Here is a 57,671-nt window from a genome sequence, read left to right as displayed (position 1 = left end):
CTTACTCTAATCTTAACTAAGTCATGCATCAGCTTTTTCATAATTGGTACACTATCATTGATACCTGCCAAAATAACTGATTGATTCCCTACTGGCACACCAGCATTTGCTAACATTTCACAAGCCTTTTTCGATTCTTCAGTAATTTCAATCGATGTATTAAAATGGGTATTTAACCAGACTGGATGATACTTTTTCAAAATATTACATAGATTTTCCGTAATTCTTTGCGGGAACACGACAGGTGCTCTTGTACCAATTCTAATAATTTCCACGTGATCAATTTCTCGCAAGCTTTTTAAAATATATTCGAGGATTTTATCATTAATTAATAGGCCGTCTCCTCCTGATATGAGGACATCACGAACTTCAGGTGTGTTTTTAATATAATCAATTGCATCATCTAATTGTTTCTTCGGAACACCCATGCCGATTTGCCCAGAAAACCTTCTCCTTGTACAATAACGGCAATACATAGAACATTGATTGGTTACTAAGAAGAGGACGCGATCTGGATAACGATGAGTCAATCCAGCTACAGGCGAATCCTCGTCCTCATGAAGTGGATCTTCCAAATCATATTTGGTTTTATGAATTTCTTCTGAAATGGGTACCGATTGCATGCGAATCGGGCAGCGTGGATCGTCTTGACTCATCAGTGAGGCATAATAAGGTGTAATATTCAATGGAATGGTTTTCGTTGATATTTTAACGCCTTCTTCCTCTTCAGGCGTTAAATGAATAACCTTTTTTAAATCATCTAACGTTCTAATCGTATTGGTTAGTTGCCATAACCAATCGTTCCATTTTTCCTCAGGTACATCTTTCCAAAGTTCGATATCCTTCCAATGCCTTTTCGGCTTATACAAAAACTGTTTCACATGGTTTCCCCCTTCAAAGTAGTCGTCAATCTTATTATGCAAATGCTATGCCAACAATTTCATTCTAAGAATAAGATATGCGAATACCTACAACGTGGCTACTAATGGCAGGGACAGACCCTAGAAGGGCTTTTCACAATCATTGGCCATAAAAAAATGCCGATTATTCGGCACTAATAAAATGGAAATCATAGAAGAATATGTTTATTATGTAGAAGCTTTATCTTTCCATAAATTAGATGCGATAATCAGCACTCTCTAAAAATCTATGCGGTTTTCAACAGATGCCACTTCAAGCCTCTGTAGTTTATATTGAAGCGTTTGCCTTGGGATTTGTAGCAATTTAGCTGCTTTTAATATATTTCCCTCTGTTTGGTTGATGGCTTCCCCTATTAATTGGTTCTCCAATTTAGCTAGCGCTGGACGCAGGGCAAGATCAGTTTGTTTAATAGAATCTTTCTCTTCTTGTAAATATTGTTTGAGCATTAGAGGGAGATCTTGAACTGTCAGTGTTGGACCATTACATACATTCATCATATATTCGATTGTATGCTTCAATTCCCTGACATTTCCTGGCCATTTATATTTGAAAAAAAACCGCTGGACTTGTGGGTTTAGACCGGTAATATTTTTTAAAAATTGCTCGTTATATTGTTTAATGAAATGATCAGTTAAGAACACAATGTCTTTTTTTCTCTCTCTTAATGGCAATAATTCAAACGTAAGTACATTTAAACGATAAAATAAGTCAGCTCGTATGCTCCCTTCTGCTAGGGCGATTTGAGGGTGAATATTCATTGCCGCAATGACGCGAAAATTCACATATGTGTTTGTTGTGCTTCCTAGTCGCCTCACTTGACCATCTTCTAACACACGTAATAGCTTCGCTTGCAGCTCAATAGGCATCGCATGAATTTCATCTAAAAATAAAGTGCCTCCATCAGCCAACTCAAATAATCCCGGTCGGTCCGTGGCGCCAGTATAGCTTCCTTTCGTTGTCCCGAATAAGACACTTTCTAATAACGATTCTGGAATCGCCGCACAGTTTTGGGCAATAAAGGGGGCATTAGACGATAGTGATGCCTCATGTATGCCTTGAACAAATAATTCCTTTCCACTTCCACTTTCCCCAATTACAAGCATCGGTGACTGTGAACGCGCTAGTTTTTTTGCTTCGTTTTTTACTGCAATCATTTTCTCATCTTTTGTTAATAAGCTATCAAGGGTATATTTGGTTGCATGTGAATGGCTTGTTGCTTTTTTTCTTTTGCTCTTTACTTTTGACCTTAAATCAATCAAGCTATCATTCAGTTCTTTAATTCGCGAATAATCTTTCGCAATTTCAACCGCACCAGCAACTTTTCCATCAAGTTCAATTGGTAAAGTAGTATTGACGGTTTCAATTTGTTTTCCATATAAGTTCACATAACTTTGCTGTTCATTAATCATTGGTTGCTGAGTGTGCATCACATTAAACAATGTGCTCGTATTTTTGTTTAACGAGGGAAAAACGTCTAAAAGTGGTCTTCCTAACACTTCTTCTATTTTCAAACCATCATGTTTGGCAGCTATCTCATTGTAGTAAATTGTACAACCATGTTGATCAACAACATGAATCCCTTCATCTATGCTATTTAAAATTGCTGATAGGACCTCTTTTGAAATACCGTGCTCGCTTGTCAATCTCATTCCCCCTCTATGCCATAAATACAGATGAGGTGCCGAAAATTTGTCATACACTGCCAATTTTTGGGCAAATTATTTTAATATCGTTGTTGATAAATCTTTTACCCAAACATTCATATCCTCGAGTTTATTAAAAATATAACAATTCTTTCCTAACCTTCCACGATAGACGTAGCCTAATTGGTGCAAAGCTGCATTCATGCCAAAAGATAAAGAACGCGCAATCGAATAAGCACAAAAGATCCCCTCATTCGCAAGTTCCTTCTCTAATCTCTGCAATAACACTTTCATTAATCCATGCTTACGATGTTCCACTAGAGTGGCACAATCCGTTAGCTCTGCGTTTTTATAATCATTATTTACTTCTGCTGAAGCAGCGCTTACAATTTTATCTGCATAAACATAACCAAAATAAATCGTGCCATCTTTCATTGTTTTCTTAATATACTCGGGGTCATGAAGAGGCGTTGGATATACTTCAAATATAGCCCGATAAAGTGTAGCCAACCCTTTGGCATCATTTTCTGTCATTCTTCTTAATCGATAGTCTGCGGGTGGGATATTTATTTGAAACTCCTTTGACAATTTACAAACATTTTCAACAATCTCATCTTCTTTTAACCAGTCATCGCTTCTTCTTCTTTCTGTTTGATAATATTTACAGAAAAAGAATAAGTCAGACCCAAGAAAATAGCGATTAATAGTCGCCTCACATAGAAAACCATTCTGTATCAGCGTATTAAAATCCTCTTTTCTTGCTTTAATTATTACCTTTTCTATCTCATTATTATCATAAATTTCCGTTAATTTATTAATGATTGCGGACATATCACCACGATAATCATCAACCCTAATCCGTTTATTATAGAAATCCTTTACAACATCAATCACATAATGATTTGTACACAGTTTTTCTTGTATGATTTCAGCCATTTTTCTCCCTCCATTGTAGAAAAAGCCCGGCTTTCGCCGAGCCTTCATATACTATCACTCTTTTAAATAGTTCCTTACTCTAAGCGAAAGCTCACTAGTTTCATTTCTTCTACCGCATATTTTATGCCTTCTCTACCTGTTCCACTTCCTTTACGCCTACATATGGCATATGATCGACTCTAAATGTTGGGAAATCATTGATTATCACACCACCAACATCTACCCTATGCAACTATCTATTTACTCTTTAACAATACCACACCATGAAATAATAGAGAGCGCAATGACCTCAGCAGCCTCAAATACATCATCTAAAAAAATATATTCATTCGCATCATGAGCAGAAGCAGTCACACCTGGACCAATAACAACAACAGGTGTATGACCAACGTTTGATAAGATGCCTCCGTCCGTTCCCCACGGGGATGCCTCAATTGTTGCTTCTTTATTTGTAACCCTTTCAAAAGCTTTACTGACAGTGGTGATTAAAGGATGATCACTTTCTAGATTTCCCGGTTGCCATCTGCCTCCAAACCATTGAATACTCGGTGAATTTTCAGATAGCCATCCATCTTTTTCACACACCTCATCAATGGCAGCTTCTAATTCTTTCTCTACATCTATCATTCTCTCATGTGGAGCTACACCGATTCTGCCTTCAATTATAGCTTTATCAGGCACAGAGGATGGCCATTCACCACTCTTGATTTTGCCAATATTCACAGGAACAGGAATGGGGATATTTTTATATAAAGGATCATCGATTCTCGCATTTCTCACTCTCTCAAGCTGTTGAAGTCCTTCAATGATTAACATCGCTTTTTCAATGGCATTGACTCCTTCATATCTAGTGCCCCCATGTGCTGATTTCCCTTTCACAGATACACGAAACCACATCGAACCTTGTTGCTTAGGAAAAACTTTCATATTTGTAGGCTCAGGGATTATCGCACCGTCCGCTTGGTAACCTCTTAAAACAGCTGCTAATGTTCCTGCTCCCCCACTTTCTTCTTCTATCACACTTTGAAAGATGACATCACCTTTCAGTTTAATATTCGAAGCAATAATCGCTTCTAAAGCAAGTAATAATGCGGCTGTTCCACCTTTCATATCGGTTGTGCCTCTACCATACATTTTACCTTCTTTGATACGACCACTAAACGGATCATCCGTCCAGTCATTTAAATCCCCTTCTGGTACAACATCAATATGACCATTTAAAATGATTGATTTCCCGCCCCCTGCCCCGTTTAGAACAGCTACTACATTCGGATTACCACTATAATCCTTTCTATCAGAACAATAGGCAGGATGTCTAAGCAGCTCCTCATCGCCAATTTCCCAGATATCGAGGGCAAGCCCTAATTTACGACATTTTTCTATAATAATCGCTTGGGCACTACTCTCGTGTCCGCGCGTACTCTTTTCTTGAACAAGCCTTTGTAAAAAACGTGTGCCTCTCGCTCGATTTTCATTTAACCAGTCTTTGAGCTTTAAATCTTCATTCATCGAAGCCCCACTCCTTTAAAGATTTCGTCGATGGTGAAAAATGATTCATATAAGAAAAAAAGTGTTTTCTTCTCAGTTATTCGCTAACGCTAAGTATTTTCCTTTGCCTAAGAGAAAATAATCTTGTCATGGAAGGACACGGTGGCAGCAGTATGTTGTAATACTTCATCGATAGTATGAGGTTTAAAGACCTCATGAAGAACTAATCCACGATTTTTCTCAATCGCAAAAACTGCCATATCCGTAATAATCATTTTGACACAACCGGTTGAAGTTAAAGGAAGACTACATTTTTGCACAATTTTCGCTTGACCGTGTTTATCCGTTTGATTCATAACAACAATCACTTTTTTCGCTTTTTGGGCAAGCTCCATCGCACCACCCATCCCTGGTACCTTTTTACCCGGGACAATCCAATTAGCTAAATCACCGGTTTCACTCACCTGTAATGAACCTAAAATGGTTAAATCCACCTTCCCCCTACGAATCATGCCAAAAGCAACTGAGCTATCACAATAAGAACCGCCTGCAACTAAAGAAACAGGAAATCCGCCGGCATTGCATAAGTTTTCATCTTCTTCACCATGGATTGGACTCTGCCCCATCCCAATAATGCCATTCTCGGCATGAAACATGACCGGAAAATCCCGGGGGAGATGATTAGGTACTAATGAGGGGATCCCTATACCGAGATTCACCACCATGCCAGATTTGATTTCCGCTGCTGCTCTTTTGGCCATACGATTTCGCATGTCTATTGCCATGCCCATTTCCAGTCCACCCCCTCAGATTGGATGATATAATCAACAAAAACACCTGGCGTAATGATTTCCTCTGCCTGTAAATTCCCAACTGGAACAATTTCTTCTACTTCAGCAATGGTAATGTCTCCTGCCATTGCACAAAGTGGATTCGTATTTCTTGCACTTTTATCAAAAATAAGATTACCAAATGTATCTGCTTTCTTAGCATAAACGATACTAATATCCGCTGTTAACGCTGTTTCAACCATATAGCGCTTTTCACCGATTTCACAAAAACTCTTGCCCTTTTGTACGATATCATTATCGGTTGCAATATTTGATAAAATTCCTGGCAACCCCATACCGCCAGCTCTAATACGCTCGGCCAGTATCCCCTGTGGAGAAAACTCAACCACCATCTTCCCATCAGTCATTAATTCACCGGCAATCGGATTTGAGCCGATATGAGAAGTAATGATATGAGACACACGGCCAAGGCTTACGATTTTCCCAATACCAATATGAGGAAACCCAGTATCGTTACCAATAAGCTTTAACTGTGAGACCCCTTTTTTCTTAATCGCTTCAATTAGTGTCGGCGGTGATCCTACTCCACCAAAACCACCATACATTAATGTCATACCGTCAAAAAATAAATGATTGACCTCTTCAATGGATGAAACTTTATTGAGTACCTGTGTCACTCTTTATCACCTTCTAACTTTAAGTCGACTTCGTTTAAATAAAAGTTCGTAAATTGCTGTAAAGTTTCTTTAAAGCGCTGAATTAAGTCATCCATTTCTTTATAAGTAATAGTCAAAGGGGGAGCAATCATAACTGCATCCCCGTTCACACCGTCTGAACCTGCACCAGCCGGATAAACAAGTAAGCCATGCTGTTGAGCAATACTAATCATACTTTCTGTGACTTTCATTGTTCTTGGGAAGGGCGTCTTCTCTACAAAGTTCTGGACAAATTCTATCCCTAGCATTAAACCCCTGCCTCTTATATCCCCTATAAATGAAAAACTTTTTTGTAGCTGTAACAACTTTGCTTTTAAATATTCACCTTTTTTCTTCACTTCAGGTATAATCTTATTCTTTTCCAAATATTCTATGACAGCGAGTGAAACGGCACAGGCTTGAGGGTTAGCACTCAAAGTATGCCCGCCCATAATTGTCTTAGAACCTGAGACAATCGGTTCCATCACATGGTCACCGACTAAAGTAGCGGCAATCGGCGTGTATCCCGCTCCCATCCCTTTACCTAATGTAACGATATCTGGTTCAACACCCCACTGCTCACAAGCTAACATTGTGCCTGTGCGTCCAAATCCAGTCATCACTTCATCCGCAATAAATAAGATTTGATGGCGCTCACAAATCTCTTTAATAATCTTGTAATAATCTTTCGGTGGAGTGATAGCTGCCCCAGAGGCTCCAATAATCGGCTCCGCTATAAAAGCAGCAATATGCTCACTCCCCATTCTTCTAATGATATTATCTAACTCATTTGCACAAAGGTAACCACACTCAGGTGCTTCTTTATTGTATGGACACCTATAACAATAAGGAGGTTGGATTACTGGAAAATCTTCTAGTAGGGGAATAAACCGAGCTCTTCTCCCAGTATGTCCTGACATAGAAAGCGCGCCTAACGTGATTCCGTGATAACTCATCCATCTAGATAAAACCTTCGTTTTCGTCATCACACCTTTTTCTTGCCAATATTGAATACTAATTTTCATGGCTGTTTCTGTTGCTTCTGACCCGCTATTGACAAAGAAACACCAATTCAACTCAGGGAAGGATAAACTTGCTATTTTCTTGGCCAACTTTTCAGCTGGCTCACTTGTGAACTGTGAGCGATATACAAAAGATACTCGTTTAGCCTGTTCGGTCATTGCATCAATGATTTCCTGGACACCATGACCAATATTTGCCGTAATCGCTCCTGATGAAGCATCGAGATATTCTTTCCCCTCACTATCGTACAAATATACACCCTTGCCATAATCAATCATTGGATACTCTGCATCTATTACAGGTTTGATTAAATATGTGCGGTCCATCCCCATCCCCCTTACTAATCGAGCATTCAAACGTGCATAAAGAAAACCCGCTAAAACCTACGAGTAACATGTGAGGTAAACGAGCAATGAAGTATGATTATTTTTTTGGAGCGGGTATTTGCCTACACAAGTCATGAGTTTCCTTTTCAGATATGTGGGTATTTCTCGGTTCCACACACAAGTCATGAGTTTTCTCCTCACATATGTGGGCATTTCTCGGTTGCTCACACTAGTCATGAGTTTTCTTCTCACATATGTGGGTATTTCTCATTTGCTCACACTAGTCATGAGCTTTCTCCTCACTAATGTGGGTATTTCTCGGTTGCCCACACTAGTCATGAGTTTTCTTCTTACTAATGTGGGTATTTCTCGGTTGCCCACACTAGTCATGAGTTTTCTTCTTACTAATGTGGGTATTTCTCGGTTGCTCACACTAGTCATGAGTTTCCTTCTCACATATGTGGGTATTTCTCGATTGCCCACACAGGTCCAGAGCTTTCTTCTCACTAATGTGGGTATTTCTCATTTGCGCACACAAGTCATGAGCTTTCTTCTCACTAATGTGGGTATTTCTCGGTTGCCCACACAAGTCATGAGCTTTCTCCTCACATATGTGGGTATTTCTCATTTGCTCATACAAATCAGCTTTATTTATGTTTTTATTTCAATTGTATGTATGAGAAATGTAAAACTTTCTTAAAGATTGAAAAGATATTTTTAATTATCTATGGGATGAGCTGAATATAAAATTTGATGAAGATCTTATTAAATGCGTAACAGGTTTCAGTCGAAGTGTGAAGTCAGCTTGCTTTTGTGTAGGGTACTAATCACTTAACTAATAAAAAAACAGTGTACCCATTTCATGTGTACACTGTCCCCTTACCTATTCACCGACAAAAATCTCTACATTTTCTTTTTCTGCTTTGATGGTAGCATACGACCCAAATGGAATCGTCGCTGCTTGATTGGTATGGCCAAAGTCAATATTTGCAATAATTGGAATACTACTGATTTCCTTTTTCGATTCAATCATCTTCCTTAAGAAATAATCTGTAACCTGTGATTCTTTTTGAAATCTCCCGATAAGGATCGCTTTTATCTCATTCGCATTTTTTTGTTGTAGCAAAGATTGCAACCCCCGTTCAAAAAGGAAAGGATGTGATTCATCATTATCCTCTATAAAAACAATCGCATCTTTCAATGAGGGCATATATTCCGTCCCTTGTAATAACGTTAAAGTTGATAAATTTCCACCAATTAATTTTCCACTTGCCTCTCCTTCTTGAAGAACGAGGTAGCCTTCGGATGCAATATAATGCTTTTCCTCTTGCTCCAGATGCCATGGATCGTCACTCCATTTATCTGAAGGCTCAATTTCATACAATCCATCAGTCGTCACTGCTTGAAGGAAACTATTAAGTGTATATTCATACCCATATTTTATACCAAAATCAGCAAAGAAAGGGCCGGAGTATGTAATTAAGCCCGTTTGATGATGGATGGCAGCTAGCAATGCTGTTATATCACTATACCCACAAAAAACTTTTGGATTGTTTTTAATTAATGAATAATCAATGGCTTTTAATAATTGATTGGCATTATAGCCGCCTATCCCTGCTATAATGGCTTTGACATTCGGGTCACTGAAAGCATCATGAATATCTGCCACTCTTTGCTCAATACTAGTACTAAAAAAAGCATCATGTTCGAGAACATATTTACCATAAGTAACAACAAATCCTAAATTAGTTAACCGTTCTTCTGCTAGTCTTCTTTGTTCGCCCTTAATAACTGCCATGCTTCTTGAAGGGGCAATGATTCTTATTTCATCCCCTGGTTGTAATCTCTTTGGAAACATCTATGAACACATCCACTTTTTTCTTTCTATTTTACAGTAATTTTCATCGTGATGTCGACAACACACATAAAATCTCAACTTGGTACTTAACTAAAAATAAGTGGATGTAAAAAAAAGAGAGGCTCATAGCCCCTCCTTAATCTTTATTATTACCAGTTACCGCACCAGCTAGCACCGATGATTACTAACAAGATAAATAATACTACGATTAACGCAAAGCCACCAAATGCTCCATTTCCGCAACCGCCGTGTCCACCTACTGGATACCCATAATAAGGTTGAACTTGTTGTGCACAAGGATCGCATCCATATCCGTAATTCATAATCATTCCACTCCTCTTTTTGTTTTAGGCATTTTCAAAATCATCATATGACATAGGTTCTTGTCCTGCATGTGTTTTCGCCTAATTTTTTCTGAATGACAGTTTTTTTCTTTTTACACTAGACGTAAAGCGTTTTCATCTCATACAATTTAATTAAAAGATAAATTGGGTAATCTAAAACTGTCATATCTAAAGGAGTATTAAGAATGAAAAGACAATCACTCCTCCTATGTTTCATGTTATGTATTGGATTTATTTTTTCATTTCAATTCTTTCAAGAACCTAAAGTAGAAGGAGATCAATCTGTAGAGAATTTTTATGAAAAAGTAGGAAGCGAAAAAACCATTAACTATTTAATCATCGGTGATAGTATTGGTAGAGGTTCAGGAGCATCAGCGCCAAATAAAAAATGGTTTCAAATATGGGAAAATAAAATGAAAGAGGCATATAATGTTGATTTTAAACGGCATATGGTTGTACAAAGTGGAAGCACTGCTTTTGAAGGGTTAAACAAGCTGAACACCACCCCGCACCTGGGAAGCATCGATTTAACTTTTATTGTTTTCGGTGAAAATGATCGGAAATATATGAACGAGCAACAGTTTGCGCAATTTTATGAAGGTCTCCTTAGACAAATAAAGAAAGATTATCCTGATACAGAAATTTTCACACTAACGGAATCACCTTTAGATAATGAATTATTCATTCAAAAGATAGCAGACATCTCAGCCCATTATTTGGCTAAGAACATTGATTTACGCCCTGTATTTAGTGAATCACCTTATTCTGCTTTTGAATTAACTACCGATCTTGTACATCCTAACGATAGAGGATATCAACTTTATGCCGAAGCAATTTTTCAAGAAACACAAGCGTTAATGAATCAGGATACACAAATAGCAGTACTTGCTGCTCCTCTTCATGAAGACGTAAATATAGCTTTACAACAATCTTCTGCCTACACACATGCCAGTCATCCATATAAAGGGATTTATTGGTATAGTCAAAATGCTGGAGATTCAATCGAATTTTCCTTTTCCGGAACTTTTCTCGGGATGAAAGTGAAGAGTCATCCTGCAGGAGGAATGCTAGATATCTATATTGACGGACAGCCTGTACGAACATTGTCAACTTGGTGGCCACTAGAAAGAGAAAGACATCTATATATATCAAGCGGTTTAGAGAAAGGGATACATCAAGTTACATTTACTGTATCCAAGCAAAAATCTATCTTTAATGAATCGGGTAAAGCAGAGATATTTCTTTCCACGATCATTACTGAAGGGACGAACTAAACCGTTTTTATGAAAAATGTGAATGAGCTCTCCTTCCTTTACACACATTAACAAAAAAAGGACAGGGAGAGTTTTTCTCATGTATCGATGTTTAGTATTACTTGTTTTTATAGCCTTCATTAATTTCAATCATGCGCTTGCCTCTTTTTCTCCAACAGCGGCAGAATTACAAGAACAACATTACATTCTTGACCAACTCAACCATATCTTAGATGAACCCATTATCACGACTAAGGAAGAATCAGTTGAACTTGCTCATCAGCTTTTCGAAAGTTTAAATGAAGAACAAAAAGAAGAAATCATTCTTCCACTAAATGAGACCATTGCACATCAATGGTCAAACTTACCCATTAATCAAGCAAGTAGAAACGGGGTGCCATTGTCTCAACTAAATACACAAAGTTTTATACTCGCCATGTTATTACTACAAGCGAATCTGAGCCCGCTTGGCTTTGAACATATGACAGAAATCATTAAAGCTGATTACTTTTTATCAACAACTATAAAGAAACCTCCATTTAAATGGGGGGCACAAGAATATTATTTCTCTATTCACGGAAACCCTTCCTATACAAAACCTTGGATGATTCAATTAACAGGTCATCATCTTGCAGAGAATATTTTCATTAACCGTTCTAAAACTACGATTACCCCAGAGTTTACGGGGACACAACCTCTTATCTTTCAAATAAATAATCGTACGCACCATCCTATGAATGCAAAAGTAGATGCTGTCCACGCCCTCCAATTATCTTTAAATAGTGAACAAAAACAGCAAAGTAAACTTAATGAGGCGTTTAACGACATTTTACTAGGTCCCGGATATGACCATTCGTTTCCCAATCAAGAAGGTTTACTTATAAAAACTCTAAATAAGGAACAACAATTACAAGTAAATCACATGATTAAGGAATGGGTTCATCATGCCCCTTATGAAGCAAGAAAGGCATTACTACACACGTATTTATCACAGGAACAACTAGAGAAAACGACAATTGCTTGGGCTGGTTCGACTTCAATAAAGCGACCAGGTAGTTACTTTCGTATTGATGGGCCGCAAATTTGGATTGAAATCTATAGTAAAGAGGGGGTTGCCAATAAAAAACAGGCACATATACATTCTATATGGCGCGATAAATTAAATGATTATGGGGGGATATTGAAATAAATAACTTCAGTCTATTTTTTCTGTATCTTCCCTGTAATAATCTTAGCTCCTTCAATGACTGTTTCAACTAGCTCTTCTTCTTCATAATCATCAATACGAACAGATGGAATCGTAATAGATATACTTGCTAAAATTTCATTTTGAGGATTAAATATAGGTGCACTATATGAAATCGCACCTTTCACTCTCTCACCATTACTTTTGGCATATCCTTTTTGCTGTATAGATTGTAGCTCCTGAAATAATTCATCTTTATCAAAAGTCTTCTCACTTGAGAGAGGTTCGAATTGAATATTTGCTAAATACTCTCTTTGGACGGCCGCTGGAAAATAAGCCAATAATATTTTTGCTGAAGCGCCTGCATAAAGTGGTGATTCTTGTCCCACCGTAATCATCGTTTGTAATTGATGACTGCTTGCGATAAAATCTATGCACTTTCTTTTTTCATTTTCAATCACATTTAAACTAATGCACTCTTCTAATTTCGCCCACATTTCTTTCATTACTGGAGCGGCTATATTTAAAAAACTTGAGTTTTTTTCTACTAAACGGCCTAAAAACAATAACTCTAATCCTAACTGATATCTTTTTGTTTCTTCATTTTTATGTAATAATCCTTCAAACACGAGTGTAGAAAGCAATCTTTGTAAACTAGGCTTAGAGAGGCCCGTACGTTTATGTAATTCTGTTAATGACAAAGTTTTATGCTCATAAGAAAAAGATCGTAAAATTTGTAATGCTTTATGTAAGGTTTGCATCGAATAGTTCTTTTTAAACATTTGATCATTCATAGATGCATCCATCACCTCTTAAAAGATATTTACTTTACAATAAATTTACCATTTTCAAAACCTTTCCACAAGCGAAAAAGATTTCTTGGGAAATGAAAAGAAGGATTCAACAAAATGAATCCCCCTTGGTCTAAATACACGCATCTTAATCTTCTTTAGCAAATAATTTCAGATAACGCCCATAGCCCTCTTTCTCCATGTCTTCATATGCTATGAATTTTAATGAAGCAGAATTAATACAATATCTTAATCCATTCTCACCTGGTCCATCATTAAACACATGGCCTAAGTGAGAATCCGCTTCCTTACTGCGCACCTCAGTTCGAACCATATTATGGCTATAGTCTTCTTTTTCTAATACTTCTTCCTCTTCTATTGGCTTTGTAAAACTTGGCCAACCACAACCTGCATCATACTTTTCAGTTGAACTAAATAACGCCTTACCTGATACGATGTCAACATAAATTCCTTTTCTAAATTCATCCCAGTATTCATTTCTAAATGGTGGTTCCGTTCCATTATTTTGTGTGACATAAAATTGCATCTCATTTAATTTATTCTTCAAGTCTTCTTTTTTACTCATTTTTTTCACCCCAATTTTGTTTTATAAAACCTGCTCTACCTGAGCCTTGATGGTATGCCTGGTAATGAGTTGGATTTTTCTTATAATAATGTTGATGATACTCTTCTGCAGGATAGAAAGTCTTTGCTGGTAATATCTTTGTCACGATCGGATCTTTAAAGGGCCCCTCTTTCTCCAATTTTTCTTTTGAAGCTTCGGCTAATTGTTTCTGCTGTTCATTATAATAAAAAATTGCCGTCTGATAAGATTGACCTCGATCGTAAAATTGACCTCCAGTATCGGTTGGGTCAATTTGTTGCCAATATAGTTCAAGTAATTTTTCATACGGGAAAATCTCCGGATCAAACGTAATTTGCACCGCTTCATAATGACCAGTCGTCTCCGAACAAACCTCTTCATAAGTTGGATTTTCTTTATCACCGCCGGTATAACCAGATATCACCGCTTTAATGCCTGGTAACTCATCAAATGGTTTTACCATACACCAAAAACAACCACCGGCAAATGCCGCTTTTTCATCATAATTATTCGCCATCTTGTCACACCTCTTTTTTTATATTCCTTAGCTCTTAAAGAAATAGCTTGTAACACTAAGATAATGAAAAGTGCGTTTAGATGCAAATAAACGACCTTCCATTACTACTGATGTTCTCCGAAAACTTCCTCACGATCATTTTTAATCGCATGAAACATTTTGATGAATACAATAATGAAAAACCTAAAAGGAGGTTTGCTTATCTAATGGAACTGCAATCCACTTCAGAGCAAAAGGACATGTCATCACCTGTCAATCCACTGAAGCAGAACTTGACGGATTCATTTGGCTATATTCAATTCACTCATCTCTCTCCAAGTAGCAAATTGATAGATATCTTTATAAATGGTGTCAAAATATACAAACAAATTTCTTATAAACAATTAACTAATAAACTTGCATTACCTGCTTCTAGTTATCATATTGATATTTATCCAACTGACGTTATGGTCTCATCTCTTCTTAGTAGAAAAATTGAAGTTCTCCCCGAAACATTGCATAATATCGCACTCTCTGGTGAAGCCAATGACATGAAATATACCGACACACCAACTAGTATCGCTATAAAGAATTCTTCCCATGTAAAATTCATTCATCTTGTAGCTGATGGTCCATCATTCAGACCGGTGATATTAACGCCCAAAAGTGAGGAATTGCCACTCATACAATATAAGCAATCGAGTAACTGGATGAATCTCTCGCCTAGCATACTACAGGGCTGTATTTACGGTTACCCTTATAGAGATTATCTCACTTCTTTTCGTTTCCACTTACAGCCCCAGAAACAGCACCTCATCTATATCTTCGGCTCTGTGACAGGAAATCCACCATTAGAACTAATGGTACTGATTCAATAATTTCATATAAAAAGCCTGTAGCAGGAACACTTATCATAAAGAGTTCTCGCTACAGGTAACTGCTCTACTTTACCGGAACTAATAAAGTAAAGTCAATTTCATCTTCTTCTAAATTGAAGTCATTTACATTTACTTTTATATCGCTTTTTAGATCCATCTCTGTTAAGGCTACATAGATTTTCTCTTCATTTGGTTGGATGACTACCCAATCTGGTGTTTTATAATGATTATTAATTAGCTTGAGTAAGAAGGAGATCGGTAAATCCATTTGGCCGATGGATAAATCCTTTTGTTCCAATACAACATCGCCGTTTGGTAAGACAGAGGGTTCAAAAGACATTCTTAAACGCAGCTGTTGACTGAATACTGGTAAGGTCCCATATAAATTTACTTCGTCATCTAACCTTACTTCATAGTCAAGTCCTCCGTCTAAAATTTCCTCCTCTAAATAATGATTAATTACTAGGTTTAAATCATTTTTATTTGTTGATATATGAAATGGAGCATAATCCGTCTCATTTAATTGCACACTTTCATAAGGGTCATCCTTCGCTGGAATACTTACCATAATAAATAAAATGATCGCAAAAAGAATGATTAATCCCAGTAGCCCTAAGAAAAGCACTTTCCATTTATTCCCCTTCAATGATGCTCCCCCTTAATTCTCTTTATTTTCGATGACAGTTTTAATCCCTATTTGATCTAAAACTTGATAAATTCTCCCTGCCATTAATTCATAGCCACGATCATTCGGGTGGAAATGATCTGTAAATAGCAGATTTTCTTCACTCGTTTCAAAAATATCATCTATCTTTACAAAATACATATTCTCATACTCACCTAATACTTGTTGGCTCGCGATATTCCACTGACGCATAATAAGACCAAGCTCTTTAATGCTCGAAAACCATTCTAAAAAAGGGTTATATAATCCGACTAATAATACTGTGCTCTTTGGATTATATTCTCGAATGGTATGTAAAATCGTATTTAAATTATCTTCAAATATATCTTGTTCCTTTTCAAAAGCTGCTACATTTAATTTAGTAAAATTAGATCGGACTACTTTCATCATATCATTGCCGCCAATAGTAATAATAACGAGATCCGATGCTGTTATAGCATTTTTTACTTTTTCCATATTAAGCCGTTCTAATAATTGGTTTGAGCGATTCCCTTTTACACCATAATTAATAAAGCTTGTATAATTAATCGAACGATGCTCCTTTAAAAGTTTCTCCAAATATGGAATATATCCGCCACTTTCAGTCGTATCGCCAACCCCTTGAGTCAATGAATCACCGATTGATACGACATTTAAATCGATGGGGAAAAATTCTGCAGGAATATCTTGTTTAGTTAAATCCTCCATTTGTTTTGCTGCAGCGGCATCATTATCATTTGACATCGCATTTGTATTACAACCAGCTAATAGGACCATCATTGATAGTAATAAGGTGAATATTCTTTTCAATTCTTTCTCACCTCTTTATAAAAGTATGCTTCATTATATCATGCAATGGTAATGACATAAAAAAAGTGTGATTACTTATTAATATTAAATTATACTTTTTTAACCACAGTTAAACTTAAATGAAGAGAATAATTTAAATAATTTCCTTCTACCGTTTACATTTTTCACTCGATGGTTTAGGAGATGATGTTAAGAGTAATCCTTGAAGAGGTAATAGTAGCCATCAAAAAAGAAGCAAGACCAAGCTTGGCGTTTACACTTTTAAGCTTGGGTTTGCTTCTAAGATCTGTTTGCAGAAATTATTGTATTTTTTTTATATCGGCAATGATCTCGTCATAAGGGACATCAGATACACCATCATAATCCTTCATGACCACACCATTTTGATCGACTAAATAGATGGAAGTTTGATGAATGACTTGATCATCATTCTTTGGTTTTTTTACTAGTGATTTGAAAGAATCAACAGCAAAGCTTTCAATTTCCTCTTGACTATAGCCCGTTAAAAAATGCCAGTTTGAAAAGTCTATTTCATAGTTGTTCGCAAAGTCTTTTAATGCCTCAGGACTGTCTACAGTGGGGTCTACACTAAAAGAAACAAACTCTACATTTTCAATACCTTCTTCTTTAACCTTATCTTGCAATTGACTCATATTAAATGTCATTGGCGGACAAACCGTTTCGCAACTAGTAAAAATAAAATCAGCTATCCACACTTTCCCCTCTAAATCACTTAAACCTACACCTTGATTATCTTGATTCGTATAACTGAAATCTTTAACATCATAGTTTAGTGCGTTTTCTATACCACTTTGGCCACAAGCGGCTAAAATAACTATTAAGAGACCAAAAACCGCAACTAATTTTTTCAACACCGTCACCTGCTTTTATGTATTTATCAATTCAACATTAATGTACCAAATGAAATTGTTTGAATGAAGAAAAAAGTATGACATCTATGTGAATAAAGGAAAATAATGCAAATGCCTCTTCTATTCAAGCGAAGAGGCATTTCCTCATTAAAGAATTATTCGATGTGATAACAAAAACCAATGGCGCCTTCGCCAGTATGAGTACTAATGATTGGTGTTGTATCCTCTATTGTTACATGATTAAAACCTGTTAATTCAGTGATGACTTCTTTCAGTTTTCTTGCTAATTCTAAACCACCAGCATGGGTAATACCCACACTTTTAATCGTCTTTCCTTTTGCATCTTCTACTAATTGTTTTGATAAAAACTTTATTACTTGAGAGTGACTTCGTACCTTTGTTATCGGTGTATACACGCCATCTGCTAATGAAGCAATCGGTTTAATATTTAATAGAGAGCCGATTAAACCTTTACCTTTGCCTATTCTTCCACCTTTAATCAAGTTTTCCAAAGTGTCTACAACAACATAAAGTTTCGTATTATCTTGAATTTCTTGAATTCTCTGGATAATACGCTTGTAATCTTCTCCTTTTTCTGCCAGTTCAGCAGCAGCTATGACTTGAAATGCCAACGCTTTTGAAATGAACCGGGAATCAATGACAGTTACATTGGCCTCTGTTAAATCTGCGGCCGTTCGGGCAGAATCAACTGTCCCACTCATTCCCCCGGTCATATGGATAGAAATAATCTCATCGTATCCATCTCTGGTTAGTTGATCATACAATTCTACAAATGTCCCTGTTGCAGGTTGGGAGCTTTTAGGTAGCTCATCTGATTGTCGCATTAAATCCAGAAATTCTTGTGGTGTAATATCTACACGGTCTTCATAAGATTGTCCATTAATATTGATTGATAATGGGACAACAGCTATATTTAACTTTGTAATCATTTCAGCTGATAAGTCAACAGTTGAATCCGTTACAATTTTAATTCTAGTCATTCATTCACGTCCTATCATAGCAATTCAACCTTCATTATACATGTATATCACTACGATTAAAAGATATTATGTTGAAACGTCTTTATACTGTCAAAATTACAATAAAAAAGATTATTACATCTATTATTCATTTTTTAAGATAGGAAAACTAGACAAATAATCTCGTAATGAATGTTAGCGCAAATTTATGATTTTGATTGCTACCTTTCTATCTAGATGGGCTATCTTTATACCACCCCCCACGTGTTCAAAATCTAAAAAAAAAGACCCCATTACGGGATCTATCATGCATTACTTTTTAATTCTTTAGTTTGAAATACCATCTCAACATCTGACCATTTCATCACACGTTTTAAATACTCTTTGAATGAATATACAGTTGTCTTACAATGATCCATATGATAAATCTTCGTTACAAACTGCTGCAGCCGGATGTGTACCAAGAAAAAACAAGGGCTACCCTTATCTACTAAAGGAATATCTGTAATCTTCACCTTCTGTCCAAATACATTTCTGAACTCTAGGCTTTTACATATCAAAATATCAATCCTCATTTTCACCCGTTTAATGGTATTATACATCATTTCATTTGATAATTCTTCTAGATTTTAGCTTTTATGAAGAACTTTCCAATGCCTCTAACTGTTCTTTCTTTAACTTTCTGCGATAAACGATTTTCGATAAGGTAATGCTTATTTCATAAAGAAAAAGAAGCGGAATACTAACGATAATATCCGACATTAAATCCGGTGGTGAAATAATAACAGAAATCACAACAAGGACAAAATAAGCATATTTCCTGACTTTTGTTAACACATATGGGTTAATAATACCGAGTGACGTTAAAAACATCGCCACAACTGGCAATTCAAATAGTATGCCAAAAGGTAAGGTCATATGAAATATAAACTGAAAATACTTATCTACCGTAAAACTCATTTCCATCATACCTTCACTTAACCCCGTCAAAAAGTTAAACAATGTAGGCATAATGACAAAATAACCAAAGCTTAGCCCAGCTAAAAACAACACAAAAAGAGCTGGAATGTAAGCTAATGTAATTTTTCTCTCTTTAGACACAAGTCCAGGTTTAACAAATTGCCATAATTGAAATGCTACAACTGGTATTGTCCCAGCTATGGCAATAACGGAAGCAATCGTAAAATACACCCAAATGATATCACTCGGTCCAAGTACAATTAACTGTTCTTTCAAATCACGAACAAACCATTGGTAAATATGGTCGACGAACAGAAAACCGACAATAAAAAACAATACAAATGCCACTATACAAAGAATTAACCGCTTTCTTAATTCCTCTAGATGTTCAATATAATTCAATTCTTCTTGTTTCATAACCTACTCCTGCTTCGTTTTCATTTTACCTGACAGCATTGTTTCCCTTCTAAAGAAAAACAAAGTGGAAAACCTACACAAAAAACGAGAAACATGTGGTTAGGTCAAAGTGGTTTATTACCTTGACTAATACATGTTTCTAATTTTCATAATTATTCATTTTCAATTATAATATGTAACCCTATCGATTATGCCTTTTTATTGATTCTCTCTCGCTCAGCATCATCGTCATTGGCTAAATCTTTTGTCGATTTCTTAAACTCTCTTAATGTATCACCAAGTGCACGACCAATTTCCGGTAATTTCTTCGGACCAAAGATGATGAGTGCCAGCACAAGAATGAGAATAAGTCCTGGAAAACCTATATTTGAAAACATGAAAAACATCCCCTTAAACTGTTGTTCAAGCCATCCCCATTATAGCGTTATTTTAAAAGAAAAGTCAATTAATTCCTAACAATCATTAGACTAAAAGATGAAACAAATTCTCATCATTGTTAATTTCTTGGTAAGAGAATCCTTTTTTATTCATGCGCTCGATTAAACTATGATTATCACGGCGATTCTTTAGCTCGATACCGACTAGAGCTGGGCCACTGCCTTTATTGTTCTTCTTCGTATATTCAAATCTAACAATATCATCCGTAGGACCAAGCACTTCATCTAAAAACTCGCGTAATGCCCCTGCTCTTTGGGGGAAATTAACAATAAAATAATACAATAACCCTTCGTACAATAAAGATCGTTCTTTAATTTCCTGCATTCTTTCAATATCATTATTGCCACCACTTAAAACACATACAATTGACTTTCCTTTAATCTCCTCTTTATAAAAATCTAAAGCTGCAATTGGCAATGCTCCTGCTGGTTCGGCTACAATTGCATGCTCATTGTATAATTCTAATATCGTTGTACAAACTTTTCCTTCTGGGACACTAATAATGTCATCTACATATCGTTTACAAATATCAAATGTCATCTCGCCAACTTTTTTGACAGCTGCACCGTCGATAAATTTATCAATTTCATCTAGAGCCACCACTTGATTTTGTTGAACGGATTCCTTCATTGAGGAAGCTCCTTCAGGCTCGACACCAATCATTTTCGTTAATGGTGACACACTTTTAATGTACGTGGACAAACCTGACATTAATCCACCACCACCAATACTTGCGAAAACATAATCAATTGGCTCATCGCAATCATTAAGCATTTCAACAGCAATGGTTCCCTGACCAGCTATCACATGTTCATCTTCGAACGGATGAATAAATGTGCGCCCTTCCTGATTACAGCATGCCTGAGCTTCAGCGAATGAATCATCAAATGTATCGCCAACAAGAATGATTTCAATTGAATCTTTGCCGAATAATTCAACTTGGCTTACTTTCTGTTTAGGTGTAGTTGCCGGCATAAAGATTTTCCCGTTAATGCCTAATCGATGGCAAGCATAGGCAACTCCTTGTGCATGATTGCCTGCACTCGCACAAACAACCCCGTTCTTTATACGTTCCTCTGGCAAAGACATCACTGAATAATAAGCACCTCTTAGTTTGAAAGAGCGGACATGTTGCAAATCTTCACGTTTAATATATACATTGCACTCATATCTTTCTGACAAGCGATTATTTTTTTGCAGCGGTGTATGGGCAACGATATCCTTTAAGTGCTGGTACGCAATCAAGATATCCTCCAATTGCACCATTTTCTCTTTCACTGCTCTCTGTTCCATTTGGCAACTCATCCCTTTTCCTTTTGTAATTTGTACATTATAACATGAGAATAATAGGTTGATGCACAATTTTTAAAAAATTCTTGTTTTTACAAAAATGAAAACGGTTACTTTATTATTCGCTTTTCCAAAAAAAAAAACACGAAACCGATTCGTGTTTTTTATGGCTACATATAAAATAAAGAAGCCAGTCCATTTTATTTTCTAACATACACTTGAAATTCGTAATCGTAAGCATTTTTCTCGTCTTTACTTCGTTTCTCTACGGATACTTGTTTCCATTCAGTGAGGTCGAATGATGGAAAGCTTGTGTCACCCTCGATTTCAGCATGAATTTTAGTAATATAGAGCTTATCTGCATAAGGTAAAGTAGATTGATAAATTTGCGCTCCGCCAATAACAAAAACTTCTTGCTGTTTTTCTTGACTGTATGTAATTAATTGTTCAATAGAATTTAATACGGTTGCTTTCTCCGGAGAAAAATCGGCATTCCTAGTAATGACAATATTCTCCCTTCCCGGAAGTGGTTTTCCAAGTGAGAGCCATGTTTTCCTCCCCATCGCAACTGGGTGACCTAACGTCGTCTTTTTAAAAAACTGCAAGTCCCCAGGCAAATGCCACGGTAACTGATTATCTTTTCCTATCACTCTATTCTCACTCATTGCCCAAATTAATGAAATCATTTTCATATCCTCCAATCGGCACTAGCAATTAATAATAAGTTTAATATAATTCTCTGCACTTGAAAAGAAGAACAAAAAGAAAAGGCTGGGACATAACTCAATGAGCTAACCTCAAAAAAGAACAATAACAAATTGATTTTAAAACATCATTTGCAAAAAAGGTCCGTTCCATTGCGACACAGTCACTCTCTTTCCGTGGGAGGGGTGTGGGGTCTCAGCTTTCCCTCTATTTCCCGCAGGAGTCGAGTGTCTTCCGCTCCATTTCACCATCCTTTTCATATAAGGGTTCAAATCAACAAAAAACCGAATGATTAGATGCTAGACACTCCTAATCATTCGGATAAATCATTAGCTAGAATACTTATGTCCCAACCTCGTTCTTCTTAAACGGCAACGGGTGCTTTAATTGTTGGATGAGGATCATAGCCCTCAATTGCTAAGTCTTCCATTTCTATATCAAAAATAGAAGTTTTATTGTTTTTAATTTGTAGTTGCGGTAGTGCCTTCGGTGTTCTTGATAATTGCTCCTGTACTTGTTCAAGATGATTCGAATAAATATGCGCATCACTAATTGTATGAACAAAATCGCCAACCTCTAAACCACACTCATGAGCGATTAAATGAGTGAGCAATGAATAGGAAGCCACGTTAAATGGAATCCCCAAGAAGGTATCCCCACTGCGTTGTAACAGATGGCAACTCAACTTACCATTGATGACATAAAACTGAAACATGGCGTGACATGGAGGTAAGGCTGCTTTGCTTCCTTTTCCACCTGCATTGATAACATCTTCAGGATTCCATGCATTCACAATGATTCGCCTGGAATCTGGGTTCGTTTTGATCTGTTCTATCGCATCTTTTAACTGATCAAGCTCTTCACCAGTTGAAGCTGTCCAATTTCTCCATTGCTTACCGTATACATTTCCTAAATCTCCGTATTTTTCAGCAAACTCATCGTTAGTAAGAATTCTTTCACAAAACTGCTGTAATTCTTTCTGATAGCTTTCATTAAACTCGCTATCTATTAAACAACGTCTACCAAAGTCTGTCATATCAGGACCGTTATATTCATCTGATTCGACCCATTTTTTAAATGCCCATTCATCCCAAATATGGTTATTATGCTGCAATAAATAACGAATATTTGTATCACCTTTAATGAACCAAAGTAATTCACTTGCAATTAAACGAAATGGAACACGCTTTGTTGTAAATAAGGGGAACCCTTGACTTAAATCGAAACGCATTTGATAGCCGAAAACACTTAAAGTTCCAGTACCAGTACGATCTTCTTTCTTTTGTCCATTTGTTAAAATATGTTGTAACATGTCTAAATATGCCTGTTCTGGATGTTTCTCCATGATCCTCACCTCTTAAACTTTATATCTTAATGATTATGAACCATTTGTCTAATAAAAGAAAACGTTTTTGGCGCATATTCATACAAATAACTTCTCGTTTCTACATTCAAATAATAAAGGGCAAAACTTTCAGCAAAATATTCTTCGGAAAAAGTAGCGAAGTAGGAATCATTTGGGAATAATCGTGGTTGCTCCTCTTGCCAAATACGAATAAATTGGCTATTCGAACGGATTTCATCAAAGATATAACGATCAATGGAATGAGCCAGCTCATGCAGTTCCAAATTAACTGAGCCGTGGTCCATCCCTTGATCACTATGCCCTATTTTGACAAGCACTGTTTTCCCTCCACCAATGCCAGGAACTTGATCCCATGTCGTTGATGAAGTATATCCGCGGGGAATCATTCCCGTTAGATGTTTTACGCTAGGGTTCTCTGTCAATCTGCCTGAAAAAAGCTTAATCTTTATATTTTGATTATCTACTTTTTGTAATAAGGTAGATGGTAATTGGTCCAAGCGGGATATGATGGCAGCTGCTTCTATTTCATCAAAAGATTCTGTAGGTAATAGGACAATCTCTCCTAACAAATCCGCTGATGTGAGATCAACTGCTTGCTTTAGTTCTGAAGAATAAGGATAGTTCTTTAACTGAATCGCACCAATATCAGCTTGTGAACTTCCCATTAATGTTAAAGAAACAACTAAAAATAAGCATGTAAATATCCACTTTTTCATAGCTGTTCCTCCCTTTTCTATCATTAAACATACCTTTATTAGTCTATTAATTATATCATAGATTTTCATGAAATATAAAAAGGACTAATCAAAGATTAGCCCTTTTTATCTAGTAACCTTATGAATAAGAACGGACAATATCGCTTAAACTCGCAGCTTGCGTACCATTCCCTACCGCTGCAAATTTCCAATCTTGACCATGGCGGTAAATCTCACCAGCAACTAAACTTGTTTTTCCATCATAATTTTCCGTTAAGTTAAAGTGAATTAACTCTTGACGGTTATTTGAATTAACAATGCGAATAAAAGCATTCTGAATCATACCAAAATGTTGTTTTCGTTTTACACAATCATAAATATTAACAACAAATACAAGTTTATGGATATGACTTGGAATGCGACTCAAATCGATAAGGATTTGTTCATCATCACCATCTCCATCGCCTGTTAAATTATCACCGGTATGTTGAATGCTTCCATCACCACTTTTTAAATTACCAAAATAAATGACATCTTTATTGCTACGTAATTTATCATTATCGCCAAGCATAATAACTGAAGCGTCACAATCGATGTCGACACCACCACCGCCGCCTCCAAAGAGACCAGCTAATAGCCCACCACCACTTTTTTGCTTTACTGGATCCCATCCTAAACCAACAAGTATTTTTGAAAGACTTGGATTCCCTTTTGTTAAATCTACTCTTTGTCCCTTTTGTAAACTAATTGCCATGTTTATCTCCCCTTTGTTTGTTTTTTTATCTCTTGTTCTTCATATTGCGAAAATTATCTTGCAACTGTTCTAATTTTTTCGTTCCTTCTTCTCTTAATTTGCGATTCTCTTCCTCAATCGACTTCGTTTCCTGCATCCCCTTCATGATGATATCCCAAGACTGTTCAATTGTTTCAATCTTAATACTTGGTCCACCAGCAAGCCTTGCAATTTCTGTACTTTGTTGTGATATATTTTGCGCATTTCTAACTAACATTTCATTTGTTCTGCGATCTAACTCACTCATCGAATCAGCAACGAGTTTTTGCCTTTTCGCTGCCATTGCTTGAATAAGACCGTTTTTAAAGATTGGGATTGTCGTCACAAAAGCTGAATTAATTTTCCCAATTAATTTCGTATTCCCTCTTTGAAGCATGCGGATTTGCGGTGCCGTTTGTAATGCAACCATTTTCGCCATTTCTAAATCGTACACTCGTTGATCTAATAATTCGACTGCATTTCTTAAAGTATCTAATTGCATTGAGGCCATTTGATCACCTGCAATTGCTTTTTTCTCTAATTGTGGCAATTGGGTGGCTTTCAGTTCATCAGATTTCATCTGACCAGCAACCGCATACTGTTCAAGTGAAAGGTAATATTGATAGTTTTCTTCATACATCCTATCTAACGTAGTTGTTGCTTCAACCATTTCGTTTTGATATTTAGAGATTTCAACATAGATTTTATCGATTTCCTTACCCATTGTTTGGTATTTTCCAAACAACTTTTCAATCAGTTTTTCGCCTTTTTTGAAGAGTTTATCAAAGAAACCCGGCTTTTCTTTTTCAAAATCTTTTGGGTCAAACTGATCCATAATTTTTCCAAGCTGTTTCAATAACTCTCCTGAGTCCTCTACTTTTGTTGTTCTCATATTGCCGAGAATTTGATCAGAAAACTTGGATATTTCCTCAGCAGGTTCTTTACCAAATTCTAAAATTTGAATTTGATCGCGCTCGTCTATAGAGGCTGAGAGTTGTTGAACCTCTTTATTTTCTCTTAAAGCTAGTTTAATTTGACTTGCAGATGCTTCTGTTAACTTGTCTTCTGGGTTTGTTGAAATGACATCCAAATTCGTTTGCATATCAGAAGAATTCATTTATTTCACTCCTTTATAACTTCTTGAAAATTTTAGTTAGTGCAGATTTTAAGAAAGATGGTTCTTTATACTCTAATTCAAAAATGACATCTTCTAGCCAATGAACATCATATAAACGCTCATCAATATAATTCTCAATATCATTATGTCCTGCTGGATTATATACAGTAATATCCACACCGAACTGATTCATTAAAAGTAGCAATACGGCATCATGGCGACTCATTAGGCCATTTAATTCATTGTTATATAAGATTAGCTTAGGTACATCTTGAGAATAATCAAAACGTTGAATGAGTTGTAGCATCTTACCTTGGAGTTGCATACTTTGAGCGAAAATATAAACCTTTAAATCTTCATCAGATTCATTTCCTTGTTTTTTTAATAATGGCTTTTCACAAATCTTTCTAATTGCATAGGCTATGCCTTGCTGTAAGCCATGGGGTAAATGCTTATAACTCCAAAAATGGGCAGTCATCATTTTGTCTGCATCAACTAACCCGTCTTGATCAAGGGCATTACGATAATGGTAGCGATAATCGCTATTTACACCATTTGAAAAAGGGAACGAGCGAATTAAATAACTATGATCGTTTTCTTCAAGTGCGTGAAGCCTTTCCCAGTACTCTTTGCGGTCTCTACTGACACCTTGAATTTTTGCAAAAACATGCGGAATTTTCACAACCTTGCTTGTCACTTCAAAATTGGGGCGAATCATCGCCTTTTCTTTAACAAGTAGAAACAGCTCATCATAAGTTGTTTTTAACGTAAGTGACAACGGCAAATATTCTCGTAATTGCCATGGTTTAAAAATGCCTGATCCGTCTTGATTAAGAATCGATTCAATTTCTTTTGATGCACGATACGCAACGGTCGATTTTCTTCGCCGCTTTTCAGTTGGAAAAGGTTCCGCCTCATTCTTATTTTGAAAATGATGTACCGGAGTATTTTCCCAGTCTAATTGAAACGATGCCAACGCATCTTCTCCACTAGGTGATATGTAAATCAGATCACAACCGAGCGAAAGTATATAGTAAATGAAATAAGCATGCGTTTTTTTATATGGACCATACCAAATAAATTTCGGCAGCATCACTGTTAAATCAGCCTTTGTTAAACTTTCTCCCAAATGGTTATGTGACCATTTAATCAGGTCAGTTAAGATTCTACGCAAATCATTATGCCCCAGCCCACCTTCCTCCTGTTCAGAGAAAAGTTGTAATGTTTCAATTAATGCTTCGCGGATTTTACGCTGAATGGCTGGTACTTCAGAACGAAGTAGTAATCCTTCGCCATCTAAAAATGCTACAAATCGATTAATTGAAAGCTGCTGGTCTTTATGGATATTAATAACCTTTTGAATGGACTTAAAATGTTCATTATTCATCGCTTTGTCTAAATGGTCTTCACCAATTACTGAAATATCGATCGTTGGATCATTAGCTAGTTCAAACAGTTCATTATAATAGGCATCCTCGTCTAATGGTACGCCTAATAACCGAAAAAAGATTTGATTATAAGTAAGGGTACGATTAGCAACGTCATACATCGGCCTTTCATTTAGTGGCATTTTTAATGCTTCTTTATACCCTTCATATGTGACTGGCATTCGGATATTTTTCACATGACTATGAGTGACATTCATTGACTGATCCCTTCCCTTTAATACATTCGTCTTACAGGCTCATTTTGTATATATATTGTTGATTTAGAAACAATGATTATAAACACGTATCCATATCATCTTAACATAATTAGTTACGATTTGAAGCTTTAGAATAAGGGCTTCTGCCATTTTCACCCTTTGCTGTCGTTATGCATATAGTTGCATTACTAAGGATAACTGTGTTTGCTTCAAATAAAAGGATAAATGTAATCAAAGGATGGATTAAAAATGAGAATGTTAGCTAAGCGTTCCAAGTTACCTAATATCGATTCAGAATTAAAGATGCTAGAACGAACTTTAAATTCTTCTATATTTATGATTTTTGATTTACTCTTTTGGGCTGTCTTTCTTTCGTTATTCAGCTATACAGTTCACCAATCCATTTTCTACATGAGCATGATCTTTATTTTCTTTATAACGGCTGGATTGATTGTATTTTTTGTCGTAAATCGGATCTTTCGCCTGTCTGATCCTCAGGATTAGTGACTGTCTGAAGTATTTTAGTAAGAAATTCTTCTGTTGCTAGCATCCCTTTTTCCTTCGTTAACCAATGGGAAGAATTCTTTAGATGTTGCACAAGTTCTCCATGAGCAGGAACAAATGATTGATCACAAATTTGTAAAAAGTCATAATCCAATAATGAATCTCCTGCTCCGAATAAATATTGGGCCCCTTCTTTTTCTACGATGTACTGAAGTGCTCTACCTTTACTTATCGGATTTGGCATAAAATATAACTTCCTACCTTGCAAAGAAATACGCCATCCAAGCCCTTCTGCAGTTAAGCGTATTTTAGCTAATTGGCAATCTGACAAAGTCTCCATTAGCACATAGTAGAAGAACCAGCCATCTGCCTCGCGCAACCTACCCTGAATCTTAAAATGGAAGAGATGACTCAATAATTCGTCTTTCTTTCCACTTTTATCAGGGACTTCTCGTTTGATTCTTTCTTCCCATTCAAGCAAAGGCTTATCATTATATAGAATTTGTGCACCATTGGCAACAACTGCATAACGATGGTTGAAAGGAAGTTGAATCCGCTCAAATTGTTGCAGTGTTCGTGTCGTAATTGGTACGAACAAAAGATAATTGCGAATTTGTTGTAATAACTTAATGGCATGATCACCCATCACAGATAAAGGTTTATTATTTTTATATTCGATAACAGTCGCAGTTTTACTTGGGGTTGTTTCCAATTGCGTTATCGCTGTTTCTGAATAGATTAATGTTCGATCTAAATCTGAGGCAAATATATCTCTCATCATTGAGCAACCTTCTTAATTAGCCCACAACATGTATAGCTCATTTGTGGATAATGAACCAATTCAATCTTTCTTTCCTTTGCAAGGGCAAACAAATGTTTTAAATAAGGACTGTTTTCATCTTTTATCAGTATTTTCCACGGTACCCGTCTTAAAGCTACCCTCGTCGTTTCACCTACACCCGGTTTAACGAAATGGGAAGATTCAATACCGAACTCCTTTTGGATGCTCAGTATTTCATTCATACCGGAAAAGGTTGCTTCGTAATTTTCATCTATCATTTTCCTTGCTTCGTGATTTGCTATAGAAACAACCTTTTGAAATTGCTGAGTGATCTTGTCTAAATAGATGTTTGATAAATCTTCATCTAATAGATGGTGATAAAATTTCGCCCCATGAAAATCCTTGTCGCCAATCCATTGATCGTTTAAAACCGTTCTGCTGATTAGTCCAGAGACAGTCGAATTTAAGCAAGCGCTCGGTATTAAAAAGTCTTCTCTCGTTCCAAACATGGTTGTGCAATGGCCAGGGTCGGCTAAGACAGCCAACGTATCATCAATTTCCACCCCATATTTATGAAAGAATAAGTGGCATGCCTTCGTTAATTCTATCGAAATGGCGCCTTTCCCTGTCCAACCGTCTACGAATTGGATGATCCCTGTTGAATGTTTCTCTAAAATATAATGAAGGGCATTTTCATCGATTCCTCTATCGCGAATAATAGATATACTGTAATGTGGCAAATCTACTTGGTATTTAAAAAACAAATACCTTTTAATTAAAATGCCTATTGGTGTACCTGCTCTCGCTAGTGAAACCAACACTGTCTGTTGGCGTTTAGCTGCATAAATCTGTTCTGCAACAACAGCTATGTTTAAAGCCACTTTCTCTTTAAAATCGTCTAAAGAACGAAAGAAAAGATCGATATACGCTTTTGGTGGTACGTATTCTATTGGTAATGTTTCACTATAATGAGCACCTGATTGAATGGCTTGTTCTCTCTTTTCTGTTGTATCCTCTAAACGGATATGACTTAAATCCTTTAAAAGAAAGGTTACCTCTCTTCGGTTATATGACCCAAACATGGGCTGTCTGGCGACAATAGTCAAATCACCTCACTCCTTTCAAAAAGACGACTTGAATACTAGGAATCTTTAACTGTTGTAAAAACTTGCTTAAAACCTGTGCATCTACTAATCTTTCAAAAAAGATAAATACTTCATCATATGTTTGCGGTGGAATATTATAAATATAATTCATCACTTCTTCTACTTCAGGGCTAGGAAAAGTCATACCAAAGCGTGCGCCATAGGATGATTTATTTTGGACATGAATAGGGCTACGGGTTGTACTTTGATACTTAACACTCCCAGCCATTAAGCTAGCTATTTTCATTGGCAAATACATAAACTCACCTGTACCGATACATAAAATATGTTTACCCTTACTCCTTTGATTAAGAAAGGTTGCAACCTTCTCTGCTTTTGCATTTAATAAATGATTCTCGTTACTATCTAACCCAAATCGACCACTTTCTGAAATATAAGGAACAGTGTTGAAGGGAGTTTTTTGATTTGCCGTAGGATAATACTTAGAAGCAAACAGCATAGGGTATTCTTTTTCTATGTAAATTTCATTAATTTCTGAAGATGGATGGTAAAGATCTACACTTTCTTCTTCCTTAATAACTGGATTCCCATCTACTTCAACTTCGCCAGCTAGAAGGGATATATGACGTATAGTGATATCTAGTGCTTCCTCTAATTCAATAAATGCATTCTTGTTGGCCTCATCTCTCCAATCAAGAATAGAAACGACGGTATAATTTCTCCTCGGAAACTTTTCATGCAATGATGTGATAATATTTCGAGCAGTCTTTCCAGTCGTCACCTCATCATCTACTAATATAATTTCCCGACTATTTTGCAACAAATGGGCATCGATATAACAACGATGAGAAGTAGCGTGTGAATGCTCTTCCTCAAAATGAATGATCGATTCAATGTTTAGAAGATCTTCTCTCGTGGTATGAAAATAATCGGCATTCGTAAACGCTTGGAAGAATGCTTGGCCGAGTGCGGTCGCAGTTTCTGCAAAACCAATAATGATGGGGGAATATTGATCGCCAATAAATGCCCTGTCACTAAATTTCCTTTGCTTATCTTTCAGTACATCCACAAATGGTGATGAAGGTGAAAGGTTTTTCCCTTCCACTTCCTTAAGGTAGCTTTCTGCTAATAACATTCCGGTTGCTAATCCTTTTTCCGGCGAGATAGGCAGATGCTTGCCTAACACTTTACTTACGAATAAAAAGGATCTTTTTTTATTCTTTCTTGCTGCCATCTGAAATAATTCATTGAAATTAAAATGGTAAGGATTATAATTGATATTTAGCTTCACCTGCATGGGCTCGATCACGTCTATCATGTGATAAGTGTTGGAAGAAATCAATTGTGTTGTATTGTTCATTTAGCACCCCGTAAACTCTTGATTTTAACTCAATATTTTTTGCCCAATAATAATGGGGCTTCATTTCGTTCATTTTGTTCTGACTCGCACTTTTCATCACACCATGGGCACCGTTTGCATGATTTAATATATCTATTGCATCATTATATTCTTCATAAGTCACAGTGTTTAAAGCTTGAACCGGCGTAATTTGCGTGGGATGAATAATCGTTTTTCCGATGATACCATTACTAATATCGAGCAATATTTCTGCTATAAACCCTTTCATTTCTTTCGGCAATTTGTTCATAAAAGACGAAGAATCCATCAGTTGCTCCGTTTGATTACTTAATATATTGACTTGTTCTTTAGAAACAAAATGCTCCCAAACAGGTCCAGAGAGCAAGTAAGTTTTAGGTGCCCTTTGGAAAAAGTTCATAATGTCTGCTATACAATCTCTCAAGACAGCAATATCATACAATGAAGTGGAAGTGTTTCTTCTTATTCCTAATAACCCACAAAAATCTGTCGCCCCAATCCGGATATTCAAAATTAAGTGAGCGTACTTATCGAATATTCCCTTTAGTTTTTGTAACTCTTCCATTCTTGTTTCTTTAAATAGAACTTCTTTCGTTTCAAGGATTGGCATCGCATATAATTCATGACCACTATTTCGTAAATCACTCACTTGTTGCAGCATTTCTTCACCATTGCTTGAAGAGAATTTTGGAATGACAATACCTGTTAGCAACTGCCATTCATCTTTAAATAAAGTAATTAACCGCACTAACTGTTCATTATTTCTTATGCGAATAAAAAGCAATGGCAATTCTTCTAATGTAATAAAGCCTCTAGAAATATCTTGTCGAAGTTTATGTAGTGAATGCTGTAATTCCTTTTCCGCTACTTCCACTTCCAGATCACCAATACTATCTTCCAAGCAAATGACAACTGACGTTAGACCAGCATGCTTTTTATTAATCAAATCTTGATGGATAGCAGGACGTGTGGCAGGCATATAAAGCGTGGCTGCTAATGCATATGCGAGCTCATTCTTCGTTGTGTATTTATTAAATGTCGTCGGTTCTTTAAAAAAGTACTGATCTAGTGCAGCTTGAGATAAATCTGTAAATAACCTCATATGCCAACTCCTTTTATTAAATAGTAGAAAATTTTAAGGTGGGGACCATGAAATATATGCAATTATTATAAGATATTGGAAGAGGTTGATGGAGTAAAAAAAGGGATGAAGCCATTCATCCCTTCTACTTATGAGCCTGCTGCTTCAGTACGTTTTCTCTTCGCGTGTACAATAAAAGTAATCGCAAAAACAATTACAAGTACGCCAAAGAAATACATATGATCAATGTGAATACCTGCTGCACTTAACAACATCTTTAAAGAGATTAATAGAATAAGAATATAAGAGCTTGTTTCAAGTTCAGGGACACGGTCAATTAATTTTAAGAACACCCCTGCAACACCCCTCATCATAATGATACCTAACATACCACCGACAAGAAGTACCCATATTTCTTGACTTACACCTAATGCTGCTAAAATGCTATCAATTGAAAAAGCAATATCCATTAATTCAACGGCAATAACGGTTCCCCAGAATGTGCCAAACAGACGTATTAATAAACCTCGTTGATTGATTCCTTCCAACGCTTTTTCATCTTCTGCTTCTTCTGCTTTCTTTTTGTCGATGAAATATTTAATGGCTAACCAGCCTAAGTATCCGGCTCCTAATACTTTTATCCACCAAAACTCAATTAAAAATACACCTACACCTATCGCTAAAAAACGGAAGAAATAAGCGCCAAGCAAACCATAAAAAAGGGCCCTTTTCCGTTGTTTTGGTGGCAGGTGCTTAACCATTACTGCTAAGACAAGCGCATTATCCGCTGAAAGCAACCCTTCTAAAATGACCAATGTGCCAATCAGCACCCATGCATCTGGTCTAGATAATGCCTCAACCCACATATCCCAATCAAAGAAACTTGAATAGGTATGTAGAATTCCATCGATAATTTCCATAGTGAATTTTTCCTCCTGATCAACTTTATGTACTATTGTTCCTCACCTAGTATATACGAATATGCACTAGAAAAGTTTCAATTTTCGAAATTAACTCATCCATTTTGGCGGGGTATTTTTATCCCAATAGATGGATCCGAGTTCATGGTGAGTTTGAAATTGATCATATGCAGTATGATAATGGAAATTAAACCAATAACCTTGTTGCGGCGGATGATCTCTTCTGACATGAAAACGAATGACATCTTTCTGTTTGGCCTCATCTGCTATATGAAAAATCCGTTCTGAAACGCCCGCAGAAGCCGTTTCAGTAATACTCAAATGATTTAGATTCTCCTCTGTATACTGCTCAGCTACTTCTGCAATCGCCTTTTCTATATTAGGTAGAATCACGATTTGAAATTCTGATTCAATGACCGGTTTAATTTTTTCGCCAAACTTTTCGAAAGAATGCTTTTCCGCGGAGTGAACCATTTCCTTTATAAACTCCTCCCTCGAAACTTGTGAAGCTTCTTCTCCACTTATATCTGGTAGGCTCTCAGCTAAAACTGCTTTTCTTGGTGTCTTATCTTCTTCATGCTGAACAGGTAATAAACTCGTTGGTGTCACCAATCCAAATGTAAGAATTGTCACCATAACCACTAATGATTTTCTTAACCAACTCGGCAAGTGTATCTCCTCCTCAGATGACTTTTATTATTTATTTAAAAATGCCACTATTCTCAATACGAGAAACAACCTCTAGTAATGTTTCTTCTGGTTGGACAATCCCCATGCGCACATACCCTTCACCCCATTCACCAAAGGCAATTCCAGGTGTTACAACGACACCTGCTTTTTCAATTAATTCAAGCGCGAATGGTTTAGACTTCATGCCAGCGGGTAATTTTCCCCATACAAACATCGACCCTTTTGGCAAGGCAACATCCCAACCTACTTCTCGTAATCCATCAATAAATAAATCTCTTCTCTTTCGATAAACCGCTCTCAGATCATCAAGAAAAGATGAATCATCAGCCAATGCCTGTACAGCAGCCATTTGAATAGGATAAAAAACGCCATAGTCAAGGTTAGACTTTAGGTTACTTAATAGAGAAATAACTTTACGATTTCCTGCAGCATAAGCCACACGACAACCTGCCATATTAAAGCTTTTAGATAACGAGTTCATTTCAATGCCTACATCCATTGCACCATCAACTGATAAAAAACTAATTGGCGCCTCTTCAAAATATAATTCAGAGTAAGCAAAATCATGGAGAATGACAATTTCATTTTTTTTCGCATAGTCTATGGCTTGTTCAAAGAATTCTTTTGTTGCCAGAGCAGGAACGGGGTTCCCTGGATAATTTAGAATCATTAACTTCGCTTTTTTACTAACTTCTTTTGGAATCTCACAGAAAGAAGGTAAAAAACCATTTTCTTCTTTTAATGGCATGCGGTACATTTGTCCCCCTGCTAGATTAACACCCGCTTCGTACGCTGTATAACCTGGGTCTGGGACGAGTACGATATCACCAGGGTTACAAAGCACCATTGGTAAATGGACCAAACCATCTTGTGAGCCCATCAATAACATTGTTTGTTCTTTTGCATCAAGGCTTACATCGTATTTTCTACTGTAATACTTCGCCACTGCCTCGTGAAACTCCGTAATCCCTTTTAATGTGTACCCATAAAGTTTTGGATCACTTGCCATTTCGCCGATGATCTTTGTTATAAATGGGGGTGGTGGCAAATCAGGACTACCGACACTTAAATCTATCATTTCTATGCCTTCTGCTAGTTTCTGTTGCTTGATTTCAGCTAATTCCGAAAAAATACTCTCTTGGAATTGCTCCATTCTTGCTGCTACTTGAATATTCATGTTCATTGCCTCACAAAATTTTTCTTCTATTCTACCATATTTTATCACTTTTTGGGCATTTGTTCATGATTAATTGCTGCTTTTTTGGGGGATATATACAAATAAGACAATAAGAAGGGGGAAGATACATAATGGATTCAAGCTGGATTGCGCTTGTTGGCGGGTTAGTATTACTTGCTTACTTTGTTTATATGTGCATCACTGATTAAAAAAAAAGATGGCCTTTAGTGTTTGATTGCTGTAGCCATTAGGAAGGCAACAGCAATCCCTTTATCTTTTTTCCCACACACCGTAATGGAATTTCGCTGATTTTCGTTTGATTTGCTGAAAAGCAAAGGCTTGGAATCTTTCACTACGGAAATGATCCTTCAATATCACTCTCTCTTTAGTCACGCGCTTCGCCTCATTGATCATTTCCTCAGTCAAATCACCTTTGTAGGTAATCGAGTGTAATGCATTGATATTTGTCGATTCTTTTATGGTTATTTCAAACATGGGGTCAATATAGACAACATCAAAGGAAGCATCAGGTAAGGATTTCAAGTAATCAATGGCTAAAGTATGAACGACTTCGATTCTTTCCATACTGCTTTTCATGACTGCATGATCGTTTGGCCATTCTTTGAGACCTTGACCAACCAAATACGCTATCACCTTACTTGCTTCTAACCCAATTACCTTCCCTGTCTCTCCTACAGTATAACTTGCCACAATGCTATCTGATGCGAGCCCAAGTGTACAATCAAGGAATGAAGATCCCGCTTTTAGTTGACAAATGTCTACAAAAGGGTCATGTTCCCCTTTTTGCAAACGCTTCAGACGAAACATCGCGGAACTAGGATGAAAGAAAAAAGGGTTTTCCTCACCGATTTTATATAGTTCCATTCGCTCTTTTCCAACGACAATTCCGTTCATTTCATATTGATTGACCATACTCTTAATTGTTCTTTTACTTCTATGTATGAAGGGGAGGTTGAGCGTTGTTGCTACCTGTTCTGCCTTATTGGTTTCGTTTGGATTTGTCCTTGCTGATGTCGTAACAAACATCAAACCACCTACTTATTTTAGTAAAATAAAAAGCAACAGTCAGGATTAGAGTGCTCCTAACTGCTGCATTCAATCTTTTTTATCGTGTGATGCTTTTTATAATTTATTATCAAACGCTGCTAATAAATTGTGCATGATTTCTTCCATAGAGTGATCTTCAATATCATGACGTGGAATAAAATGTACCACTTCTTTCCCTTTAAGAAGGGCCATAGATGGAGAAGAAGGCTCAATACCTGTGAAATATTCACGCATTTTTGCTGTTGCATCTTTATCTTGACCAGCGAAAACCGTCACTAAGTTGTCTGGTTTTTTCTCGGCATTTAATACCGCCTGAGTTACTGCTGGTCTTGCTAATCCTGCTGCACAGCCACAAACAGAATTCACGACAACTAATGTTGTACCTTCTGCTTGCTCCATATAGTCGTTTACTTCTTCTTCAGTTGTTAGTTCGCTAAAACCGGCCTGTACAAGCTCAGCTCTCATCGGCTTCACAACTTGTTTCATATACTCTTCATAAGCCATAGACATAAATATTCCCCTCCTTTACAAATGATTGCACAGTAAGCATACTATATTTCAAGCCTAGATTGCAAAGTTATCGTTCTCAAATATTAACGGGAAATTAAATGATAGAAAATTGGAAAACTCCAAATAAAAGATATTCATGACTATACAGAAGATTCTAGGTCCATTACAGGTGTCAACTTTTTGGCAATAATGTTCGTGCGGGTAGCTTCCTCTGACTACCTGTTGGATTTCCAAGGGCATCTTTACAATACTTTCCTAACAGACTCAAATAAAAAAGAACACCCGATTACAGGTGTCCTTCAAACTCATCCATTTTTTCGTGATTCCGTCATTTGCTTCCATACAGATCCTTTTGCTTCTTCGCCTTGCTCAATTCTTTCAATTGCTAGTTTAATTTGCAGACTTACTTCAAATTCTTGATCATTTTCAGCTGCTTTTAAAGCAGGAAGCGCTTTTTCATCGCCTACTTCGTATAAGAACATTGCTGCACGCCAGCGCACAAGCTTGCTTTTATCAGATAATGCTTCCATCATTTTTTCAGAAGCTTCAGGGAAGCCAAGATCTGATAAACAATCTCCCGCCGTTCTTCTCACTGTGACCGATTTATCTGTTAGCGCTTTATATAGATAAGGTAACACTTGAACGTCTTCAATCATCCCTAGATAAACAGTTGCTAATCTTCGCACAGATGCTTTTTCATCTTGAAGAGCAAAATCAAGTACGGCTAAATCATCTAACGTAGGATCCGCCATTTGTTCGAGCTTTTGATAGCGTATACGCCAGTCCTCGACTTTTAAGTCATCCGGGGTAAGTGTAAGACGTACTCTCGGTGCCAATGCTTCTTCTGATTCTGGACTTTGTGCTGCAGTGATGAGTGTTTTCACTCTTTCTTCTGGGTATGCTGCTAAAATTTCATCCACCACTTCTTTCCCTACTTGTTCGAATTCACCATAACGCACACCCAGTTCTTTCCACTTTCTCACCATAACTACATTATCATCAGGTGCTTGTGCTTCAGCTACAGCTTTAACATAAAGTTCTGGTAAGCCAAAGCGCTTTTCTTCTGTCCCATCTGTTAATTTCACTTGCATTGGGATGCCCTTATACATTTGCACAAAAGCTTGTACTTCGCCAAAATGTTCATTTACTTCCGTTCCCCCAGCAGTCTCAGCTTCTTCACCAAAGGCTGCTCTCACTTGTGGAAGTAAATCTTTCCAATCGAATTTCGCATTTCGTTCGACTGCAAGAAAATCGGCAACATGATAGACACCTTTAATCCCATCTATTTTTAAGATATCAACAATGACTTCTGGCGCGCCTTCAGCCTGACCTACTTTGTAATTATTGCTTGTCCCCATAGGCAGTTCTTTATCTAAAATCACCTTCATCGTATTCGGACTTGGTGTAGGTTCAATCGCTTTTATAATCAATGAAATCACCCTTTACTTTAATTCTTCTCTCATGATTATTATTCTAACATAAATCATCGTCTACTTTCATTTATCTACAATCATTAAGCATCTGCCCATTCAGACAGATAACTCCAACGTTCGATTAGATATTCTAAATCATGATTTAGCTTTTTTTGTTCATCCATGAGCTGTTGCGCTTTCTCGAAGTCACTACCAATATTGTTCATATCCTCATCGATTTCTTTCAAACGACTTTCAATCGCTTCCATTTTGTCATCGATTTGCTCCCATTCTCTTGCTTCATTATAGGAAAGCTTTTTCTTTTTCGGTTTACTTTCTTCCTTTACTTCTACTATTTTTTTCTCTTCTGCTTTTTTACTTGATTCTTGTTTTGATTTTTCAAGGTATTCACTATAATTCCCATAATAACTAGTTATTTCTCCATTACCTTGTAATACAAGTAATTGAGTGGCGACTTTATCGAGAAAATAACGATCATGTGAAACTGTTATAACCACACCAGCAAAACTTTCTAAATAATCCTCTAGCACCGTTAACGTCTGCGTATCAAGATTATTTGTCGGCTCATCTAAAAGCAATACATTCGGTGAAGTCATTAAGATTTTCAATAAATATAACCTACGCTTTTCCCCACCTGATAGTTTTCTAATTAATGTGCCGTGCATATAAGGCGGAAACAGAAAACGCTCAAGCATTTGTGCAGCAGATATCGTTTTTCCATCAGTTGTCTCGATTACTTCGGCCGCTTCCTTTAAGTACTCAATTACTCTTTTGCTTTCATCCATTTCTTCGCTTTCCTGTGTGTAATAAGCGATTTTAACCGTCTGACCGATGATTCTTTCACCATGATCTAACGGAAACTTGCCAGCTAAAATATTTAGAAAAGTTGTTTTCCCTGTCCCGTTTTGACCAATAATGCCTAGTCGGTCACCCGGCTTCACTAGCAAGTCATAGTTTTTTAGGATGGCTAAATCACCATAATATTTCGTCGCTGATTTCAACTCAAATACTTGCTTTCCTAAACGACTACCACTTAAAGACATATCTAATTTTTCACTTGAAGTAATATTTGTCAATTTTTCATCTAATTGATCAAAACGATCGATTCGCGCTTTTTGTTTTGTTGTCCGCGCCTTGGCACCGCGTCTCATCCACTCTAACTCTCTACGATATAAATTCCGTTGTTTATCGATGACAGCTGCTTCATTCTCCTCACGAATCGCTTTCGCCTCAAGGAATGCTCCGTAATTACCTTTATAACTGTATAATTGTCCCCCATCAAGTTCAAACATCCGGTTTGTCACACGATCAAGGAAATAGCGATCATGTGTTACAAGCAGAATCGCTCCCCGGTAGCGGGTAAGGTACTCTTCTAGCCATTGAACCGATTCATGATCAAGATGATTCGTTGGCTCGTCGAGAATTAATAGATCACTATCTTGTATCAACGTTTGCGCTAACGCTACCCGTTTTTTTTGTCCACCTGACAATTCACCAACTTTTTTTTCAAAGTCGGTAATACCTAGTTTTGTTAAGATCGTTTTGGCGTTTGTACTTGCCTCCCAGCCATTATTAGCATCTAATTTTTTTTGTAATTGGAAAAGATGCTCCTGTACTTCAGTATGATCTGGATGTTCATGCAAAGTTATTAATGCTTGCTCATACTCTCTTAAAAGCACGAGTAAAGGAGAATCGCCTGCAAATACTTGTTCAAGTATAGTCAATTGTTCGTCTAATTTAGGTTCTTGTTCAGCATAGGAGACTGAATAATCCTTAGGCGCAATAATCTCTCCAGCATCAGGCAAATCAATACCAGCGACGATTTTTAACAGTGAGGACTTTCCTGTTCCATTTACTCCAATTAAGCCTACGCGATCATTTTCGCCAATAGTAAAATTAATTTGCTTAAATAGCTCTTTTTCACCGTAAGTTTTTGTTATATTTTCTAAAGATATATTTTTCATTTCGACCATCCATTCATTAATCTATCTAAACCAGCTATTTTGCGGTTAGGCTATTAACTATTCTAATAGCTAATTGTAACATGAAAAATGACGATTCGTGATATATTCATGCTTAACAACTTTACTCATACAATTTTTTATATAAAAAAGGCCGAGACATTAGGGAAGTGGATTTATCTACTAAGCTCAGCTTTTCAGCCTTGCCATGTAATAAATCCATTCACCTATTGCCTCAAACCTCTAATATTGATCTAATACTATTAATGTTTGTTGTGTGTGATCAATTAAATCAAGTAAGTCTTCTAGTTGATCTTCTGTTATCAATCTGTCAAATTTGACCACTATCTCTTGTGTCCATTCATTCTCTAACTTTATTAACCGTTGTTGAATAGTGCGGCGATTCCCCCATTGTTTAACAACTTGCTCGTAAGCTGATTCTAACTTATTTTCATCCTGCTTCTGCAGGATAAAAGAAATGGAAAGATGAGCGCCAATTTCATTTGCAAATGGCTGCGGAGCCTGCAACTCCGCCGTGATTTGCTGCAAATTTGCCTGTAAGGTTATTTTAGCAGATAAAGTGTGAGTAACGGTTGTATCCGTAAAAGTGATGTCATAACATCGGCTAAATTTCGCTAGATTCATCCAATCATTTCGATCGATTATCTTCATTTCACCGGTTAGATCAAAATCATAGAGATGCCCCTCTAAAACAACCTTCATATTATCAAAAGCTATTGGGTCAAACAATGTATCAATTCCCCTTTATATTGATTAAAATAATCCTTTCGCTTGTCCATGTTTATCCACATCCATTTGCATCGCCGCAGGTACTTTAGGTAACCCAGGCATTGTCATCACCGCTCCTGTTAATGCCACAATAAAACCGGCACCTACAGAAGGCTTTAATTCTCTTATAGTTATCGTAAAGTCTGAAGGAAGACCTAATTTTGTGGCATCATCGGATAATGAGTATTGGGTTTTAGCCATACAAATAGGGAGATGAGACCAGCCAAAGCGTTCAAAATCGGCTAATTGTTTCTTTGCCAACGGAGTAAACTCCACTCCACTAGCACCATACACATTTTTAGCAATTGTTTCAATTTTTTCTACTAAGCTGTCATGTAAATTGTAAAGTGGCGTAAACGAATGGTCTGTTTTTGCAATTTGTTCTAAAACTTTCTCTGCTAACTCTAAACCACCTGTACCTCCTTCTGCCCATACTTCGGTTAGAGACCACTGCATATTTTGCTCCTCACATAACTCTTTAAAAGTCGCAATTTCATCTGTAGAATCACCATTAAAGCGATTAAGTGCGATCACGTACGGTAATCCAAAACTCTGAACTGTTTCAACATGCTTTTTCAGATTAGCAAACCCATTTGCTAGTGCAGCCGTGTTCTCTGAAGCGAGATTTTCCTTTGCGACGCCCCCATGCATCTTAAGTGCACGAATCGTTGCCACAATGACAACTGCATCAGGACTGACACCCATATTTCTCGCTTTTATATGTAAAAATTTCTCTGCTCCTAAGTCGGCGCCAAATCCCGCTTCTGTTACAACATAATCAGCTAACTTCAAAGCAGTATTTGTCGCGATAACACTATTACAACCGTGCGCAATATTCGCAAATGGTCCACCGTGTATAAGTGCAGGTGTATGAGCTAAAGTTTGGACTAAATTAGGCTTTATCGCCTCTTTTAATAACAGGGTTAAGGCACCTTCCGCACCTAAATCAGCCACCGTAACCGGTTGTTTGTTCCTATTATAAGCAATAATCATTTTGCCTAGTCTGTTCTTCAAATCACCTAGATCTTTTGCTAAACAAAGAACTGCCATTACTTCAGAGGCAACTGTAATATCAAAGCCATCTTCGCGCGGAATACCTTGGGCAGGACCACCCAGGCCAACAATGACATTTCTTAGCGCACGATCATTTAAATCCATCACTCTTTTCCAAATGATTCTTCTCTGGTCAATTTCAAGATCATTTCCTTGTTGGATATGATTATCGATTAAGGCAGATAAGGCATTATTTGCTGTTGTAATCGCATGGATATCACCTGTAAAATGAAGGTTAATATCTTCCATCGGCACGACTTGTGAATATCCGCCTCCTGTCGCTCCACCTTTAATGCCCATTGTTGGGCCTAGAGATGGTTCTCTCATGGCTATCATCGACTTCTTGCCTAGCAGACTTAATGCATCACCTAATCCTACAGTAACAGTTGATTTTCCTTCTCCTGCAGGTGTGGGATTAATGGCTGTAACAAGAATTAATTTCCCATTTTCCTTTTCTTCAACTCTTTTAAGTGTTTCAGCCGTAAGTTTCGCTTTATATTTACCAAAATGCTCTAGATCATCGGTCGTAAGTCCGAGCTTTTCTCCAATTTGGTTAATTGGTTTCATTGTTGTCTCTTGGGCAATTTCAATATCTGACTTCACATATTTCCCCATCGCTCTACCTCTCCTCTATACCAGTTGTCACTTGCAAGCGTTACTATTGTATCATTTCCTAAATCTAAATAATGATATATGAAGAGAAATTTTCAAATTAATTATAATTTTAAGGTTTCAAGGTTGCTCAATAAGTTAAACGTCTTTATAATAAGTTTATTGAAATTTCACACAGTAGGGGATGATCGCTTGCCAATTACCATTCCACAAGGACTTCCAGCACGGGAAATTCTCGAGGAAGAACAAATATTCATTATGGATGAAGGTCGCGCTAAGGGGCAAGATATTCGCCCATTAAACATACTTATACTTAACCTCATGCCGCAAAAAGAAAAAACAGAAACGCATTTATTAAGGTTATTGGGTAATACACCACTTCAAGTGAATATTACCTTGTTAAAAACCGTTACACATCAATCGAAAAATACAAGCCACATACATCTTGAGCAGTTTTATTCAACATTTTCTGAAATCAAACAAAAAAAATTTGATGGCATGATTATTACGGGTGCCCCAATTGAATTACTCTCCTTTGAAGAAGTCGATTATTGGGAAGAGTTAAAAGAAATAATGGACTGGACGAAAACCAATGTCACAAGCACACTCCATATTTGTTGGGGAGCGCAAGCAGCACTTTACCATCATTTCAATATTAATAAATTTGAGCTACCAGAAAAATGTTTCGGTGTCTTTGATCATGATGTAGAAAATTGGTCAGAAAACTTATTACGCGGGTTTGATGACACTTTTGTCGCACCCCATTCAAGGCATACGGATATATCATTAGAAGAATTAAAGAATCATAGCAAGGTCAAAGTTCTTGCTGCATCACCTCAAGCGGGTGCTTTTATTATGAGCGCCAATGAAGGTAAACAAATTATGATTACTGGTCATCTTGAATATGAAGCAACCACACTTGCTGAAGAATACGAGCGAGATCGGGCAAAAGGATTACCCATAGCCATTCCGAATCACTATTATCCCAATGATGACCCAACCAAGGCGCCAAAAAACAAATGGCGTTCGCATGCCCATCTATTATTCTCCAACTGGTTAAATTACTATGTTTATCAAGAAACACCCTATGAATGGGATTAAAAATAGCCAATCCGTGTGGCGTCATACGGATTAGCTATTTTTTATTTTAAATACGTTGTGAATGGGAAATGATTTTGAATGAGTAGGCATTTGAAAGATGAGTGGATTCGATTCTGACAAAAACAAGTCAAAATAGCCATCTCAAAAAGAATTTTGATTACTTCCGCATTGAGCATAATATAACGATTATAGAGCGATTCCGCTTAGGAACTGGATTTCATTATGGCAGCATTATCAGATCGGTTTTTTTCCAAAACGGTGTTTCTCCTTTTTGCACTGCTCCCTTAGGTCATTTTCATTGCTCGTCTCTCTTTTGAGGCAATTCCGCCAAACAACCATTTCATTTTTCCCTAAATGCTAATTCTGCTGGACATAGCCACCTTCTTCAAATGGTTGGACAACGACAAAACCTTCGCCTGAAAATTTCATTTGTACTGAGTCCCCGCTCCCACGGCCGACAAATGTTTTGAATGAGACATCCGCAACGAATTCCGGTTGCAAATGGCCAGACCAAGCGACCGTTGCATGGGGATCTGTTAATACTGGTTTATCGTGCGTTACCTTTAGTGTTAATGGTTCATAGTGAGTCGTTATTGCAGCCATTCCCTCCCCTTCTAGGCGAATATTGAAAAGCCCACCTGAAACGATGCCTGCTACTTTTCTCATCAGCTTGACGTCCCACTTCAAACTTGGCTCAAACGCTAATAAATCATTGGCACTAACACATAATGTATCATTATGAAAACGGATAATAGAAATCTTCTTTCCTTGGTCCGCTAAATAGAGTTTCCCTCTACCTGTTGCCTTCATAAGAGCTGTGCTTTCCCCAGAGAAAGCACGTTTGAACATTTTCCCAATTCCATGTTCTAAAATACCTTCGCGAACAAATTTGATTTGGCCTTCATAGGCAATCATGGAACCTGCTTTTGCCCAAATCTGTTGTTGTAAGTTTACTTCTAATAAGCGATCCGTTTCTAACTCAAATAACCCTTGACCTCTATCTTCTTGCTCTGTTTTCTCAATAAACTCTGATAATGAGTACCTACTCATAAGCTCACTCCTTTTGAAAAATAAAAATCCACATAAATGATAATGATTGCTGCAATTGAAGAGGTAATCCTCCTTTAGGTAATAACTCTGCAGCTTTTTTATATACACCTTGCTCTGCCACCTTTTTCATTGGAAGTCCTTGCATGAGCTGTTCAAACTCCCATGGCATCATCGTGTTACAAATAACCTTTTCTCCTAGTAATCTCGGAAAACTATTGTTTCTAGGCCCGGCAGTTGGTCCAAGTATCCCAAAACACCCATACCCACCCGGCTTCAATACTCTCACAGCCTCTTTCATTGCATGATACGGATCTTCCGTCCATTCCATAGAATTAATTGCCAACACACCATCAAAATGATGGTCAGCAAATGGAAGTGCCGATAAATCGCCTTTGATAAAATGGTTTTCATTCGTGTCGTTCACACGTTTTGCCTTCATTATCATTTCATCAGATACGTCGACCCCGATCACTTTGATTGCATGTGTTGAAAGCTTATAAGCCCCCATCCCATCACCACACCCAAGGTCACATACATGATTATTCGCTTTTAAATATTGGAGGAAGAGTGGGATAATTTCCTTGCGGCTCCCTTCATTCCACATACTTGCCGATCTTTCATGCCAGCTATCCGACCGTTTATCCCATTCAGTAGCGGATGCCTTTTTCCAATCAAATTCAGCCATCAAATATTCACCTAACCCTTTTTATACCTATTTCGAATTAAAAAATTTAATTTTCTGTCTATATAAATGATAAAAAAAAGCAGAGTTATCCACCCTCCATAACTCCGCTTTTATTCTTCTTCATTTTTTCGTTGTACAACTCTTAGTGACTCTACTCTATCTTCATTCTCTTCGAAAAACTGTACTAAATCACCAATGCGGTCAATCGCATCCCAACTTAAATGATGTTCAATTCCCTCAACATCTTCATATATATGCTCTTCTTTCACACCAATAATACGAAGCATTTGCTCTAATAATTCATGGCGATAAACAAGACGTTTGCCTATTTTTTTTCCTTTTGTCGTTAATACTAAACCACGATACTTTTCATATACGAGATATTCATCTTTATCTAATTTCTGCACCATTTTTGTGACTGAAGAAGGGTGGACAGATAATGCTTCTGCGATATCAGAAACGCGTGCATAGCCTTTTTCTTCAATTAACAAATAGATTTGTTCTATATAATCTTCCATACTAGGTGTTGGCATGTGGATCCTCCCAAAAAAGGCTAACATCTATGATAAACGATATTTGTTACATACAGTATAGCCACTTACTTTATCAAAAAAAAGCATAATGATAGTGGTTTCATACGTAGATATAACGCAAATGAAAAACCACTACTTAAAATATTACTATAAGAATCCTCTTGAAACAAGGAAGATATGGGAATAGACGGAAAGAGTTAGTTTGGAAACTTAAATTTTATTTTATTTTCTTTATTATCCCATAGCAATGCTGCGGCAAACAATTTGTCCTTCCCTTGGAAACCTTCCAGCACGTCTGTCTCACCACTTTTTAATAGTTGTTTAACGATTTTTTGTGTCATTGACTTACCAAGAATTTTCTTAGATAAGGTAAATGTACAATTCTTTTTCTGATAGTTGCTGCAACCAAAAAATTTACCCTTGTCTACCACTTGACCTTCACATAATGGACATTTGCCTAATGGCGATTGTCGCTTTTTCTTAAATGTTTTTGGGATAAATTGTTCTTTGTCTGCATCAGAGAATATCCATTCATTCGTTGCTTCTTTCGTAGCGGCAATTAAATGATGGACCATTTGACTCGTTTGATCCATAAATTGTTTAGGTGATGCCTCTCCTTTAGAGATTTGCTTTAAGCGTTGCTCCCATTTCGCCGTCATTTCAGGAGATGCTAATATCTCTTTACCCACCGCAATAATGAGGATCTTTGCTTTTGAAGTGGCATAGACCATATTCTTTTTCACATCAATATAACCACGATCTTTTAGCATCGTAATAATGCCAGCTCTTGTGGCTTCAGTTCCAAGTCCTTCTGTCTGCGTTAATACCTGTTCAAGTTCTTTATCATCAATATGTTTGCCTGCTGTTTTCATCAATGTGATTAATTGACCTTCAGTGTATCGTTTAGGAGGCTGTGTTTTACTCTCTTTTACTTCTGTTTTTTCTGTTATACCATTATCTCCTTTATTTAATAAGGGGAGATTCACATCTTTATCTTTCTCAACTGGAGAAATCACTTGGCGATAGCCTTGATCAACAATTACTTTTCCTTTAGAAATAAACATCGCTCGCTCATCAACCAAAGTTTTGATTGTCGAGTACTCGATTATTGCTTTCTTATGGTGAGCTGCGATGACACTTTTCGCAATTAGGTCATAAAGTTTTTTCTCCTCAGATGCAAGTTTAGCAAAGTCTGGAATTTGCTCAGTCGGAATAATGGCATAGTGGTCAGTGACTTTCTTTTCATCCACATAGCGCTTATTCTGCGCAATCGATGAAAACGGCAATGGAAAGAAATCCTCATAATCTTTTAATTTTGCATAACGAGCCAAAATTTGTGGTAATGTGTTTGCTTCCTCCGTGGTAATATGCCTTGAATCGGAACGAGGATAAGAAACCCATCCTTTTTGGTATAACTTTTGGAGAATATCAAGTGTTTTCTTAGGTGAGAATTTATGACGCCGATTCGCTTCTGCTTGAAGTGCTGACAAATTATACAATTGAGGCGGTAGAAATTCTTTCTTTTCCTTTTTTATATCTGCGATTGTTGCTTCCTTCCCTTGACAAAACAAAGCAATTTTCTCAGCTAATGCGCTGTCCATAATACGACTATTACCTTTATCTTCCCATTTCCCTTTATATTTCTTTCCAGTGATGTCAAAGGTTGCTTCTACCTCCCAAAAAGGTTCAGAAACAAACGCTTCAATTTCAAGCTCCTTCTTTACAATCAATGCTAATGTAGGTGTTTGGACTCTCCCAACCGAGAACACATCTGAGAATCCTTTTTGTTGTAATAATAAAGTATATAATCTAGAGGCATTCATTCCAACAATCCAATCAGCACATGACCTCGTATATGCTTCAAAAAAAAGATTTCTTGTATCTTCTTCATTTAATAACTGTTGAAACCCTTTTTTAATGGCATTCGGCGTTAATGAAGAAATCCATAATCTCTTCATTGGCAAATTTGACTGTGCTTGACGCAATATATTTCTTATAATCAGCTCACCTTCTCTACCTGCATCTCCCGCATGAATGACTTCATTCACCGCTGGATGTGATAAGAGCTTTTTAATTACATGGAATTGCTTTATTTTATCTTTGGAGACTTCATGCTGAAACTGGTTAGGTAGAAGAGGGAGTGTATCTAATGTCCATTTTTTCCATGTTGAATGATATACTTCAGGAGGAGAGAGTTGACATAAATGGCCGATTGCCCATGTAATATAGCCACCGTCTGTCAAGATCGGATTAGGAAGAATTTCGATATAGCCCTGGTGTTTCTTTTTGGGGAAAACAGATGCGAGTGTAGCTCCTTGGTCTGGTTTTTCTGCAATAATTAGTTTCATTCTTACTCTCTTTTCTATCAAAATAGTATGTTTCTATCTTACTAAAAAATGAGAAGAAAGCAAGAAGTAAAGCGTTCGATGTTGTAAGTCGGTTACTAAAAAAGATTTATTGCATCCCCCTACGTGTAACCCCTTTTTCAACTAAAATAAAGGCTGTTATCCAATATAACAGCCTTTATCAAATATGAACACGATTTAAGTAGCGTTGGTTCTTGTTCGGAATCGTTTTTGATTGATTTTTTTACCTAATAGTCCTTTTGTTGGTGAAAAGATAAACACGAGCGCGAATAGGACCCCACTCATCATCGCCATTGAACCAGAGATTGAACTGTCAATCCAGGTAGCTACATAATAACCACTAATCGCTGCTAGTACGCCGAAGAAAGCACTTAAACACAGCATATGACTTAACTTATTAGTTAATAAATAAGCAGAAGCACCTGGAGCGATTAACATCGCCACGACAAGTATGGCCCCAACACTATCAAATGAAGCGACAGTTGATACTGAAACCATGCCCATCAATAAGTAATGAATAAACATAACTGGCATACCAATAGCTGCAGCTAGGGCAGGATCAAAAGATGTAATTTTTAGTTCTTTATAAAATAACATCATTAAAATAATATTTAATATCAGTATACTCATTAACATGATGAATGCTTTTGGAAGCGGTGGTAAAAAGGCGATCTCCACCATATCAAATGGAACAAAGGCAATTTCGCCCATTAAGGCATGATCGACATCTAAATGGACACTATCAGCAAACACTGTGATAAGTATCACGCCAATGGCAAAAAAGAATGTAAATACCACACCAATGGATGCGTCTTCTTGAATGCCCTTATGATTAAGAAATTGTATAAGCATAGCCGTAAATAAACCAACCACTGCAGCACCTATGAGCATATAAAGACCATTCATTGATTGACTGATTAGAAAAGCAAGCACTATCCCTAATAAAACCGTATGACTAATTGCATCGGCGAGCATCGCCAACTTCCGTAAAATGAGAAAACAGCCGATTACGCCACAAGTAATGCCTACTAATGATGCAACAATCATTATCCAAATTTCATAACTCATCTACTTCACCTGCCCTTGTTCACGAAGAAGCTGGTGATTAGTCATTCTCCGTTTAATTTTAAGTGTGATTATACCACGGGCTGGTGCAAACAGAATGGATAGAATAAAGATAATTGTAGCAGTTACTACGATAAATGGGCCAGTTGGAATCCCTCTATCTAGTGAACTAATTAAAGTACCAATCACACCTGATATCGCTCCGAATAAGCCAGAAATCATGACCATTTTACTAAGCGAATTCGTCCAATAACGGGCGGATATCGCAGGTGTAATTAATAAGGCCGCCATCAGAATGACACCGACTGCCTGGATGCCGATTACCACAACAGCTACTAAAAGTGTCATAAATAAAAAATTCAACGCGCTAACCGGTAAACCTAAACCTTTAGCAAATTCCGCATCAAAAGTAATCAGTTTAAATTCTTTAAAGAAAATAATAGTCACGATAAGCAATAATGCCGCAGCCCCTGCCATTAATTTCACATCACTACTGACCATTCCTGCTGCCTGACCAAAGATAAAAGAATCTAGACCACTTTTATTGCCAGAAGGCATTTGCTGTACTTTTGTTAATAAGACAATACCTACGCCAAAAAACGTGGATAGAATTAAACAAATGGCAGTATCTTCTTTTAAAATAGAAGCGGAGGCAATGTATTGAATACAGTAAGCCGCTAGTAAACCTGTCACGGTCGCTCCTATTAAAAGGATGATGAGTGACCGCTCACCTGTTAACATAAACCCGATACAAATTCCTGGTAATGCAGCATGAGCTACGGCATCTCCGATTAAGCTTTGTTTTCTTAGTAAGGCAAAACTTCCTAAAATACCGCTTGCTAAACCTAGAAGAAGCGTACCAATTAACACCCACTGCGTATTTGCTGCTAGTAGCATTTGCCCTATTTGTTCCATCACTCATGTCACCTCGTTTGTTCCACCATTACTTTTCCTTTATCTAAAAAAGCAAGCTTGCCCCCGTATGTTTGGTGTAATTGTTCTAATGTAAAGACCTCTTCTGTTACACCAGATGCTATGACTTCTTTATTTAATAAAATACAATGATCAAAGTATTCTTCAACTGTTTGTAGGTCGTGATGAACAACAATGACCGTTTTCCCTTGATCTTTAAGATCGGTTAATAATTGTATAATCGCTTTCTCTGTCGCTGCATCCACACCGACAAAGGGTTCATCCATAAAGTAAACTTGTGCATCTTGAACGAGCGCTCTTGCTAAGAATACTCTTTGCTGTTGTCCCCCGGACAATTGACTAATTTGCCTATTGGCGTAAGCATCCATTCCCACTTTCTTCAAACTTTCTTTTGCGAGTGCCATATCCTCTTTACCTGGTCGTTTAAACCAACCGATATGGCCATACCGCCCCATTAAGACAACATCCAATGCACTTGTTGGAAAATCCCAATCCACTGATCCTCTTTGGGGCACATAACCAACAAGACGATCTTTTGCTCTGTAAGGTTTTCCGTATATTTTTATGTCACCCGACACTTTAGGAATTAGGCCCAATATCGCTTTAATCAAAGTAGATTTCCCAGCACCATTCGGTCCGATAATTGCAGTTAAACTCCCCTTTGGTACAGAGAATTGAATATCCTTTAATACTGCAGTTTTATCGTAAGCTACGGTCAATTTTTTTATTTCTATTGGATTTGTCACTCTAATCACTCCTATATACACTTACATAAAAACATTGTTTATTTTAATGATTGGACAATCGTATCTACATTATGTTTATACATACCAACATAAGTACCTAGTTCAGTCCCCTCTTCACCCATAGCATCAGAGTATAATTCTCCTCCTATACTTACCGTATGACCCTTTTCCTTCGCTCCTTCAATCACTGCATTAATTGAACGTTCGGATATACTTGATTCCACAAATACGGCATTGATTTCTCTATCAGCAATCGTATCCACTAAATGTTGCACATCCCCTAAACCATATTCAGCGTCTGTACTTAACCCTTGTAAACCCATAACTTCCATATCATAAGCATGACCAAAGTAATTAAAAGCGTCATGTGCAGTGACTAGAACACGTTTCTCTTCTGGAATTGATTGAATTTCTTCTGTAGCATATGCTTTTAATTCTCTCAGCTCTGTAAAATATGCTTCTGCATTCGCTTCATAATCATCTTTATTTTCAGGATCCACTTCAATTAAAGCATCCTTTGCTGTAGTCAATGCCTCCATCCACAAATCAATATCGAACCAAATATGTGGGTCTACCGCATTTTGATTATCTTTATCAGCTAGTAAGTTAGATTGTTCTAATGAATCGCCTACTGCCACAACAGTTCTTTGCTCGCCCATTTTCTCTAATACTTCAAGCATTTTGCCTTCTAAGTGCAAGCCATTATACAAAATCATATCTGCATCTTGAAGAAGACTAATGTCACTTTGCGTTGCCTTATATAAATGTGGGTCTGTTCCTGGTCCCATAAGACTGTTTACTTCCACATGTTCACCACCGATATTCTCAATCCCATCAGCTATTTGAGCAATTGTCGTTGTTACTTTCACTTTATCGCTTTCAGTATTTCCTGCTTCATTACTTGAACAAGCGGCAAGCATAAGCACCATTAAACTAAACATCGTAACTAACAATCTTTTCATGTCTAACCTCTCTCCCTTTATATTCCTTATTTGATTATATGCAGACTTTTTTAACAGATGCACTTTTTTTAACTAAATCTATAAAAGTTTCCTATGTGCAACATTTTAACTCATGGTGAAAAAACCGTCAATAAGTAAACATGACAAATCAAAAAAACCCGCAAATAGCGGGCTTCTCAATTTTTATCATTGACCGAAAACTAAATAAGGTTCGGTTTATCCATTTCAGGAACAAGATTTTTCTTATAAGAGAATTAATACTACTAGCGCTCATCTGTTTTCCTCGAAACAATTCCATTCTTAATATGGAACCAATCGACTTCATTGATAATATTAGCAACAGTGAGGATATATGAAGGGATTGTCTCAATGGAAAAAATAATCGCACCGATATCTTTGTCGAATAAAATAAAGGAATCCCCATGATTATAGTGCAAAATTTCATGTCCCATTTTAACAATCGATTGAAAAACAATATTCTTTTCTATATCATCAGCATCCACATTAATAGAAAATCGCAAAATCCACTCCTTCTCATCGATGCGAAAACGATACATATGTCCACCTCTTTTATTGATTTACCTATCATATGAATGTTGCAATTAATTATGACACTTTCTTCCTTATATCATCAAATACATTATATTTATCTAACCTAATCATTCTTTCCCAAACCAATCATAAGAAGTTTATAATCTTTTAAAAAATAGCTACTTCTAACTCTAAAATACCCATTCTCTACCCCATCATATGAGTGCAATACCAGACCCTGGCGAAGAAACTGAAATTTTTACAATATTTTAAAGAAAAAACTTTCAGATTTCTTGACGGAATTCGATTAGTATTGTATATTTAATACATCATTTAACAGAATATATTTCCTATATTCCATGATAATATTGCAGTATGTTTATGTTGGATGAAAATTTTTTCTGAAGGCTTGGAGCCTTCAAAGTTTTAGGAGGAAAAGTTCACATGCAAAACGGTAAAGTAAAATGGTTTAACAATGAAAAAGGTTTCGGTTTCATCGAAGTTGAAGGTGGAGACGATGTATTCGTACATTTCACAGCTATCACTGGCGAAGGCTTCAAATCTTTAGAAGAAGGTCAAGAAGTTTCTTTCGAAATCGTTGAAGGTAACCGCGGACCTCAAGCTGCTAACGTTGTAAAACTTTAATCTGTATATAATCAAGGCTGGCAAAATTGCCAGCCTTTTATTTATGTAAAATTTTTGCCAATATTTTGGATTTTTTCTCCCACCGTACATTTGGTTATACAAAATCGGTGGGCAAAGTTTCTTCCATATTCTTTGCGATGATATTTATATAAAAAACAATCCTCACAATAAAAATCAATGACTTGATCCACTTCTTTTACTAATTTCTTTTTCTCATCCACAATAAACCTTCCTTCCTATAATAACTGCATTTTACTATAGATTTTTTTCCCGTTTAAACTTTGTGTCGCTAACTTATGTGCTTCTTGATTTTCCTTTCTTACAATAGGAGTGTACGTTACATTTAATGATAATAGGCTTACCTTTTCCTCAATCCGATCTAACCAATCATTTAACACTTTCTCATAACAGGGCCATTCGCCAGCTAATTGCATTAATAATCCTTTTGCATCTCCTCTTACTTCACAACTCTGGCGACTAACATTTAATTCTTCTAATTGCGAAAGAGCAAAAAAAAGGGCAGCATACTCCGCTTCATTATTTGATTCTAATTCGTGAAAACGCTCATTTGCTCTTATACGGTACTTTTTCTTTCCTTGTCGATAGTAGATAACGGCGCCTAAGCCTGACGTATTCGTTTCATTATGAAAGCCACCATCAAAATAAATCACTAAATCATGAGGTTCTTCCTCTACTTCTTCTAATAGCTTATTTAATTCTTTTATTGTCCAAGATGTACCGTTTTCATCAAAACACTTAATTTCTGTCCATTTCGGATGATGGGAAAGCTCTTCTCCCATATCAAGAGCAGACTCACCATCTAACCATTCGGAAGTAAATAGATAGCTTTCATTATTTTTTAGTTTATACACTGCATTCAATTGATATTTCATTTATTTTAACACGCCTTTTAATAAAATGATGATTCAACAATAAGCTGCTTGTATGCTACACTACTTGTAGTTTGTATTTTTCATCATATGTCTTTCTGTAGCAAATTATTTCTTCATTGTTATACGATTATTATGAACGTTTCTCCTTCATCACATGACAAAGAACTTTCATTATTTTATCATAAAAGGAGGATTTGCATTGATTGAAGTATATATAGACGGTGCAAGTGCTGGTAATCCTGGCCCCAGTGGTGCAGGTATATTTATAAAAGTGAACGGAAATGTAGAGAGGCATAGTATTCCACTTGGAGAAATGGAGAACCATGAAGCGGAGTTTCACGCTTTGATTTTAGCATTAAGAATTTGCTTAGATAATAATTATCGAACCGTTTCCTTTCGCACTGATTCACAAGTTGTCAATGCGAGTATTGAAAAAGAGTTTGCCCGTAATAAAAAGTTTGCTCCCCTTCTTGATGAGGCGCTTGAATTAAGTAAGCAGTTCGATCTTTTCTTTATGAAGTGGATCCCAAGTGTGCAAAATAAAGCTGCGGACGAATTGGCAAGAGTAGCCATTCGGAAAAACAAAAAATAATGTGGCAGTCAACTAAAATAGCAGACCTCTCTCTTCTACTTGTTGCCTTCATCTGGGGATCTACTTTTGTTCTTGTACAAAACGCTCTCCAATCTCTTAGCGCCTTTTCTTTTAATGGTATCCGCTTTCTTATTGCTGCATTTTTCTTAACAATAATAGCGATTATTTTTTATAGGAAGCAGTGGCAAAAACTAACTAAACGTACACTAATGGCAGGTATCTTATTAGGTTTGTGTCTCTTTATCGCTTATACATTTCAGACCATTGGACTTCATTATACTTCTTCTAGTAAAGCTGGCTTCATTACAGGTTTGAGTGTCATTCTTGTACCTATATTATCGCTTTTTATATTAAACATAAAGATTACTCGTTATGCTTTTATTGGCGTATTTGTCGCTACAGTGGGACTTTACTTACTAACAGTACAAGATATCTCTCCTTTTAATAAAGGTGATGGTTTTGTATTCATCTGTGCATTAGGTTTTGCTTTGCACATCATATTAACAAATCTATTTGCCCAGGCTCATTCAGCCATTATTTTAACGATTATACAAGTAACAACTGTCGGTTTACTCTCTATTATTGCAGCCTTATTCTATGAGGGGTGGTCTTATGATAGTGAATTATTATTCAGGCAAGAGGTTATCTTCGCTTTACTCATTACAAGTATTTTTGCTACCGGGCTGGCTTTTTTAGCACAAACACATTTCCAGCAGTTTACCTCACCAACAAGAGTTGCTGTTATATTTGCAATGGAGCCTGTTTTCGCTGCATTTACAGGCTTTATCTTTGCTGGAGATCGTTTATCGATCATTGCCATATTTGGTTGCCTATTCATTCTACTCGGTATGATATTAGCTGAGTGGCCGCAAAAAAATCGATTTACTGACCTGCCTACTGAAAATTCAATCACAAAAAAATGAACAAGCCTTCGCATCACCGCTTGTTCATTTTTTATGTTTTAAATCGATATATGCAAACTGGTTTTCATATAGTTAATTGCTTCTTTGCGGTTTGGAATATTATTTCCCATAAAACGCTCTAACAGTGATAAATAAAAACTGCCATCAAATGATTTTTGCGCCTTTAATGTCATCTCTATTGCTGTATTTACTAATTCATCTGGTGCATTTGTGTAATGTTTACCGAAGTATATAAAGCCTATACTATCTTCTTCAAGCTGAAATCCTTTACCTTCTAAATGGCATAAATATTCTTCTAACGATTTCAATGGTCGCGCCAGTCCCCTCTTTTTCTCCTACTCAATACCTATATTTTAGCTTATTTTCCGACAAGTTTCTACAATATTAAGTGAAGTATTCTAACTTTGCTTCAGGAAAGAATTTTACCATATTTTGATAGAGTGTTTCTTTTATATCTTCCTCTTCTTCTTTTTTATAAACATATTTTCCAATCCCATACCTTCCCCATTTATATCGTCTTTTTTCTTCATCTAGTTCAAGTTTTGTCATTGGGTAGTTTTTTTCAATGACTCTTTTCGCTGGCTTAGTAAAACGATGTTGAATAAATTCAAAAGTTAAATCTTTTTTTGCTTCATTCGGCAACTCATCTGCTAACCGTTCAAACATTTCATAATAACCTTGTTGCCAACCGTCATGTAAATAAATAGGTGCCACAATAAACCCGAGTGGATAACCAGCTCTCGCCACTTTGCCAGCTGCTTCGATACGATCTTTCAGTCTTGATGTTCCAGGTTCAAAAAACTTTATTACATAATCAGCATTCACACTAAAACGAAAACGTGTTTTACCATTATGGTTCGCATCTAATAAATGATCGACATGATGAAACTTTGTCACAAATCGCAATTTACCATATTCTGATTGTCCAAAATGTTCAATCGCTCTTTTTAATGTGTGAGTAATATGATCAATGCCCACAATATCAGATGTACACGATGCTTCAAATCTTGTTATTTCTGGTGCTCTTTCCGCCATATATTCATCAGCAGCAGTTAGAATCTCGTCTACATTTACATATGTGCGAATATAAGGTTTACTTCCCATTGTTGTTTGTAGATAACAATAATGGCAATGTCCCATACATCCAGTCGCGAATGGAATTGCATATTCTGCTGAAGGCTTTGATGTATCAAACTTTAACGTTTTCCTTATACCAACAACTAACGTAGATTTAGCGACACGATACTTTTGAAAATCATTATCCCCTGGTATATTTCTGACTTGATTATGGGAAGTTGTATACCTTATTTCTACATCAGTATTTTCAAACCGCTTCTTTAATTGTTGGCCAAGTGGATAATCCAGAGCTTTCGGTTCAAAATAAACAAGTTTTGGCTCAAATGGCTTCAATCGCCTATCCCTCCTTGAAGGGTATCATTAAAATAGTTCCCATATGTTTCATATGCTTCTTCCTCATTTGAGAAAACAGCCACATCCTCTGTTAGTGGATAAAAATTTTCATATAAAAACAATGCCAACTCACCTGGTTGTTCTGGATGATTGACGACCGCCGCAGCCTGAATATTAGCTACATCTTGTGTATGCGGATTACGGTAAAA

60 protein-coding genes and 1 pseudogene (2 of these 61 only partly in view) are annotated in these 57,671 nt (G+C 36.8%); 7 read left to right on the top strand and 54 right to left on the bottom strand.

Going from position 1 to position 57,671, the window contains the following annotated elements:
• From kamA to H9655_RS04045, 10 genes and pseudogenes are all read right to left on the bottom strand, one after another.
• Positions 1–881 carry the 5' portion of a lysine 2,3-aminomutase gene (gene kamA / locus H9655_RS04090; protein ID WP_191811110.1) on the bottom strand. 535 nt of this gene lie to the left of the window's left edge, so 881 of the gene's 1,416 nt are visible here — the first part of the coding sequence; it begins with the start codon at positions 879–881; the stop codon falls past the left edge of the window.
• 258 nt (positions 882–1,139) lie between these two features.
• Positions 1,140–2,564, bottom strand: a complete 1,425-nt coding sequence (locus H9655_RS04085; RefSeq protein ID WP_225230400.1) for a sigma-54 interaction domain-containing protein — start codon at positions 2,562–2,564, stop codon at positions 1,140–1,142.
• Between the two features lie 75 nt (positions 2,565–2,639).
• Complete coding sequence (gene ablB / locus H9655_RS04080; RefSeq protein ID WP_191811105.1) at positions 2,640–3,500, bottom strand: putative beta-lysine N-acetyltransferase; 861 nt, start codon at positions 3,498–3,500, stop codon at positions 2,640–2,642.
• 74 nt (positions 3,501–3,574) lie between these two features.
• Positions 3,575–3,720 (bottom strand): annotated as a pseudogene (locus H9655_RS04075) (aldehyde dehydrogenase family protein); the annotation flags it as partial.
• Positions 3,721–3,740: 20 nt separating this feature from the next.
• Entirely contained in the window at positions 3,741–5,009 is a 1,269-nt protein-coding gene (locus H9655_RS04070; RefSeq protein WP_191811103.1) for a peptidase, read from the bottom strand.
• Positions 5,010–5,116: 107 nt separating this feature from the next.
• A complete protein-coding gene (locus H9655_RS04065; RefSeq protein ID WP_191811100.1) occupies positions 5,117–5,779 on the bottom strand; it encodes a 3-oxoacid CoA-transferase subunit B in 663 nt (220 codons plus the stop codon).
• Positions 5,764–6,456, bottom strand: coding sequence for a CoA transferase subunit A (locus H9655_RS04060; protein ID WP_318245442.1), 693 nt, complete (start codon positions 6,454–6,456; stop codon positions 5,764–5,766). The genes H9655_RS04065 and H9655_RS04060 overlap by 16 nt, the downstream gene beginning before the upstream one ends.
• Positions 6,453–7,823: an aspartate aminotransferase family protein gene (locus H9655_RS04055; RefSeq protein WP_191811098.1), complete on the bottom strand. Its 1,371-nt coding sequence runs from the start codon at positions 7,821–7,823 to the stop codon at positions 6,453–6,455. The genes H9655_RS04060 and H9655_RS04055 overlap by 4 nt, the downstream gene beginning before the upstream one ends.
• Before the next feature lie 883 nt (positions 7,824–8,706).
• Positions 8,707–9,681, bottom strand: a complete 975-nt coding sequence (locus H9655_RS04050; protein WP_191811096.1) for a S66 peptidase family protein — start codon at positions 9,679–9,681, stop codon at positions 8,707–8,709.
• 149 nt (positions 9,682–9,830) lie between these two features.
• The gene (locus tag H9655_RS04045; protein ID WP_191811094.1) at positions 9,831–10,004 is read right to left on the bottom strand and encodes a YjcZ family sporulation protein; all 174 of its coding nucleotides are present in this window, start codon (positions 10,002–10,004) and stop codon (positions 9,831–9,833) included.
• A gap of 206 nt (positions 10,005–10,210) precedes the next feature.
• Between H9655_RS04045 and H9655_RS04040 the strand changes: the two genes are divergently transcribed.
• On the top strand, positions 10,211–11,299 hold the full coding sequence (locus tag H9655_RS04040; protein ID WP_225230399.1) for an SGNH/GDSL hydrolase family protein: 1,089 nt from the start codon (positions 10,211–10,213) through the stop codon (positions 11,297–11,299).
• Positions 11,300–11,378: 79 nt separating this feature from the next.
• A complete protein-coding gene (locus tag H9655_RS04035) occupies positions 11,379–12,467 on the top strand; it encodes a DUF3500 domain-containing protein (RefSeq protein ID WP_191811091.1) in 1,089 nt (362 codons plus the stop codon).
• 11 nt (positions 12,468–12,478) lie between these two features.
• Here the strand turns inward: H9655_RS04035 and H9655_RS04030 are convergent, their stop codons facing one another.
• The 3 genes from H9655_RS04030 to msrA all read right to left on the bottom strand — a co-directional run bounded on the left by H9655_RS04030 (position 12,479) and on the right by msrA (position 14,376).
• On the bottom strand, positions 12,479–13,258 hold the full coding sequence (locus H9655_RS04030; protein ID WP_191811089.1) for an IclR family transcriptional regulator: 780 nt from the start codon (positions 13,256–13,258) through the stop codon (positions 12,479–12,481).
• 145 nt (positions 13,259–13,403) lie between these two features.
• A complete protein-coding gene (msrB, locus tag H9655_RS04025; protein WP_191811087.1) occupies positions 13,404–13,841 on the bottom strand; it encodes a peptide-methionine (R)-S-oxide reductase MsrB in 438 nt (145 codons plus the stop codon).
• Complete coding sequence (gene msrA / locus H9655_RS04020; protein ID WP_191811085.1) at positions 13,834–14,376, bottom strand: peptide-methionine (S)-S-oxide reductase MsrA; 543 nt, start codon at positions 14,374–14,376, stop codon at positions 13,834–13,836. The genes msrB and msrA overlap by 8 nt, the downstream gene beginning before the upstream one ends.
• Positions 14,377–14,525: 149 nt before the next feature.
• On the opposite strand from msrA, the gene H9655_RS04015 reads away from it, so the two are divergent.
• The gene (locus H9655_RS04015) at positions 14,526–15,233 is read left to right on the top strand and encodes a DUF4397 domain-containing protein (protein ID WP_225230398.1); all 708 of its coding nucleotides are present in this window, start codon (positions 14,526–14,528) and stop codon (positions 15,231–15,233) included.
• Positions 15,234–15,297: 64 nt separating this feature from the next.
• Here the strand turns inward: H9655_RS04015 and H9655_RS04010 are convergent, their stop codons facing one another.
• The 27 genes from H9655_RS04010 to H9655_RS03880 form a co-directional block, all read right to left on the bottom strand.
• The gene (locus H9655_RS04010) at positions 15,298–15,879 is read right to left on the bottom strand and encodes a YpmS family protein (protein ID WP_191811081.1); all 582 of its coding nucleotides are present in this window, start codon (positions 15,877–15,879) and stop codon (positions 15,298–15,300) included.
• Between the two features lie 12 nt (positions 15,880–15,891).
• A complete protein-coding gene (locus H9655_RS04005; protein WP_225230397.1) occupies positions 15,892–16,707 on the bottom strand; it encodes an SGNH/GDSL hydrolase family protein in 816 nt (271 codons plus the stop codon).
• Between the two features lie 299 nt (positions 16,708–17,006).
• Positions 17,007–17,579 carry an SCO family protein gene (locus H9655_RS04000; protein WP_225230396.1) on the bottom strand — a complete coding sequence of 191 codons (573 nt, stop codon included), beginning with the start codon at positions 17,577–17,579 and terminating at the stop codon, positions 17,007–17,009.
• 155 nt (positions 17,580–17,734) lie between these two features.
• Positions 17,735–18,580 carry a DegV family protein gene (locus H9655_RS03995; protein ID WP_191811077.1) on the bottom strand — a complete coding sequence of 282 codons (846 nt, stop codon included), beginning with the start codon at positions 18,578–18,580 and terminating at the stop codon, positions 17,735–17,737.
• A 284-nt stretch (positions 18,581–18,864) separates the two neighbouring features.
• Positions 18,865–19,134, bottom strand: coding sequence for a DUF2535 family protein (locus H9655_RS03990; protein WP_225230440.1), 270 nt, complete (start codon positions 19,132–19,134; stop codon positions 18,865–18,867).
• A 61-nt stretch (positions 19,135–19,195) separates the two neighbouring features.
• On the bottom strand, positions 19,196–19,936 hold the full coding sequence (gene tatC / locus H9655_RS03985) for a twin-arginine translocase subunit TatC (protein ID WP_191811073.1): 741 nt from the start codon (positions 19,934–19,936) through the stop codon (positions 19,196–19,198).
• A 188-nt stretch (positions 19,937–20,124) separates the two neighbouring features.
• Positions 20,125–20,313 (bottom strand): twin-arginine translocase TatA/TatE family subunit, encoded by a 189-nt coding sequence (locus H9655_RS03980; protein ID WP_191811071.1) that lies wholly within the window; start codon positions 20,311–20,313, stop codon positions 20,125–20,127.
• 85 nt (positions 20,314–20,398) lie between these two features.
• Positions 20,399–21,667, bottom strand: coding sequence for a threonine ammonia-lyase IlvA (gene ilvA / locus H9655_RS03975; protein WP_191811069.1), 1,269 nt, complete (start codon positions 21,665–21,667; stop codon positions 20,399–20,401).
• A gap of 197 nt (positions 21,668–21,864) precedes the next feature.
• Complete coding sequence (gene folA, locus H9655_RS03970; protein ID WP_191811068.1) at positions 21,865–22,350, bottom strand: type 3 dihydrofolate reductase; 486 nt, start codon at positions 22,348–22,350, stop codon at positions 21,865–21,867.
• Between the two features lie 383 nt (positions 22,351–22,733).
• Positions 22,734–23,714 carry a thymidylate synthase gene (locus H9655_RS03965; protein ID WP_191811066.1) on the bottom strand — a complete coding sequence of 327 codons (981 nt, stop codon included), beginning with the start codon at positions 23,712–23,714 and terminating at the stop codon, positions 22,734–22,736.
• Between the two features lie 26 nt (positions 23,715–23,740).
• Positions 23,741–24,451, bottom strand: a complete 711-nt coding sequence (locus tag H9655_RS03960; protein WP_191811064.1) for an anthrax toxin lethal factor-related metalloendopeptidase — start codon at positions 24,449–24,451, stop codon at positions 23,741–23,743.
• Positions 24,452–24,569: 118 nt separating this feature from the next.
• Positions 24,570–25,184 carry a TerD family protein gene (locus H9655_RS03955; protein WP_191811062.1) on the bottom strand — a complete coding sequence of 205 codons (615 nt, stop codon included), beginning with the start codon at positions 25,182–25,184 and terminating at the stop codon, positions 24,570–24,572.
• A 25-nt stretch (positions 25,185–25,209) separates the two neighbouring features.
• The gene (locus H9655_RS03950) at positions 25,210–26,304 is read right to left on the bottom strand and encodes a toxic anion resistance protein (protein WP_404826067.1); all 1,095 of its coding nucleotides are present in this window, start codon (positions 26,302–26,304) and stop codon (positions 25,210–25,212) included.
• Between the two features lie 28 nt (positions 26,305–26,332).
• Complete coding sequence (locus H9655_RS03945; RefSeq protein WP_191811058.1) at positions 26,333–27,964, bottom strand: YceG family protein; 1,632 nt, start codon at positions 27,962–27,964, stop codon at positions 26,333–26,335.
• A gap of 433 nt (positions 27,965–28,397) precedes the next feature.
• Complete coding sequence (locus tag H9655_RS03940) at positions 28,398–29,249, bottom strand: HAD family hydrolase (protein WP_191811056.1); 852 nt, start codon at positions 29,247–29,249, stop codon at positions 28,398–28,400.
• The gene (locus tag H9655_RS03935) at positions 29,246–30,331 is read right to left on the bottom strand and encodes a cysteine protease StiP family protein (protein WP_191811383.1); all 1,086 of its coding nucleotides are present in this window, start codon (positions 30,329–30,331) and stop codon (positions 29,246–29,248) included. The genes H9655_RS03940 and H9655_RS03935 overlap by 4 nt, the downstream gene beginning before the upstream one ends.
• A gap of 25 nt (positions 30,332–30,356) precedes the next feature.
• The gene (locus tag H9655_RS03930; RefSeq protein WP_191811380.1) at positions 30,357–31,673 is read right to left on the bottom strand and encodes a phosphoribosyltransferase family protein; all 1,317 of its coding nucleotides are present in this window, start codon (positions 31,671–31,673) and stop codon (positions 30,357–30,359) included.
• Positions 31,624–32,835 (bottom strand): HpcH/HpaI aldolase/citrate lyase family protein, encoded by a 1,212-nt coding sequence (locus H9655_RS03925; RefSeq protein WP_191811054.1) that lies wholly within the window; start codon positions 32,833–32,835, stop codon positions 31,624–31,626. Before H9655_RS03925 ends, H9655_RS03930 begins: the two co-directional genes overlap by 50 nt.
• A 128-nt stretch (positions 32,836–32,963) precedes the next feature.
• Complete coding sequence (locus H9655_RS03920; RefSeq protein ID WP_191811052.1) at positions 32,964–33,734, bottom strand: TerC family protein; 771 nt, start codon at positions 33,732–33,734, stop codon at positions 32,964–32,966.
• A 90-nt stretch (positions 33,735–33,824) separates the two neighbouring features.
• Positions 33,825–34,409, bottom strand: a complete 585-nt coding sequence (locus tag H9655_RS03915; protein WP_404826066.1) for a YpjP family protein — start codon at positions 34,407–34,409, stop codon at positions 33,825–33,827.
• Between the two features lie 25 nt (positions 34,410–34,434).
• Positions 34,435–35,601, bottom strand: coding sequence for an LL-diaminopimelate aminotransferase (locus H9655_RS03910; protein ID WP_191811050.1), 1,167 nt, complete (start codon positions 35,599–35,601; stop codon positions 34,435–34,437).
• Positions 35,602–35,871: 270 nt separating this feature from the next.
• Positions 35,872–36,648, bottom strand: a complete 777-nt coding sequence (locus tag H9655_RS03905; RefSeq protein ID WP_191811048.1) for a class I SAM-dependent methyltransferase — start codon at positions 36,646–36,648, stop codon at positions 35,872–35,874.
• Between the two features lie 96 nt (positions 36,649–36,744).
• Entirely contained in the window at positions 36,745–37,179 is a 435-nt protein-coding gene (locus H9655_RS03900) for a BrxA/BrxB family bacilliredoxin (RefSeq protein WP_095372850.1), read from the bottom strand.
• Positions 37,180–37,484: 305 nt separating this feature from the next.
• A complete protein-coding gene (locus tag H9655_RS03895) occupies positions 37,485–38,609 on the bottom strand; it encodes a conserved virulence factor C family protein (protein ID WP_191811045.1) in 1,125 nt (374 codons plus the stop codon).
• 83 nt (positions 38,610–38,692) lie between these two features.
• Positions 38,693–40,576 carry an ABC-F family ATP-binding cassette domain-containing protein gene (locus tag H9655_RS03890; protein WP_191811043.1) on the bottom strand — a complete coding sequence of 628 codons (1,884 nt, stop codon included), beginning with the start codon at positions 40,574–40,576 and terminating at the stop codon, positions 38,693–38,695.
• 240 nt (positions 40,577–40,816) lie between these two features.
• Complete coding sequence (locus H9655_RS03885; protein WP_191811041.1) at positions 40,817–41,323, bottom strand: hypothetical protein; 507 nt, start codon at positions 41,321–41,323, stop codon at positions 40,817–40,819.
• Between the two features lie 24 nt (positions 41,324–41,347).
• Positions 41,348–43,030: a formate--tetrahydrofolate ligase gene (locus H9655_RS03880; RefSeq protein ID WP_191811039.1), complete on the bottom strand. Its 1,683-nt coding sequence runs from the start codon at positions 43,028–43,030 to the stop codon at positions 41,348–41,350.
• 189 nt (positions 43,031–43,219) lie between these two features.
• Between H9655_RS03880 and metA the strand changes: the two genes are divergently transcribed.
• Positions 43,220–44,128, top strand: a complete 909-nt coding sequence (gene metA / locus H9655_RS03875; RefSeq protein WP_191811037.1) for a homoserine O-acetyltransferase MetA — start codon at positions 43,220–43,222, stop codon at positions 44,126–44,128.
• Between the two features lie 357 nt (positions 44,129–44,485).
• Here the strand turns inward: metA and H9655_RS03870 are convergent, their stop codons facing one another.
• From H9655_RS03870 to H9655_RS03830, 9 genes are all read right to left on the bottom strand, one after another.
• Entirely contained in the window at positions 44,486–45,178 is a 693-nt protein-coding gene (locus H9655_RS03870; RefSeq protein WP_191811035.1) for an AIM24 family protein, read from the bottom strand.
• 4 nt (positions 45,179–45,182) lie between these two features.
• A complete protein-coding gene (locus H9655_RS03865) occupies positions 45,183–45,863 on the bottom strand; it encodes a class I SAM-dependent methyltransferase (protein WP_191811033.1) in 681 nt (226 codons plus the stop codon).
• A gap of 110 nt (positions 45,864–45,973) precedes the next feature.
• Positions 45,974–46,396 (bottom strand): transcriptional regulator MntR, encoded by a 423-nt coding sequence (gene mntR, locus H9655_RS03860; protein ID WP_191811031.1) that lies wholly within the window; start codon positions 46,394–46,396, stop codon positions 45,974–45,976.
• 197 nt (positions 46,397–46,593) lie between these two features.
• Positions 46,594–48,744: a DNA topoisomerase III gene (locus H9655_RS03855; protein ID WP_191811029.1), complete on the bottom strand. Its 2,151-nt coding sequence runs from the start codon at positions 48,742–48,744 to the stop codon at positions 46,594–46,596.
• A 195-nt stretch (positions 48,745–48,939) separates the two neighbouring features.
• Positions 48,940–49,830 (bottom strand): metal ABC transporter permease, encoded by an 891-nt coding sequence (locus H9655_RS03850; RefSeq protein WP_191811027.1) that lies wholly within the window; start codon positions 49,828–49,830, stop codon positions 48,940–48,942.
• The gene (locus tag H9655_RS03845) at positions 49,831–50,742 is read right to left on the bottom strand and encodes a metal ABC transporter permease (RefSeq protein WP_191811025.1); all 912 of its coding nucleotides are present in this window, start codon (positions 50,740–50,742) and stop codon (positions 49,831–49,833) included.
• 8 nt (positions 50,743–50,750) lie between these two features.
• Complete coding sequence (locus H9655_RS03840) at positions 50,751–51,506, bottom strand: metal ABC transporter ATP-binding protein (protein WP_191811023.1); 756 nt, start codon at positions 51,504–51,506, stop codon at positions 50,751–50,753.
• A gap of 38 nt (positions 51,507–51,544) precedes the next feature.
• The gene (locus H9655_RS03835) at positions 51,545–52,468 is read right to left on the bottom strand and encodes a metal ABC transporter solute-binding protein, Zn/Mn family (protein WP_191811021.1); all 924 of its coding nucleotides are present in this window, start codon (positions 52,466–52,468) and stop codon (positions 51,545–51,547) included.
• 263 nt (positions 52,469–52,731) lie between these two features.
• Positions 52,732–53,025: a hypothetical protein gene (locus tag H9655_RS03830; RefSeq protein WP_191811019.1), complete on the bottom strand. Its 294-nt coding sequence runs from the start codon at positions 53,023–53,025 to the stop codon at positions 52,732–52,734.
• A 418-nt stretch (positions 53,026–53,443) separates the two neighbouring features.
• Here H9655_RS03830 and cspD point away from each other — a divergent pair, with 418 nt between their 5' ends.
• Positions 53,444–53,644 carry a cold-shock protein CspD gene (gene cspD / locus H9655_RS03825; RefSeq protein WP_053476725.1) on the top strand — a complete coding sequence of 67 codons (201 nt, stop codon included), beginning with the start codon at positions 53,444–53,446 and terminating at the stop codon, positions 53,642–53,644.
• Positions 53,645–53,685: 41 nt separating this feature from the next.
• On the opposite strand, the gene H9655_RS03820 is transcribed toward cspD, so the two are convergent.
• Together H9655_RS03820 and H9655_RS03815 are read right to left on the bottom strand one after the other, a co-directional pair.
• Positions 53,686–53,865: a zinc-finger domain-containing protein gene (locus tag H9655_RS03820; RefSeq protein WP_191811017.1), complete on the bottom strand. Its 180-nt coding sequence runs from the start codon at positions 53,863–53,865 to the stop codon at positions 53,686–53,688.
• Between the two features lie 15 nt (positions 53,866–53,880).
• A complete protein-coding gene (locus H9655_RS03815) occupies positions 53,881–54,537 on the bottom strand; it encodes a reverse transcriptase-like protein (protein ID WP_191811015.1) in 657 nt (218 codons plus the stop codon).
• Between the two features lie 199 nt (positions 54,538–54,736).
• Between H9655_RS03815 and H9655_RS03810 the strand changes: the two genes are divergently transcribed.
• Positions 54,737–55,129: a reverse transcriptase-like protein gene (locus tag H9655_RS03810; RefSeq protein ID WP_191811013.1), complete on the top strand. Its 393-nt coding sequence runs from the start codon at positions 54,737–54,739 to the stop codon at positions 55,127–55,129.
• The gene (locus H9655_RS03805) at positions 55,129–56,052 is read left to right on the top strand and encodes a DMT family transporter (RefSeq protein ID WP_191811010.1); all 924 of its coding nucleotides are present in this window, start codon (positions 55,129–55,131) and stop codon (positions 56,050–56,052) included. Before H9655_RS03810 ends, H9655_RS03805 begins: the two co-directional genes overlap by 1 nt.
• A 38-nt stretch (positions 56,053–56,090) precedes the next feature.
• Here the strand turns inward: H9655_RS03805 and H9655_RS03800 are convergent, their stop codons facing one another.
• From H9655_RS03800 to H9655_RS03790, 3 genes are all read right to left on the bottom strand, one after another.
• Complete coding sequence (locus tag H9655_RS03800; RefSeq protein WP_191811007.1) at positions 56,091–56,360, bottom strand: DUF6123 family protein; 270 nt, start codon at positions 56,358–56,360, stop codon at positions 56,091–56,093.
• Positions 56,361–56,436: 76 nt separating this feature from the next.
• Positions 56,437–57,462, bottom strand: coding sequence for a spore photoproduct lyase (gene splB / locus H9655_RS03795; protein ID WP_191811005.1), 1,026 nt, complete (start codon positions 57,460–57,462; stop codon positions 56,437–56,439).
• Positions 57,459–57,671, bottom strand: the 3' portion of a protein-coding gene (locus tag H9655_RS03790) for a transcriptional regulator SplA domain-containing protein (protein ID WP_318245440.1). 33 nt of this gene lie beyond the right edge of the window; 213 of the gene's 246 nt are visible here — the last part of the coding sequence; the start codon falls outside the window, past its right edge; the stop codon is at positions 57,459–57,461. The genes splB and H9655_RS03790 overlap by 4 nt, the downstream gene beginning before the upstream one ends.

This window comes from Cytobacillus stercorigallinarum, assembly GCF_014836495.1.
GTDB lineage: Bacteria > Bacillota > Bacilli > Bacillales > Cytobacillaceae > Cytobacillus > Cytobacillus stercorigallinarum.
The sequence above is the reverse complement of the archived record's forward strand: the minus strand, read 5'-3'. Positions and strand labels throughout refer to the sequence as shown.

Coding starts and splice junctions, on each gene's coding strand:
- H9655_RS03850 (WP_191811027.1), bottom strand. CDS start 49,830: ATGAGTTATGAAATTTGGATAATGATTGTTGCATCATTAGTAGGCATT.
- H9655_RS03830 (WP_191811019.1), bottom strand. CDS start 53,025: ATGTATCGTTTTCGCATCGATGAGAAGGAGTGGATTTTGCGATTTTCT.
- H9655_RS03910 (WP_191811050.1), bottom strand. CDS start 35,601: ATGAATATTCAAGTAGCAGCAAGAATGGAGCAATTCCAAGAGAGTATT.
- H9655_RS04050 (WP_191811096.1), bottom strand. CDS start 9,681: ATGTTTCCAAAGAGATTACAACCAGGGGATGAAATAAGAATCATTGCC.
- H9655_RS03805 (WP_191811010.1), top strand. CDS start 55,129: ATGTGGCAGTCAACTAAAATAGCAGACCTCTCTCTTCTACTTGTTGCC.
- H9655_RS03940 (WP_191811056.1), bottom strand. CDS start 29,249: ATGATGAGAGATATATTTGCCTCAGATTTAGATCGAACATTAATCTAT.
- H9655_RS03845 (WP_191811025.1), bottom strand. CDS start 50,742: ATGGAACAAATAGGGCAAATGCTACTAGCAGCAAATACGCAGTGGGTG.
- H9655_RS03950 (WP_404826067.1), bottom strand. CDS start 26,304: ATGCAAACGAATTTGGATGTCATTTCAACAAACCCAGAAGACAAGTTA.
- H9655_RS03890 (WP_191811043.1), bottom strand. CDS start 40,576: ATGAAAAATATATCTTTAGAAAATATAACAAAAACTTACGGTGAAAAA.
- H9655_RS03900 (WP_095372850.1), bottom strand. CDS start 37,179: ATGTCTATGGCTTATGAAGAGTATATGAAACAAGTTGTGAAGCCGATG.
- tatC (WP_191811073.1), bottom strand. CDS start 19,936: ATGAAACAAGAAGAATTGAATTATATTGAACATCTAGAGGAATTAAGA.
- H9655_RS04065 (WP_191811100.1), bottom strand. CDS start 5,779: ATGGGCATGGCAATAGACATGCGAAATCGTATGGCCAAAAGAGCAGCA.
- mntR (WP_191811031.1), bottom strand. CDS start 46,396: ATGCCAACACCTAGTATGGAAGATTATATAGAACAAATCTATTTGTTA.
- H9655_RS03870 (WP_191811035.1), bottom strand. CDS start 45,178: ATGAGTAGGTACTCATTATCAGAGTTTATTGAGAAAACAGAGCAAGAA.
- H9655_RS04030 (WP_191811089.1), bottom strand. CDS start 13,258: ATGAATGATCAAATGTTTAAAAAGAACTATTCGATGCAAACCTTACAT.
- H9655_RS03925 (WP_191811054.1), bottom strand. CDS start 32,835: ATGAGGTTATTTACAGATTTATCTCAAGCTGCACTAGATCAGTACTTT.
- H9655_RS04070 (WP_191811103.1), bottom strand. CDS start 5,009: ATGAATGAAGATTTAAAGCTCAAAGACTGGTTAAATGAAAATCGAGCG.
- ablB (WP_191811105.1), bottom strand. CDS start 3,500: ATGGCTGAAATCATACAAGAAAAACTGTGTACAAATCATTATGTGATT.
- H9655_RS03995 (WP_191811077.1), bottom strand. CDS start 18,580: ATGACTAGAATTAAAATTGTAACGGATTCAACTGTTGACTTATCAGCT.
- H9655_RS03835 (WP_191811021.1), bottom strand. CDS start 52,468: ATGAAAAGATTGTTAGTTACGATGTTTAGTTTAATGGTGCTTATGCTT.
- H9655_RS03990 (WP_225230440.1), bottom strand. CDS start 19,134: ATGAGGATTGATATTTTGATATGTAAAAGCCTAGAGTTCAGAAATGTA.
- H9655_RS03935 (WP_191811383.1), bottom strand. CDS start 30,331: ATGTTTGGGTCATATAACCGAAGAGAGGTAACCTTTCTTTTAAAGGAT.
- H9655_RS03815 (WP_191811015.1), bottom strand. CDS start 54,537: ATGAAATATCAATTGAATGCAGTGTATAAACTAAAAAATAATGAAAGC.
- H9655_RS04035 (WP_191811091.1), top strand. CDS start 11,379: ATGTATCGATGTTTAGTATTACTTGTTTTTATAGCCTTCATTAATTTC.
- H9655_RS04015 (WP_225230398.1), top strand. CDS start 14,526: ATGAAACATTTTGATGAATACAATAATGAAAAACCTAAAAGGAGGTTT.
- H9655_RS03960 (WP_191811064.1), bottom strand. CDS start 24,451: ATGAAAAAGTGGATATTTACATGCTTATTTTTAGTTGTTTCTTTAACA.
- H9655_RS03920 (WP_191811052.1), bottom strand. CDS start 33,734: ATGGAAATTATCGATGGAATTCTACATACCTATTCAAGTTTCTTTGAT.
- H9655_RS04055 (WP_191811098.1), bottom strand. CDS start 7,823: ATGGACCGCACATATTTAATCAAACCTGTAATAGATGCAGAGTATCCA.
- H9655_RS03980 (WP_191811071.1), bottom strand. CDS start 20,313: ATGTTTTCAAATATAGGTTTTCCAGGACTTATTCTCATTCTTGTGCTG.
- H9655_RS04040 (WP_225230399.1), top strand. CDS start 10,211: ATGAAAAGACAATCACTCCTCCTATGTTTCATGTTATGTATTGGATTT.
- H9655_RS03905 (WP_191811048.1), bottom strand. CDS start 36,648: ATGTTTGTTACGACATCAGCAAGGACAAATCCAAACGAAACCAATAAG.
- H9655_RS04045 (WP_191811094.1), bottom strand. CDS start 10,004: ATGAATTACGGATATGGATGCGATCCTTGTGCACAACAAGTTCAACCT.
- cspD (WP_053476725.1), top strand. CDS start 53,444: ATGCAAAACGGTAAAGTAAAATGGTTTAACAATGAAAAAGGTTTCGGT.
- H9655_RS03855 (WP_191811029.1), bottom strand. CDS start 48,744: ATGAAACTAATTATTGCAGAAAAACCAGACCAAGGAGCTACACTCGCA.
- msrB (WP_191811087.1), bottom strand. CDS start 13,841: ATGAGTAAAAAAGAAGACTTGAAGAATAAATTAAATGAGATGCAATTT.
- H9655_RS03955 (WP_191811062.1), bottom strand. CDS start 25,184: ATGGCAATTAGTTTACAAAAGGGACAAAGAGTAGATTTAACAAAAGGG.
- H9655_RS03930 (WP_191811380.1), bottom strand. CDS start 31,673: ATGATAGACGTGATCGAGCCCATGCAGGTGAAGCTAAATATCAATTAT.
- H9655_RS03865 (WP_191811033.1), bottom strand. CDS start 45,863: ATGGCTGAATTTGATTGGAAAAAGGCATCCGCTACTGAATGGGATAAA.
- msrA (WP_191811085.1), bottom strand. CDS start 14,376: ATGGCGAATAATTATGATGAAAAAGCGGCATTTGCCGGTGGTTGTTTT.
- folA (WP_191811068.1), bottom strand. CDS start 22,350: ATGATTTCATTAATTTGGGCAATGAGTGAGAATAGAGTGATAGGAAAA.
- ilvA (WP_191811069.1), bottom strand. CDS start 21,667: ATGGAACAGAGAGCAGTGAAAGAGAAAATGGTGCAATTGGAGGATATC.
- H9655_RS03965 (WP_191811066.1), bottom strand. CDS start 23,714: ATGGAGAAACATCCAGAACAGGCATATTTAGACATGTTACAACATATT.
- H9655_RS03880 (WP_191811039.1), bottom strand. CDS start 43,030: ATGGGGAAATATGTGAAGTCAGATATTGAAATTGCCCAAGAGACAACA.
- H9655_RS03945 (WP_191811058.1), bottom strand. CDS start 27,964: ATGAATGTCACTCATAGTCATGTGAAAAATATCCGAATGCCAGTCACA.